At 63.6% G+C, this 57671-nt stretch carries 34 protein-coding genes (1 of these 34 running past the window's edge); 10 read left to right on the top strand and 24 right to left on the bottom strand.

Translation table 11 applies throughout. The features are described 5' to 3' along the window. Positions 1 to 2219, top strand: the 3' portion of a protein-coding gene (locus GE027_RS12270; RefSeq protein WP_153557492.1) for a C45 family autoproteolytic acyltransferase/hydolase. 598 nt of this gene lie to the left of the window's left edge; 2219 of the gene's 2817 nt are visible here — the last part of the coding sequence; its start codon lies off the left edge, out of view; it ends in the stop codon at positions 2217 to 2219. A 130-nt stretch (positions 2220 to 2349) separates the two neighbouring features. Continuing rightward, positions 2350 to 3519, top strand: coding sequence for an AGE family epimerase/isomerase (locus GE027_RS12265; RefSeq protein ID WP_153557491.1), 1170 nt, complete (start codon positions 2350 to 2352; stop codon positions 3517 to 3519). Positions 3520 to 3584: 65 nt separating this feature from the next. On the opposite strand, the gene groL is transcribed toward GE027_RS12265, so the two are convergent. Together groL and GE027_RS12255 are read right to left on the bottom strand one after the other, a co-directional pair. Next, the gene (gene groL, locus GE027_RS12260) at positions 3585 to 5204 is read right to left on the bottom strand and encodes a chaperonin GroEL (RefSeq protein ID WP_153557490.1); all 1620 of its coding nucleotides are present in this window, start codon (positions 5202 to 5204) and stop codon (positions 3585 to 3587) included. Between the two features lie 90 nt (positions 5205 to 5294). Beyond that, positions 5295 to 5612, bottom strand: a complete 318-nt coding sequence (locus GE027_RS12255) for a co-chaperone GroES (protein ID WP_153557489.1) — start codon at positions 5610 to 5612, stop codon at positions 5295 to 5297. A 327-nt stretch (positions 5613 to 5939) separates the two neighbouring features. Here GE027_RS12255 and GE027_RS12250 point away from each other — a divergent pair, with 327 nt between their 5' ends. Then, entirely contained in the window at positions 5940 to 6563 is a 624-nt protein-coding gene (locus tag GE027_RS12250; RefSeq protein ID WP_153557488.1) for a hypothetical protein, read from the top strand. Here GE027_RS12250 and GE027_RS12245 read toward each other — a convergent pair. The 15 genes from GE027_RS12245 to GE027_RS12175 form a co-directional block, all read right to left on the bottom strand. Then, positions 6448 to 9729, bottom strand: coding sequence for a hypothetical protein (locus GE027_RS12245; RefSeq protein ID WP_153557487.1), 3282 nt, complete (start codon positions 9727 to 9729; stop codon positions 6448 to 6450). The two genes, GE027_RS12250 and GE027_RS12245, sit on opposite strands and share 116 nt — an antisense overlap. A 13-nt stretch (positions 9730 to 9742) precedes the next feature. Then, positions 9743 to 10285 carry a KdsC family phosphatase gene (locus GE027_RS12240; RefSeq protein WP_153557486.1) on the bottom strand — a complete coding sequence of 181 codons (543 nt, stop codon included), beginning with the start codon at positions 10283 to 10285 and terminating at the stop codon, positions 9743 to 9745. Between the two features lie 48 nt (positions 10286 to 10333). Continuing rightward, entirely contained in the window at positions 10334 to 11380 is a 1047-nt protein-coding gene (locus tag GE027_RS12235; RefSeq protein WP_153557485.1) for a KpsF/GutQ family sugar-phosphate isomerase, read from the bottom strand. Between the two features lie 431 nt (positions 11381 to 11811). Then, the gene (locus GE027_RS12230; protein WP_237607483.1) at positions 11812 to 12270 is read right to left on the bottom strand and encodes a hypothetical protein; all 459 of its coding nucleotides are present in this window, start codon (positions 12268 to 12270) and stop codon (positions 11812 to 11814) included. 501 nt (positions 12271 to 12771) lie between these two features. Continuing rightward, entirely contained in the window at positions 12772 to 13221 is a 450-nt protein-coding gene (locus GE027_RS12225; protein WP_153557483.1) for a hypothetical protein, read from the bottom strand. 139 nt (positions 13222 to 13360) lie between these two features. Then, the gene (locus GE027_RS12220) at positions 13361 to 13753 is read right to left on the bottom strand and encodes a hypothetical protein (RefSeq protein ID WP_153557482.1); all 393 of its coding nucleotides are present in this window, start codon (positions 13751 to 13753) and stop codon (positions 13361 to 13363) included. A gap of 85 nt (positions 13754 to 13838) precedes the next feature. Then, positions 13839 to 14267, bottom strand: a complete 429-nt coding sequence (locus GE027_RS12215) for a hypothetical protein (protein ID WP_153557481.1) — start codon at positions 14265 to 14267, stop codon at positions 13839 to 13841. 341 nt (positions 14268 to 14608) lie between these two features. Beyond that, positions 14609 to 15154, bottom strand: a complete 546-nt coding sequence (locus tag GE027_RS12210) for a hypothetical protein (protein ID WP_153557480.1) — start codon at positions 15152 to 15154, stop codon at positions 14609 to 14611. Positions 15155 to 15307: 153 nt separating this feature from the next. Then, entirely contained in the window at positions 15308 to 17158 is a 1851-nt protein-coding gene (locus tag GE027_RS12205; RefSeq protein WP_390621588.1) for a polyprenyl synthetase family protein, read from the bottom strand. 11 nt (positions 17159 to 17169) lie between these two features. Then, a complete protein-coding gene (locus GE027_RS12200; protein WP_237607482.1) occupies positions 17170 to 19263 on the bottom strand; it encodes a prenyltransferase/squalene oxidase repeat-containing protein in 2094 nt (697 codons plus the stop codon). Positions 19264 to 19505: 242 nt separating this feature from the next. Beyond that, the gene (locus GE027_RS12195) at positions 19506 to 20981 is read right to left on the bottom strand and encodes a Do family serine endopeptidase (protein ID WP_153557478.1); all 1476 of its coding nucleotides are present in this window, start codon (positions 20979 to 20981) and stop codon (positions 19506 to 19508) included. A 136-nt stretch (positions 20982 to 21117) separates the two neighbouring features. Then, positions 21118 to 21630, bottom strand: coding sequence for a helix-turn-helix domain-containing protein (locus tag GE027_RS12190; protein WP_153557477.1), 513 nt, complete (start codon positions 21628 to 21630; stop codon positions 21118 to 21120). Between the two features lie 403 nt (positions 21631 to 22033). Beyond that, a complete protein-coding gene (locus GE027_RS12185; protein WP_153557476.1) occupies positions 22034 to 22750 on the bottom strand; it encodes a TIGR04283 family arsenosugar biosynthesis glycosyltransferase in 717 nt (238 codons plus the stop codon). Between the two features lie 171 nt (positions 22751 to 22921). Continuing rightward, a complete protein-coding gene (locus GE027_RS12180) occupies positions 22922 to 24061 on the bottom strand; it encodes an LptF/LptG family permease (RefSeq protein ID WP_153557475.1) in 1140 nt (379 codons plus the stop codon). Positions 24062 to 24411: 350 nt separating this feature from the next. After that, complete coding sequence (locus tag GE027_RS12175; protein WP_153557474.1) at positions 24412 to 25707, bottom strand: aminotransferase-like domain-containing protein; 1296 nt, start codon at positions 25705 to 25707, stop codon at positions 24412 to 24414. Between the two features lie 564 nt (positions 25708 to 26271). Here GE027_RS12175 and GE027_RS12170 point away from each other — a divergent pair. Both GE027_RS12170 and GE027_RS12165 read left to right on the top strand, forming a co-directional pair. Then, on the top strand, positions 26272 to 29229 hold the full coding sequence (locus GE027_RS12170) for a CRTAC1 family protein (protein ID WP_153557473.1): 2958 nt from the start codon (positions 26272 to 26274) through the stop codon (positions 29227 to 29229). 224 nt (positions 29230 to 29453) lie between these two features. Beyond that, positions 29454 to 31574: a CRTAC1 family protein gene (locus GE027_RS12165; RefSeq protein ID WP_162006704.1), complete on the top strand. Its 2121-nt coding sequence runs from the start codon at positions 29454 to 29456 to the stop codon at positions 31572 to 31574. 139 nt (positions 31575 to 31713) lie between these two features. On the opposite strand, the gene GE027_RS12160 is transcribed toward GE027_RS12165, so the two are convergent. The 3 genes from GE027_RS12160 to hisA form a co-directional block, all read right to left on the bottom strand. After that, complete coding sequence (locus tag GE027_RS12160; protein ID WP_153557471.1) at positions 31714 to 31929, bottom strand: BON domain-containing protein; 216 nt, start codon at positions 31927 to 31929, stop codon at positions 31714 to 31716. 179 nt (positions 31930 to 32108) lie between these two features. Beyond that, positions 32109 to 33386 (bottom strand): M48 family metalloprotease, encoded by a 1278-nt coding sequence (locus tag GE027_RS12155; RefSeq protein WP_162006703.1) that lies wholly within the window; start codon positions 33384 to 33386, stop codon positions 32109 to 32111. A gap of 250 nt (positions 33387 to 33636) precedes the next feature. After that, on the bottom strand, positions 33637 to 34365 hold the full coding sequence (gene hisA / locus GE027_RS12150; RefSeq protein ID WP_153557469.1) for a 1-(5-phosphoribosyl)-5-[(5-phosphoribosylamino)methylideneamino]imidazole-4-carboxamide isomerase: 729 nt from the start codon (positions 34363 to 34365) through the stop codon (positions 33637 to 33639). A gap of 223 nt (positions 34366 to 34588) precedes the next feature. Between hisA and GE027_RS12145 the strand changes: the two genes are divergently transcribed. Further along, positions 34589 to 36580 carry an SdrD B-like domain-containing protein gene (locus tag GE027_RS12145; protein ID WP_153557468.1) on the top strand — a complete coding sequence of 664 codons (1992 nt, stop codon included), beginning with the start codon at positions 34589 to 34591 and terminating at the stop codon, positions 36578 to 36580. 173 nt (positions 36581 to 36753) lie between these two features. Here GE027_RS12145 and GE027_RS12140 read toward each other — a convergent pair whose 3' ends face one another. Together GE027_RS12140 and GE027_RS12135 are read right to left on the bottom strand one after the other, a co-directional pair. Beyond that, entirely contained in the window at positions 36754 to 38487 is a 1734-nt protein-coding gene (locus GE027_RS12140; RefSeq protein ID WP_162006702.1) for a BBP7 family outer membrane beta-barrel protein, read from the bottom strand. 119 nt (positions 38488 to 38606) lie between these two features. After that, positions 38607 to 39575: a hypothetical protein gene (locus tag GE027_RS12135; protein WP_153557466.1), complete on the bottom strand. Its 969-nt coding sequence runs from the start codon at positions 39573 to 39575 to the stop codon at positions 38607 to 38609. A gap of 101 nt (positions 39576 to 39676) precedes the next feature. Between GE027_RS12135 and GE027_RS23590 the strand changes: the two genes are divergently transcribed. Then, a complete protein-coding gene (locus tag GE027_RS23590) occupies positions 39677 to 39799 on the top strand; it encodes a hypothetical protein (protein ID WP_261344049.1) in 123 nt (40 codons plus the stop codon). Between the two features lie 194 nt (positions 39800 to 39993). On the opposite strand, the gene GE027_RS12130 is transcribed toward GE027_RS23590, so the two are convergent. Next, positions 39994 to 44421, bottom strand: coding sequence for an SdrD B-like domain-containing protein (locus GE027_RS12130; RefSeq protein ID WP_162006701.1), 4428 nt, complete (start codon positions 44419 to 44421; stop codon positions 39994 to 39996). Positions 44422 to 44959: 538 nt separating this feature from the next. On the opposite strand from GE027_RS12130, the gene GE027_RS12125 reads away from it, so the two are divergent. Both GE027_RS12125 and GE027_RS12120 read left to right on the top strand, forming a co-directional pair. Then, complete coding sequence (locus GE027_RS12125; protein WP_153557464.1) at positions 44960 to 46237, top strand: hypothetical protein; 1278 nt, start codon at positions 44960 to 44962, stop codon at positions 46235 to 46237. Positions 46238 to 46411: 174 nt separating this feature from the next. Continuing rightward, positions 46412 to 54256 carry a Calx-beta domain-containing protein gene (locus GE027_RS12120; RefSeq protein WP_153557463.1) on the top strand — a complete coding sequence of 2615 codons (7845 nt, stop codon included), beginning with the start codon at positions 46412 to 46414 and terminating at the stop codon, positions 54254 to 54256. A gap of 244 nt (positions 54257 to 54500) precedes the next feature. Here GE027_RS12120 and GE027_RS12115 read toward each other — a convergent pair whose 3' ends face one another. Beyond that, a complete protein-coding gene (locus tag GE027_RS12115) occupies positions 54501 to 54830 on the bottom strand; it encodes an SdpI family protein (protein ID WP_153557462.1) in 330 nt (109 codons plus the stop codon). 99 nt (positions 54831 to 54929) lie between these two features. On the opposite strand from GE027_RS12115, the gene amrS reads away from it, so the two are divergent. Further along, the gene (amrS, locus tag GE027_RS12110) at positions 54930 to 57554 is read left to right on the top strand and encodes an AmmeMemoRadiSam system radical SAM enzyme (protein WP_153557461.1); all 2625 of its coding nucleotides are present in this window, start codon (positions 54930 to 54932) and stop codon (positions 57552 to 57554) included. The last annotated feature ends 117 nt before the right edge of the window (positions 57555 to 57671 follow it).

The following is a 57671-nucleotide window of genomic DNA, read 5'->3' as shown; positions in this document are numbered from 1 at the left end:
GACATCGACTGTCTTTGCGCCTGAGCGACCCGCAAACTTCGCCCCCCGCGGCCGACGACTGGCCCGAGTTCCAACGCGTCGAAGTGCCACGCGATGAACTGGAACGGACGCTGGCCCGGGGCACGCGGCGGGCCTTGGAGATCCTGGCACCGTCGCGGCTGTTGACCGATCCGCCGCAGCGTGAGCGCATCGTGGAACACGGGCAACTGCGCTGGATCGATGGCCAGCGGGTGGCCCTGCTGCACGGGACGCCCGAGCAGGTCGGCCGCGCCCACGGCGAATTGCTCGCTCGCGAAGCGACGCGCTGCATCGATTCGGTCCTTTACACCTTCGGCACGGTCAATACCGTTCGAACCGGCCGCTGGTTTCGCCATGACCTCGACGCCGCCTACCAGCGGCTCGCGCCCTTCATTCCCGCCGATCACCGGCGCGAGACCGTTGCCTTTGCCGCCGCGGCCGGCGTGCAGCCGCACACCGCCGAGATCCTGAATGTCTTTCCCGAACTGTTCCACTGCTCGGGCTTTGCCCTGTTCGGCCGCGCCACCGTGGATGGCAAGCTGTACCACGGCCGCGTGCTGGATTACATGACCACGATCGGGCTGCAGGACGCCGCGACCACGTTCGTCGTCGCGATCGACGGCAAGCACGCGTTCGCCAACATCGGCTACGCCGGCTTTATCGGCAGCGTCAGCGGCATGAATGACCAAGCCATCTCGCTGGGTGAAATGGGCGGCAAGGGCGAAGGGCAGTGGGACGGCGTGCCGATGGCCACGCTGATGCGCCGCGCCTTGGAAGAATGCTCGACCCTGGACGAAGTCCAACAGTTATGGAAAGACAGCCCGCGGACATGCGAGTATTACTATGTGTTCGCCGATGGCAAAAGCCAGCAGGCGGTGGGCGTGATGGCCGTGCCCGAATCGGTCACCTTCATCCAGCCCGGTCAGACGCATCCGCGACTGGGCGAAGGCATCGCCGACGCCGTCGTGCTGTCGGCCGGCAGCCGCCTGGAGACGTTGCGAGCGCGCGTCCAGGAAAAGTATGGCCAGGTCGATACCGAGGTCGCCAAGTGGTTGATGACTCGACCGGTGGCCATGAAATCGAACCTGCACAATGTACTGTTCGTGCCCCAGGACGGGGTTTTGTATGTCGCCAACGCCACCCACGACCAACCGGCGGCCAATCAACCATACGCCGAAATTAATCTGACCCAGTTGTTGGCCGAGATCGGCGAAAAGGCCGACGGCACCGATGCCGCCAAAGTATCGTTCCTGCCGCAAACCCGTTTCGAGGCCCGGGACACCCTGGCGCCGGCGCCGGACCCCCAGCCGGACGCCCAGCGGTGTTTGGACGACCTGTGCTGGACCGGCGGCCGCTTTGAAGTCCGTTGTCAACCACCACTGCCCCATCCCGGCGACGCCCTGGTCACGTTCCCCTCGCCGATTCCCAGCGGCGACGCCGACAACGACCGGGTCAGCATGGAATGGTACCTGGCCCGCGACGAGGCGGGCGGGCCGCGACGGGCACCGGCCGTGGTCGTGGTCCACGAGACGGGATCGCGGATGACGGCCGGCCGCGTCTTTGCCCGTGGATTCCAAGCGGCCGGAGTGCACGCGTTCCTGGTCCATCTGCCCTACTACGGCGCCCGCCGCCCGACCGGACAGAGCCTCGATAAGACTCAGGTCGTGCGGGCCATGCGGCAAGCCGTGGCGGATGTCCGGCGGGCTCGCGACGCGGTGGCCGTCCTGCCGTTTGTCGACGCCGAATCGGTCTCGCTGCAGGGTACCAGCCTGGGCGGAATCGTCGCCGCGACGGTCGCCGGTTTGGACGGCGGGTCGGCCGACAGCGGCTATGACCGAGTCTTTCTGATGCTGGCCGGGGGCGATCTGTTGGACATTATTCGCAACGGCAAAAAGGACGCGGCCGGCTATCGCCGCGCCCTCCGGCAATCCGGACTTTCCGCCGACGAAATCGCCGCCCTGGCCGCCCAGGTCGAACCCACCCGCATCGCTCACCGGATGGACGGCAATCGCACCTGGCTGTATTCCGCCCTGCAGGATGAAGTGGTGCCGATCAAGAACGCAATGCTGCTGGCCCAGTGCATCGGCTTGCCCGAGCCGCATCACGTGCGGATGCGAGCCAACCATTACTCCGGCGCCATCTACATTCCCTTTGTCTTGGCGCAAATGGTCCAGGCCATCGAGATGCCTGATGGCTCTTAAAGCGGCACAGGCTCAAAGCCGATGCCACAAATAGTAGCTCGGCTGTCCCAGCCGAGACCGTGTGTTGGTTCACGGCTGGGACAGCCGTGCTACTCTTCACAGGCTGGAAGCCGATGCCACTGGGAACCATATGAACCGCAACCGCATCAACGAATTAATTTCCGTCTATCGCGACGGGCTGCTGGAAGACGTCTTGCCGTTCTGGACCGCTCACGGGGTCGACTCCCAGCACGGCGGTTTCCTCACCGCCCTGGACCGTGAAGGCCGGGTGATCGATACCGACAAGGCCGTTTGGCAACAGGGCCGCTTTACGTGGTTGTTGACCGAGCTGTACCACCGCGTCGAAGCTCGAGACGAGTGGTTGCGATTGGCCCAGCACGGCGCGGACTTCCTGGACGCCCACTGCTTCGATCCGGCCGACGGCCGGATGTGGTTCCTGCTGACCCGCGATGGCCGCCCGCTGCGCAAACGCCGCTACGCGTTTTCGGAAAGCTTTGCAGCGGTCGCCTACGCCGGGTTGGCACGCATCACCGGGCGCCCCGAAGACGCCGAGAAGGCGCGACGCGCGTTTCGGCGGTTCGTCGACCACAGCGAAAACCCGCAGAACGTCGAACCCAAGTTTACCGACGTGCGTCCCACCCGCTCCCTGGCCGTGCCCATGATCACGATCGTCACGGCCCAGCAGCTGCGAGCGGCGATCGGCTTGGAGGACGCCGAGCACTGGATCGACCGCAGCATCGAATCGATTCGCCGCCACCACATCAAGCCTGACCTACAGTGCGTCATGGAAACGGTGGGCAGCGACGGCGAAGTGCTGGACCATTTTGACGGGCGGACGCTGAACCCCGGACACGCGATCGAGGGCGCCTGGTTCATCCTGAACGAAGGCAAGCTTCGCGGCGATCAGGAATTGATTCGCGTCGGATGCCAGATGTTGGACTGGATGTGGCAGCGCGGCTGGGACGCCCGCCATGGCGGCATCCTGTACTTCACCGACCTTAAGGGGTTGCCCGTGCAGGAGTACTGGCACGACATGAAGTTCTGGTGGCCTCAGAACGAAACCATCATCGCCTGCCTGCTGGCCTACCAGCTGACGGGCGACCCCAAGTACGCCGAGTGGCACACCCAGATCCACGACTGGACGCACGCGCATTTCCCGGACGCCCAGCACGGCGAATGGTTCGGTTACCTGCACCGCGACGGCACGCTCAGTTCCACCGCCAAAGGCAACTACTGGAAGGGGCCCTTCCACATTCCCCGGATGCAGCTGGAGTGTTGGAAGACGCTGGAAGCGTTATAAAAAAACCTCGACAAGCCTGGCTTGCCGAGGTTCTTTTTTTATCGATCGACTAGACGTTCGAGGTCCTAGTACATGTCGTGGTCGCCACCGTGGCCACCGCCTTTGCCCTTCTTGGGAGCGTCGGCAACCAGAGCGTCGCTGGTCAGCAGCAGCGTGGCGACGCTGGCGGCGTTGGCCAGAGCGGTACGGGTGACCTTGGTGGGGTCGATGACGCCGGCTTTGACCAGGTCTTCGTAGGTGTCGGTCAGGGCGTTGTAGCCTTCGTTGTTCTTCATCGACAACACTTTTTCACAGACCACACCACCGTCTTGACCAGCGTTTTCGCTGATCATCGTGACCGGTGCACGGCAAGCGCGGAGCACGATGTTGTAACCGACCAGTTCGTCTTCGGTCAGCGAGTCATCGGCTTTGACGTTGCCGCTGGCACGCAGCAGAGCCACGCCACCACCGGGCAGGATGCCTTCTTCGACGGCCGCACGCGTGGCGTGCAGGGCGTCTTCGACGCGAGCCTTCTTTTCCTTCATTTCCGATTCGGTGGCCGCACCGACGTTCACCTTGGCGACACCGCCGGCCAGTTTGGCCAGTCGCTCTTCCAGCTTCTCGCGATCGTAGTCGCTGGTGGCGTTGTCGATCTCGCGGCGGATCTGATCGATCCGAGCCTTGATGTCGTTCTTCTTGCCGCCACCTTCGATGATCGTGGTGTTGTCCTTGTCGACGATGACCTTCTTGGCGCGTCCCAGGTCGGCCAGGCTGACGCTTTCCAGCTTGGTGCCCAGGGCTTCGAAGATGGCCTGTCCACCGGTCAGGATCGCGATGTCTTCCATCATGGCCTTGCGGCGATCGCCGTAGCCCGGAGCCTTGACGGCCACACAGGTAAAGGTGCCACGCAGGCGGTTGATGACCAGCGTCGCCAGGGCTTCGCCATCGACGTCTTCGGCGATGATCAACAGCGGCTTGCCTTGCTGGACGACCTGCTCCAGCAGGGGCACCAGGTCTTTGATGTTGCTGATCTTCTTTTCGAAGACCAACACGTAGGCGTCTTCCAGCACGGCTTCCATCGAAGCCGGGTCGGTGACGAAGTAGGGCGACAGGTAGCCGCGATCGAACTGCATGCCTTCGACCCACTCCTGCTCGGTCTTCAGGCTCTTGCCTTCGTCGACGGTGATCACGCCGTCTTTGCCGACCTTTTCCATGGCGTCGGCCAACAGTTCACCGATTTCGCGGTCGTTGTTGCTGGCGATCGAAGCCACGTTGGCCATCGCCGATTTGTCTTTGACCTTGGTGGCCATCGAGTGCAGTTTGTCGGTCAGGTCGCTGACGGCCTTCTCGATACCGCTCTTCATCTGAATCGGGTTCACCCCGGCGACGACGGCCTTCAGGCCTTCGTTGAAGATCGCTTCGGCCAACACGGTGGCCGTGGTGGTGCCGTCACCGGCGACATCGCTGGTCTTGCTGGCGACCTCGCGAACCATCCGGGCGCCCATGTTCTCGTAGACGTCCTCCAGATCGATTTCCTTGGCGACCGTCACGCCGTCCTTGGTCACGGTCGGGCTGCCGAAGCTCTTCTGCAAAATGACGTTGCGTCCCTTGGGGCCCAGGGTCACCTTGACCGCACGAGCCAGTTGGTTGACGCCGCGTCGAATCGACTCGCGAGCTTCCTGATCAAAAGCAATGATTTTTGCCATGTTTCTATTGTTGTTTCGGTAGAGGTGGAGGTGAGTGTTTTACAGCAAAACGGTGGAGGGGGGGGTCGAGTCGGTCCCGGCCGGACGGGCTTACTCGATCACCGCCAGGATGTCGTCTTCACGCATCAGCAGGTATTCCACGTCGTCGATCTCGACGGTCTCGCCCGCATAGCTGCTGAACAACACCTTCTCGCCAGCTTTGACCTGCGGGGTGGAGCGGCTGCCATCGTCGAGCAATTTGCCGGTTCCGATGGCTACAATCGTGCCGCGAGCCGGCTTTTCCTGAGCCGAGTCGGGCAACACGATGCCGCCGGCCGTGGTTTCCTCGCCCTGGTCTCGCTGCACGACAACGCGTTCGCCCATGGGTTGCAAGCGGATCTTCGTGTTTGCTTTGGTGGCGGTTGCCATGTGTCTCTAGCCTCCGATGGAAAATTTGGATGCGTTACGCAGAGGGGTAAATTGGTTTGCATGCGGTATGGATCGGACCTGACAGTCCGATCGATGATGTTGCATCGTCAAGCAAGCCGTGTGCCGAAAAACCAAGATTGCGCCACAAACCACTACCAGATAAAGACTTGCGACTTTTTCACCGATGCCCGCGGGAACAGAGGCTCGGCAGGTTGGCAGAACCGATTGGTCCCAGCATTCGCACGCTGTCACAGTGGCAGCGGCCTGTTTGCAGGCTACACTGACACACATAGCGAGTTCCCTTCTCTCAGCCCCGACAACACCACCATGCCCATTGCCGCCACGTGTGCGTGCGGAAAGCGACTTCAGGTCAAAGATGAACTGGCCGGCAAAAAAGTCCGCTGTCCCAACTGCAAACAGCCGCTGAAAATTCCCGACGCCCCCGCAGCCGCCGCTCCGGCGGCCGGCTCCCCGGCAGCCGGTGGGTTCGGCGGCGCCGACAGCGGGATGGAGGACCTGTTCGACGAAGTCGGCCTGAAACAACGCCAGGGCGCGACCTGCCCGAACTGCACCAGCGATATGAAACCCGGGGCGATCCTCTGCATCGAATGCGGCTACAACACCCAGACCGGCGAAGTCATCGCCGGACACCGGAGCGAAGCCGAACGGGAGATGGCCGGCGAGGGCCTGCTCAGCAAAGCTCAGAGCGACATGCTGACCGAGGACGAACTGCAGCGCAAACTGCAAAGTGCTGGCTTGCCCTGGTGGGTCCTGCTGATCATCCTGATCGGCTTGGTCATCCTGTCGGTTCTGTTCGTGATGGGTGTGAACTTCATCAAGGGCGACCCGGACGAGCAAGCGGCTGCCTTTTTCGCATGCTGGCCGGCAGCATTCCAGGCGAAGCGGATTGCAATTGCCCGTCGACCTCCATCGCCTGCGGACGGATCTTGATGATCCCCATCGCGATATTCGCTCCCGGCAGACCGCTGGGATGCGTCTGCTTTAACCGCGCCGGTTGGCGGCCGTCGCCTTCGATGATGAATAGGTCCTTGGCCGTGGCGTAGGACGCTCGGTTGCCGGTGGTTTCGAACAAGCCGCGCTCGTTTCGCACCCGAAATGCCACGCTGCCCAGCGCCTCGATCTCCCAGGCGTCCAGCAGCGCTCCGCCGCCGTGCGCATCGCGGTCTTGCCCACCCGGGAAGGCACTGAATCCCGCCGGTGCCGTGGCGGTCACTGGGGCCGGCGACTGCGGAGCTTGAGCCAACCGCAGGGTTTGGCAATCGACCGTCGCTTGGCCGACATCCAGCGCATCCATCGCGAGGGCGTCGAACGTTTCCTCCCACGAGCGGACCGGCCGGACGCCGATCCGGACGCTCTGTTCAAAGCGCAACTCTTTTCGCGCCAGATCGCCGTGCAGCCGATCGGCAAACGTCAAATGCGTTCCGATCAAATGGCCTTCGGGGACCAGCCCGGAGAACGCGCTGTCCTGCTGGGCGACGGCCCACTGGCGATACCATCCGGGCCCCGGGCCGTGCAACTGGCCGCTTTGCGGCTGGACCACCAATTGCGGAGCGCTGAAGACGTGCCGAGCCTGAACCGTTCCCTGGGCGTTGCTCTGATCGGCCGTCACGAAAACCGGCTGCTCGGGCGTGCCCCGCAGCGTGATCGCATCCAGGGCCGCTTCCCGCACCGCGTCGCTCTGACGAATCTGCACCGGCCGGTCCAGGGCGATCTGCATCTGGCCGCCCGTGGCCACCAATTTCCACGGCGTTTGTTCTTGGCCCATCCGCAGGTCCGCGTCCAGCTGCACGCCGCCGGCCAGTTCGACCGTCCGCCCGTCGAAAAACATCTCTCCGCCCCAGCGGCAGCTCGGCGGCGCAGCCCAGTGCATCGTCGCCTCGGCGCGGGCGCCGCGGCCGGTCGCCAACGGGTTTGGGGCAACCGACGCGCCGCTCGGAGCTCCGCCGTCGACGCCGCCGCCGGGCAACAGTGCGGTGGGGATCTGCAGGTGCCCCTGCCGGTTGATCCAGACATAGTTGTCGCTGGTACTGACGCGGATCAGCGGGCCGACGAAGAACCCGTCGCCCAGGTCGAACCGAGCGGGCTCGGGGCCGCCGGTGATCTGCATCATGTCATGGCCGCCTTTGCTGACCACGCGCAGTTTCTCGCCCGCGGCGGTCAGCGGCAGGACGGCCCGTTCGGTCGCCATGCGATGTTTCAGACGCACCCGCCCGACGACACTCAAATCGCTGCCGACCACTTCACGACCGGCCAACGTCAAATTCGCGTGCACCGATTCGGCGGTCAGAGTCGGACGCGGCCGCGCGACCGGCGTCACGGTGTCGGCCTGCTCGGGCTGCCGCACCCAAAACCGCTTGGCCGCTCCCGATGCCGGATTCAACGCCACCCCGGGCTCTCCGGCAGGCTGGTCGCCAGGTTTCAACACGTCGAAGAACAATTGCAACAGATTGGTTTCGGCGTACATCAACGACGTGTCAAAAACCACATTCCCGGTCGCCGACGCCTGTTCGGGCTCCAGCGTCGCCAGCGAACGGGGTTCCTGGACGTGCTGGGCCGGTTTCTTGGGATCGGGAGCTAAGCGCCGAAAGCTGCCGCGCAGCGTATCGGCCAGGATCTTGCCGCCGTCGGTCAGAGTTGTCGTAACTTTGCCATCGATCCAGACCTCGTATCGATCCGCGTCAGCCAACGGCTGCAACCGCAGGCCTTTGCTCCACCGCAACGTCTTGATGGCCAGCGAAGGGTCGTTTTGAAAATCCAGAAAGCCGCTGCCGGCACAATCCAGAGCTCCGATTCGCTCCGGATCGTCGGCGTGAAACTGGTAGACGAAGTCGGAGGTTTGAAAATTCACACCGCGGTACGCCAGCCGCACTCCGGCACTGCCCTGCACATGCAGCGTCCCGGCTTCGGCGTCGTAGCGGATCGATTCGGCCACGGCTTCGGCCTCGACCGAGGGCAGTTTGATCAACACCGGCCGGCCCACCGCTTCGATTTCCTGCAGCCAATCGTCGACCGACTCACGCGCCAGGTCCGACGCCAACGGGTTGTTAAATTCCAAGGTCACCCGATCGCACCGAATCGTGTCCTCAGGCCCCTCGTGGGGCTGATGCACCAGCCGCACCGAATCGCGCAGCTGCAGCAGGTCGGTGGCGAAGTCAAAGGTGACGCGGCCCTTGCAGGTCAACGTGGCCGTGCCGTCGGGAACTTCGGCCGTGCCGTCAGGAACTTCGGCCGTGTCGCCGGAGACATCGGCCGTGTCGCCGGAGACATCGGCCGTGTCGCCGGAGACATCGGCCGTGTCGCCGGAGACATCGGCCGTGTCGCCGGAGACATCGGGGGGAGTTGCACCGGCAGCTTTCGTACCCGCCGGTCCGGCGCCGCCGTGAATGCGGCCGCGTCCGGGCACGGGCAATTGCAAACGTTCCAGATAGACCAGCTCCATGCTGTCCAGGACCGACAACGGGGACTGGCCGCCGCTGGTCGGAATCGCTCCCCCGCCGGCCAAGCGGATCGTCAGGTTGCGGCCGTCCAGGACGCTTTGTCCCCACCGTAGGTGAATGGCTTCGTTGGTCCAGATGCGGCGGCTGTCGATCCCGACGTCGGAAGCTTGGATTTCCAGCTGGTCCCGCATCGGCAGCGACTCACCGGCCCGAGCGGCCGTGCTGCGGATCGAGACCTTGCCGATTAATTGGCCGCCTTTGATCGGCGGAGCTTCGCTGCCCACCACGTCCAGGGCTTCGGCGAACGTCACCTCGGCACCCTCCGGCGCGTCCATCACGATCGAGGGTTGGCCGTGTCGCTGCATCACCACGGTGACCGGCCACACCCGCCACTGGCTGGGCGTGATCTGCTTGCGTTCGCTGAACAGCACATAGCCCTGATCTTTGATGATCAGGCGTTTGCCGGCGCTGCGCTGCCAGGAGCCTTCGGGAAACATCTGGTCCAGCGGCGACGGCTCGGCGGCTTGACGGACATGCACGATCTCGGCCAGGACCACGTCGGGTGGTTTGAGCCAACGCACCACCGTGACGTGATAGAGCAGGGCTCCCACGGCCAACACGGCGAACGCGATCGTGTAGTTCAGCAGCCTGGCAGCCATCGGCGCAGTTCGCTTACGAGTTGACTTTCACCGACGCCACTTCCTCCCACACATCCTGTGCCCGCAGCAATCGCTCGATCACTTCACGCACCGCGCCTTCGCCACCGGCCGCCTTGGTGATCCAGGTGGCCGCCGCGCGGACATCTGCCGCGGCATCGGCAACGGCGATCGGCAGGGCGACGCGGCGGAGTACCGACAGGTCGGGCAGGTCGTCGCCGATGTAACAGGTCTGTTCGGGAGTCAGCCCCAGGGCCTCGATCATCTCTGCGGCCGCCGGCCATTTGCTTTCGATCCCCTGGCGGACCGTTTCGATCCCCAGCTCGGCCGCTCGCATTCGCACGATCTGGCTGTTGCGCGAGGTCAGGATCCCGAACTGATGGCCCGCCCGCTGCCACAGCTTGATGCCCAGCCCGTCGCGAACGTGAAAGGCTTTGGTTTCCACACCGCTGTTGTCGTAGATGATTTGACCGTTGGTCAAAACGCCATCGACGTCGGAAAGGATCAGTTTGATCTTGGCGGCCAACGAAGCGTCGCTGGCCAGTGCGGGGTGCGTCATCAAGGGGTGCTCGTGAAAAGTCCAATTCGCTCGGGTTTCGGGTCGTCGTTATCGCAGCGGGATCGCCGCTCGCGAAGGCTCGGACAATGAAACCACGTCGGTAATATCCAACAATCCCACCGGGCGGCCCTGGGCGTCGACGACCGGCAATTCACTGATCTTGCGTCCAGCCAGCACCGCGATCGCGTCGCCCAGACGATCGCCCACCTGCACCGTGCGCACGCCGCGCGTCATGACCGTGTCGATCGCATCGTCCAGGCGGTCATCGCTGCGGGCGGCCAACAAACGTGCCAAGTCGCTATCGGTAAACAATCCTGTTAAACAGCCGTTCTCGTCGACCAACATCACCGCGCCGGTCCGCCGCGTCCGGTCGGCCGCCGCGGAAATGGTTTCCCGCACGGTCGCCGTTTGCCGGGCGACCCGGCACTGCGGCAAGGGCCGCATCAATTGTTCGACCCGCGTTAGTTTTTTGCCCAAACTGCCACCGGGGTGGAAGCGAGCGAAATCGTGCTGGGAAAACCCGCGCAGCTGGCTAGCCAGCAAAGCGATCGCATCACCCACGGCCAGCATCGCCGCGGTGCTGCTGCTCGGGGCCAGTCCCAGCGGACAGGCTTCGTCGTGTTTGCCCAGGGTGACCACGCAATCGGCCGCGGCCGCCACCGGATTGTCTTTATCGGCCGTCAGGGCCACCAAAGCTTGGGCTTGTTGCCGCAGAGCGGGCAAAATCTGCAAGACTTCGTCGCTGCGGCCGCTGTTGGAAAGCACCCAGACCAGGTCGCCGCTGCGGACCACGCCCAAATCCCCATGAATCGCCTCGGAAGGGTGCAGGAACTGAGCCGGAGTACCTGTGCTAGCAAGCGTTGCGACCAGTTTTCGGCCGATCAACCCCGCTTTGCCGATTCCGGTCAAGATAACGCTGCCCGGTGTTTCGGCCGTGCGCTGCGCCGCCTCGACGGCGTCGAGCGTCATGCTAGCAGCGACTTGTCGCAGCACGTCGGCTTCGCGAGCCACGATCTCGCGGACAAAGCGCAAACGCTCCAGCGGCGTCTGCAGCGAGCCGGCAGGGGCGGCATTCTGGGCAAGGGGCTGAGTCATCCGTGACGCGCCTTCGGTGCGGAAAGGGAACGAGGGTTCGAACGGAAGTGTAACGCCGAACGCCCACGGGAAACAACACAGATCTGAGCGTAGCTGAAGTCGCCAGACTTTGGATCTGCTCGCCGCTTCCGTCCAATCTCTGGCGAGATCAGCTACCCCTAGAAGGAAACCTGGACCAACCACTAAGCACGTCGCAACCTTTAATTCGGCATCACTCTCCCTTTGGGAGAGTCGGGCTCTCAGGCCCGGAGAGGGTTTTCGCAGGGCCCTCCCCGGGCCTAAGAGCCCGACCCTCCCGCTGCGCGGGAGGGTGTTGTCGCGGGGTTTCACCGAAAGATTCATGCCGACGTGCTTAGCGGTTTCTTCCCCTGATCGTTTCTCCGTTGGTCGTTTCTCCCCCTCTCCCCCGAAGCCTGGCGAGCCCCAGCGAGTCAGGCTTCGGGGGAGAGGGGGCCGGGGGGTGAGGGGGACAGCACCTGCCTACAGTCGGAGCGAAACCGAACGTAACCGGTGCCGATGGTCGCGACACAGTACAACACGATCGTGGCCGGATGGGCTCCGGCATCGAGCAAACGCGGGGTGTCGAGGAACGGATCGCCCGACACCCAGGCGAGTGCCAGGTAGCCACCGTTGGCGAGCAGACAGAAATCGGCAACGAACCACCCCCAGCTTTTGCGAAGGATCGCCGCAACCAACAGCGGTGCTGCCACGCCGAACAGCGGCCCCGCCCACAGCGTGACCAACGGGTGTGGATCGGGAGCGTGCAGACTGTACGGCATCCGCCAGGGCGCCAGGTCAAAATCCGTCAGCGTCGCTCCGCAAACCATCCCGCCGAGGAGGTGCCCCGCTTCATGCGTGAACGCCATCACCACCCAAGAGACGACAAGCAAAACAACGATTTTAATGATGCGTTTCGTCAAAATCCTACAACCAAGCTTTTTGAAGTCCATGTAGGAACAAAAAACCTTTCTCCCCTCTCCCCCGAAGCCTGGCGAGCCCCAGCGAGTCAGGCTTCGGGGGAGAGGGGGCGGGGGTGAGGGGGATTGCACAGCAGCACCACCACCGTTGCCGCGACCCGATACAGTGCGCGGCCGGAAAACAGATGCATTAAGTTATTCTGTTGCACCTGAGCCCGCTCGCCCCCAGCCCGTACACAATGTCCTCTACAAGCAGCATATACCCAGCGGGTTCACGTAACGCTAGATTTCGATCGGGATTCGAAGCAAAGGCCAAAACACGAAGTAGTGCACCAGGATCGCGACGGGGATCAATGCGGTTGTCCAGCCCAGCCAAGCCCATCGTGTGGGTCGAAACCCGGAGCGGGGACAGTCACTGCTCCGCCCAACAGCTAGCTGCTAGCACAGCAACGACCCTCCACTGCCCCCGACCCTTCACTTTCCGATGCCGAGGAGCCCGCTAACGAGCCAGACCGATCCAATAATACCACCAACCACAGCCCCCACAACACCGTATTCAGCGCCTGCCGCAACACCGATGACGATAAAAATTGGCGAAGCAATCAATAGAATCGAGCCATTCACTAGCGACACGGTTCGGACATTCTTCTGTTGTTTTTCAGCGAGATCCTCTAATCGCTGTTGCGTCTTGAGGGGATCGTGTCGTGGATTGAACAAATAAAAGTGGTTGTAGAGCTGGCCCACGAACGGAAAGACCGCGAGGAACAGGGCCGAATAGAGGTGGTCGATGTTTCGGGTGAAAGCCCAAACGATCGCGCCGCCGACCGCCAGGACAGCAACAACAGCGAGCCACAGGCGGTTGTAGACGCGTCGCCAGTGAGCATGACACTTGCTTAGGTCTTCAGGACTGGGCGAGGCAGTCATGGCAACCCCTTAGCGGCGGTAGCGTCGCGGTTTAGCGACAGAACGAAACGGATCACGCGGTCGGCGCGCGAGATCTTCCACTTCAAAAACCACGACTCGCCGACTCGTCGTGCATCCGATTGTTACCCGATCTATCCGATCAATCACCCTTTTGATCAAGTGATTCGCCCCAAATAGCAATCTCTGTTTTGAATTGCTTGGGATCGGTCGCCTCGATCTGAATGCTCATTGGGACGAAGCTACGCCCACGATATTCCGGCACAGCAGAGTAATCCTTGACGTCACCGGATTTGATTAGCGGGGCAATGATATTCAAGTCGGTACTGCGTTTGATATCAACAACACCGACCGGAACGTATACGGTGTTCTGTGGATGTTCGGGACCACCGAATTCAAGGGGCATCAAGTAAAGCGGCTCAAGCGTTCCCTCGTCGACCAGAGCGATCGCCTTCTCAAGTGAGTCAACATTCGAGAAATCGGGTCCCGTTGCGGGAGGGCCGGGTTCCTTCGGTTTGCGTTTCCAAAACGGCATGAATCAAAACTCGCGTGTGCGTCGAACGGGTTGCGATCTCGGGTAACGGTGGCGATCACGCGGGCGCCGTGAGTAATCATCCACTTCAATAATCACGACTCGGCGACTCGTCGTGCATCGCGTTGTTACCCCATACTTGCCGTGACGTCTCCAGGACATCAAGCAATGCCAAGTACGGACCACCATGGCGATAGACTACCGGATTTCCATTCGCAATCCAAATCAGGGATCCCTTTCCGAGCGGCACGTCAGCGTTCGTAATCTCGGGAAACCAATCGGCGACAGCGGTCCGAACGCCGGAGTCTTCTTCGTCAAGCAGCGCAAAATGTGGGCGACAGGTATCGAGTTTTTCCAACGCTGCAATTGTGATCGGTTCGTTTCGTCGTGCGTACGCTGACCATGGAACGTACAACATCGCAACAGCGTCGGATTTGGTGATCAAGTCGGCAAAACTTGTGAAGATCGTAAAACGGTCGCGTGAATCAAGTTCATCCAGACGATCTGAACCACACATAGGGCAATGTAGAAATGCGACTTGCGAACTGACGTATTCGTGAATAACGCATTTGTCACAGGACTCCGAGTCGCAAGCGCGGCATCGGTGAAGGCCATTTAGTCCGGCGTGCTGGAGGTCAGCGTAGGAAACACCGCAATGTTTGCACGCATCGTTCAACGTATAGCTTGTCTGTTTGGGGGTAACAATGAATTATTAGCGGGTCAGTAGGGCATTATAGGGAGTTTTTACCGGCTCAGCCGTGCAATAACTCGATTAGCCCATTCGGGTGGGGTGGTTTTGCTAGTTTTTAACTGTGTGGCCCGAAGCACCTTTCCTGACCAGCGACTCGATGAAGCCGCTTACCTGCTGAGCGGAGCCGAGATCTCCAGCAGATCCACCGCCGGGGCTCCGTTGCAAAAGATGGTGGCCATCCGGCCGTAGGTCTCTTCGCCTTCGTTCATCTGCAGATAACGCGCTAACCCCGGACCGGCTTCGAAACGCACGATCGCTCCGAGGTCGATGTGGCGCAGTACGTTGTGCTGGATCAACACCCGGCCCAGTGGAATCTGACCGGCTTCGATCTGCTCGCGTACGCGCTGCGTGACGTACTGAAAATTAAAACGCACGATGCCGAACTGAACCGCTTGCTCGCGGCCATGCTTTCGCAACACGATCTTACGGGCATAGAGGTCGTCGACAGAGCGCGAGGCGATCACGTCGACATCCACCGCGCAGTCGTGGTACCGCTCCATCGTCACCGTCATGTGATGCTCGTGGACCAACATCGCATGGTAGGGCGGTGGCGTGGATTCGCGAGCCACGTGTTCGGCCGACGCGTACAAGGGTTGGCCGTCCGCTTCGGGGAACAACCCACATAACTCTTCCAGTTCGATCAGCGGATTCACGCGTCGTGCTCTGAGGTCCGGGATGGGGTGGGTTTGATGGGAGGCGGGTTGGCGTTGTTTACGGCAAGTAGCCCTCCCCGGGCCTGAGAGCCCGACCCTCCCGGAGGGAGGGTGAAGAAGGCGGGGCCGAACCTACCGGCGAAAGGGAGATGCTCAGCTGGGCAAGGCCAGCGGGACCACCGGCGGGGCCGCTTCGCTGGGCCGCTCGAGCACGGTGTCGACCAGGAAGTACAGCAGCCGGCGGAGCGGTTCGTTGTCGATTTCGTCGGCCACCGCTTCGGCACGCTGCTGGTGTTTGTCGACCAGGCGCCGAGCCGCATCGAAGGCGCCCGAACGCTCGTACAACCGCCGCACCGTGGCCACTTGCTGGGCATCGGACAACGGACTGTCTTCGGCTACGGTCCCCAGCAATTCGTTCTGGCCGTCTTCGTCCAGTCCCGCCAGGGCCAGCGCCCAAAGCACCGTCGGACGACCGCCCAGCACGTCACCGGCCGCCATCAGTTTGTTGTCGCTGTCGCCGCTCCAGTCCCCGAGGTCGTTTAAGATCTGAAAGGCCACGCCCAGGTTACGGCTGAAGTTGCGGATCGCTTCGACATAACCGCTCGCGTCGCCCGCCAAACGGATGCCGCTGTACAACGCCGCTTCGAACGCCGGCGAGGTCTTCAGGGCGTACACCTTCAAGGCATCGATGGGCTTGAGGCGTTTGTCGCGAGCGTCCCGCCAAATCAATTCCGCTCCTTGCCCCTCGGCCAGCCGCATGTGGGCCGCGGCCAGGTTGTCCAGAATGTCGGCGGTGGTTTCGGAACCCAACGTGCCGGCTTCGCGGCTGACCAACCGGTACCCCATCCCGATCAGATAGTCGCCGACGTTGATCGCCGTGGGCAACCCGTAGCGGTGGTGCAGGGCGGGTTGGCCGTAGCGATAGGCATCGTCGTCTTCGATGTCGTCGTGAACCAAACTGGCTTTATGAAACGTTTCGATCGACATCGCGGCCCGGCGCACCGAGTCGGAGATCTCCGCCGTGTGCTCCTCGCCCCCTTCACCGGTGCAGCGGTCGCCGGTGAGGGCGTCGTAAGCGGCCAGTGTGATGAAAGGCCGGGAATGTTTTCCGCCGCGAGCCAGAAAGTCGTAGGCGATGACTTCGGTGGCCGCGATCGGGTCGACACCGGCCAGCGGATCGTCGCCGGCGGGCAATTCGGGAATCGACTCGCAGCGCAGCGGCGGAATGATCCGCTGCAGCGACTCGGGCTGGAACAGGTCCGCCGCGGCCCGCATCAGATGCACGTAGGTTCGCGTGCGCCGCTTGGCCGGGCGGTACTCGGTGCGGATCATTTCCGCCACCCAGTCCTCGTCGACGCTGGTGTTGCGGCAGTCGCTGCTGAGCAGCGGCACGGCCATGCAGGGGATGCCGGCCAGGAGGATTTTGTCGATCGCTTTTTCCAGCACGTTCAGGCAAGCCACGCCGACGATCGCGTCGACATAGCCCGAAACGATGATCTTCATCACGACGGGCGAGCCTTCGGCGACCAGCACGCGGTACCCACGCGCTTCGGCTTCGCTGCGAAAGTCGGCGATCGAGCAGGCGCCACAGCGTTTACAGTCCATGCCGAATTGGTCGTATTCGGCGGGACAACCTTCGGCGTGCTTCAAGCAGTGGGGCAACAGGAACAGCCGCCGCGAGGGGTCGGTCGCGGCGACCGAGTCCTTCCAGAAGGCGGTGCTGAGCATGACCATGGCCCAGCCCACGTAGCCTTCGGGCAAGCCGGCTTCTTCGAGCGTTCGCCGGGCCACCTGTTCCATCTGGTCCTTGGTCAGCGGCACCGATTTATCGAGCCGTGCGGCGACCTCTTCGCAGCGGCGGCGGAGGCTGTCGCGTAGCTCTCGGGACTGCGGCACTTCCTTCAGATGACTGGTCTTACGGCGGGCGCTGCGGCGCGGCGTCTCGGCCGTGGCGGCAGGCGACGGGGAACCGGCATCGGTAGCGGGAATCGGCGCGGTCGACAAGTCAAAGGTCCTCAATTCAATGGATGGGCGGGCAGTATCGACGTGGCGGCGTTACAGCGTAACAGCTTTAGAACCCGCGACAGGGCGGCAGTCGCAAAAACGGCGGGGTACAGGGATTCGTGATACCAGAGTTTGGCAAAGTAAAAACCGATCGGCCAGGGCTCGTGGTGCCGGCCCGACCGAATGACCTGCTGCAAAAACCCCGCGCCGCGGAGCACTGCCGCTCGCAAGGCCGCCTCCATTTTATCTGCCTCACCTCGCTCCGTGGGCGTCGCCGCGGAGAACCGCCCCAAATCCCACAAGTTTCGCTGAGCCGCCAGCAGTACGGCGGCCAACGCCTCGGTAACCACGGCCGTTTCCTCGATACTGCTGCGGATCACCAGGTCATCCTCGTCTCGATCCGCCAGATTCTGCCGCCGCAACCAGTCGGTCAGGGACGGCCCGCCCCCCCAGCCGCCGTCGGCGTTGCGATGCTCCAGCAGGTACCGGCACGCGGCGGCGATCCGCCGCGTCCAGGCCTCCGTACCCTCACCGGGCGGCGCTTCGGCCAGGGCCAGCAGGACCCGGGCGGTGCCGTACCACGGATTGTCCTCCTGAGCTTCGTCCTGATTGCCAAACCACAGCGGCATCCAAGCTCCCTCGCTCGTTTGCTCGGCGGCGAGAAACCGGTAGCCGCGGCGGATCGCTCGCTCGGCCGCCGGATCCAACTCGTCGCCGGCCGTGGCGGTCAGGGCCCGGATCGCATGAGCCGTCAGATCCACACTGCTGCGGTCAAAGGGCAGCTTGCCCCAGCCGCGACAGAACGTGGGCCAGCCTCCATCGCGGTTCTGCAGCCCGAGCAACCAGCGGCGAGCGTCGGTAAAGGCTTTGCCCAGCGATGCCCGCTGCAGCTGGCCGGCGGGCCGCTGCCGCGCGGCGGCCAGCGCCAACAGCGCCGCCGGCGTGTCATCTCCGTCGGGCACCGCCCCGCTTAAATCGCTCCAGCCCCAGCCGCCGGGATCGGTCCCGGTGAAGGGGTGGCGCTCGCGATGCTGACAATTTCGGTGCCACGCGATCAAGCTCTCGCTGCACCACTGCGAACTGTCTTCTTCCAGCACCGTGTCGGCGTGGTCCAGGGCGTGCATCGCCAGCGAAGTCACCCAGGTGGCCAGGTTCGTATCGATCGGCCAACTACCGTCGGGCAGCACGCTGTCGACCAGAAAGCGAACGCAGTTGCGGGCCACGTCGTGATCGCCACGGCCGGTCGCCGCGAGGCTCATCAGGACGAACGAGGTCAGCGGAGTGGCTTCCAGATAACCGCCGCTGTCGGGCTGCATCCGCCCGAGCACCTTCATCGTCGGCTCGACGGCGGCCGCTCGCACCAGCCGTACCGGAAGCCAAGTTCGCGGTCCGTGAAAATGACGGGTTTGGCCGATCGCCACCAAAGCGGGAATCGCGTAGCTGACCACCGGCATCCGCAGGAACCGATACATGGCCTGCGGAAACACGGCCGCCTCGAAAGGCAAGCGCGGTACGTCGCGCCAGGGAACGATCCCGGCGATCGCACAGTTGGTCATGATCGGGACGACGAACGTTTTGTCCTTGCCGTAGCGGCGCCGCAGTCCGTCCAGCCCGCCCGCCCGGGCGATGTAGGCCTCGACGCGGCGAGCCAACGCCGGGTCCGGCGGGTTTTCTGAGGCTGGATTGCGCGGTCCGGCTTCCGTGCCGCTCGCGCCTTCCGCGAGCACCTCGGTAGCCAGATGCCAGGCGGCCAGCGCCAGGTAGCTGGTGGCGATGTTCGAATGGCTGCGATCGGTATCGCCAAAGCCGCCATCGGGCCGCTGGTTGGCGGCCAGGTACTTCAGCCCGCCCGAGACCAAGCCGCGGAGGGCTGCGGTTTCGCCCGGAGCCGTAGCACCGCTTCGCAGGACCGTGACCAAAGCGCTGACGGCCGTGGCGGTCGACAGCGCCGATGGCGAAAGGGCTCCCACCCAGTGTCCGGCCGGATCACGTCGCTCGAGCAGATGCTCGCGCCACTGCCGCAGAGCCGCTTCGAGGGGCGCGTCCGCATCGCCTCGAGCCGGTACGGATACACTCGGAGGATCAGAAACGGGATTCTCGTTCACAGAGGGCTCGAAGGCGAAGGTGGGGAGGGGTAGGGCGGGGTGGGAGCGTCCATTGTAAGCAAGGAACGCCCAAGCTGTGGCATAGGGTTCCAGTGGCATAGGCTTCCAGCCTGTGAAAGCCGCATCCCGACTCCCGCGATTTGACGGGCCGCGAATCGTTGGAGTCTAGCCTTCAGGCGATTCACTGCGGCGCACCGGGCGGCTGAAGCCTGGACTTCGGCGCTACCCCAAACTTCGGCTGCCTACGGCCGAATCACGATCAGCCGCCGGATGTTGCCGGTCAACACCACCAACTGGCTGGCCTTGCCGGCGGTTCGCGTCTGCTCGATCGCTTCGCGCAGCACCTCCACGCTGTCGGCATCCTGGCCGTTGACCGCCACGATCACGTCTCCGATCCGCAGCCCCGATCGTTCGGCCAAACTGCCGCGTTCGATCTGGGTGACCACCAGCCCGGTGTTCAGGTTTTCATAGCCCAGCTGCCGGGCGGTGCGTTCGTCCAGCGGTTCCAGGTCGGCTCCGATCCCGGAGTCGCCGGCGCGGAACATCGCCATCGCTTCGCGGCTGCGCTGTCCCAGGGTGACCGACAACTGCAGTCGTTGGCCCAGGCGGTCGACCTGCATCTGCAGCACGCTGCCCGGACGGCGGGAGGCGACGTAGTTTCGCAGTTGGGAACTGTTCTTGATTTCGCGCTGGTCGATCCGCAGCACGACATCGCCCGGCTGGAGGCCGCCCTCGGCGGCCGGCTGGTCTTCCAGGACGCCGCGGATCAAGGCTCCGCTTTGCACCTTCAAGCCGAATTCGTCGCTGGCCGCTTCGGTCACGTCACTGACCTGGGCTCCCAAAAACCCGCGCTGGACCGATCCCGATTCGATGATGCTATTTACGATCGGAATCGCCATCGCGCTGGGGATGGCAAAGCCGATGCCGTTGGATCCGCCGCTGCGCGATTCGATGGCCGTGTTGATCCCCACGACTTCGCCGCGCAGGTTCACCAGCGGACCGCCGCTGTTGCCGGGATTGATGGCCGCATCGGTCTGCAGAAAGTCCTCGAATCCTTCGCCTTCGCCGACGATCCCCTGCACGCGGTTTTTGGCGCTGATGATTCCCGCCGTCACCGTTTGCTCCAGCCCGAACGGGCTGCCGATCGCCAGGACCCACTCGCCCACGCGAATCGCTTCGCTGTCGCCCATCTTGGCAAAGGGGTGGTCGTCGCCTTCGATCTGAATGATCGCCAGATCGGTTTCGGGGTCGGTGCCCACGATCGATGCCGAGACCCGCCGCCCGCTGCTGAGCTGGACCTCCAACTGATCGGTGCCGGCGACCACGTGATTATTGGTCAGGATGTAACCGTCGGGGCGGACGATCACGCCGCTGCCCAGTCCCACTCGCTCGCGCAGTCCGCCGCGGCCGCCACCGAAAAAGTCCTCGAAACCGCGTGGCACCCGGCGAACCGCCTGTTCGGTGGCATGGGTGTGGATGCTGACCACCGCCGGCCGGAGGGCTTCGGCAACATTGCGAAACGACGAGGAGAGATCTTGGGCAGTCGAATTGTTTTGGTTCTCGACCTGAGCCGAGCGATCCTGGGCGGGAGTCTGCGTCTGATTGGCCACCGCGTCATGTTGCAGGGCCGTGGGCAAGCTGAGCACGACCCCGGTCAAGAGACAGCCAACCAGTGCCGCACCGAGGGTGAGACTGAGCGTCTTCCAAGCGTTTTGCATGGTAAAATCTTCCTTTCACGGATGTAACTTCTACATGCGATCTGCCAGGATTGCAGCCGACCGCGCATCCGCAAAGGCTCCGGCAAAATCTGCGCCAATTAAGAAGACTTGCTTTCAACCCGGCTCAGGACCCGGCTTACAGCAGCGAATCGCTGCCGGCTTCGAAGCGGTCGAGCCGATACGGCAGTTCGACCACCCGCCCGCCCTCGTGCGGCTGGCGACGCGAGCCCTCACGCGGCCAAGCGGTGATCTCGTCCAGCTCCGGCATGATCTCCAGCAACTGGTCGCGCAGCCGATCGGCGATCCGCCGCATGGCCGGCGATTCGGCATGGGCTCGCAACGCTTCGATCGTCTTCATCACCCGCACCAATCGAGCTCGCTGGGCAATCGTATCGGTCAAGCCGCCCTCGGGTTCGGTCAACAATTCCGTGACCGGCACGTCCAGAGCTCGAGCCCACCGGTGGAGGGCCGAAAGGGTCAACTCGCCCCCGCCTGACTCCTCTTCGGCTCGCAGCTGCCGCACCGGAACGCCCGAGCGCCGCGAAACGGTGCGAAGCGTTATCGACTGGGCCTGCCGTACCTGAGCAATCCGGTGTGGCGGCACGGACGTCGCGGCGTCATTCTGTGGTACTTCTTCAGGCGAGCTCACAAACAGGGCTTCCCAGTGGCTAATGATTGTCAGATAGAAGTCCGCCTCAGCTAGTTCGATGCAAGCGCAGTGCCAATAGTTCCCTCGGGTCCCGCATCCGGAACCGCGGACCCCCGCGGGAAGCAGCCGAAAAGAGTAGCTCGGCTGTCCCAGCCGAGACGAAGCAGTGCATTCTCGGCTGGGACAGCCGAGCTACTTTGGGACAGCCGAGCTACTTTGGGACAGCCGAGCTTACTAAGCACGTCGCAACATTTCATTCGGCTTTACTCTCCCTCTGGGAGAGTCGGCCTCTTAGGCCCGGAGAGGGTTTTCGTAGGGCCCTCCCCGGACCTAAGAGCCCGACCTCCCGCTGCGCGGGAGGGTGTTGTCGCGGGGTTTCACCGAAAGATTCATGCCGACGTGCTTAGGCTTGGTCGTGGCGGCGGTAGAATTCGGCCAGTCGCTCGGGCGAGGCGCCGCCGGCGTGGGCCAGCTGCAACGTCCAGTTGCGAGCCGTTTGCCGCACGATGCCGTGTTTCTCCCAACGCCTCGCACTGCTGTACACCGGACCAGCGAGCAGCCGCGGCCAGCGCTGGCGGCGCAGTCGTTTGGCCAGCAACACGTCCTCCATCAGCGGCTGGTCCGGAAAACCGCCGGTCGCCCAGAATCGGCTTCGCGGCACAAAGATTCCTTGGTCGCCAAAGGGAATCCCCCGCCAGCGGACGCGGCGGCTGTCGCCCCACTCGATCACGCGAAAACCCCAGCGAGCCGATTCGATCCGGTGGCGAAAAGCTCCCCACAGACCGCGGTCCCCGGCCGCGGCTTCGCGCAGCTGCTCCAGACAGGTTCGGCCCGTCGGATCAGCGCCCAGGCGATTGTCTGCGTGCAGGAAGACCAGCATTTCGCCGCCGGCCGCTTCCGCACCCGCATTCTGCTGCCGCGCCCGTCCGGCCGAGCTGGACAAGACCCTCGCTCCGGCTCGCTCGGCCGTCTCGATCGTGGCGTCCCGGCTGCCGCCGTCGACGACGATCACCTCGTCGGCGTGCTGCTCGAGGGCCGATTCCACGGCCGCCGCGACCGCTGCCGCCTCATTCAAGGCCGGGATGATGACCGATACCGTCGCGTCGCCCTTGTCTGACATGAGTTCCCAGTTCCTTGTCGAATTCGCTCGAACCGGCGTCACAAAACCCGGCGAGTCCGAGAACCGGGGCTATCGCCCAAGCGGCTCGAAAGAACAAAACCGGGGCTATCGCCCAAGCGGCTCAAAAGGATTCGGTAGACGGCAGCGATGGACTGGTCAAACGTACCGAGTCTAAACGTACTGGACGCTGCGGTAACGCGCGTAGGCCAACGGCGAAAGGATCAGAATCGGGACCCAGGCGGCCATCGCGGGCGTCAACACGTACCCGCTGCTGCCCATCGTGGCGGCCAAGGTCTTGATTCCAAAGAACATCCCGACCAACAGCACGGCGTGTCCGACCAAGACGAATAGATTTTTGTCGCCGCGAGAAACGGCCAACGGCAATCCCAGCAGCACCAGCGAAAAATCCAGCAGCGGCCGCAGCAAGCGGCTGTGCAAATCCACCCGCACCTTGCTGCTGGTGTGCACGGCGGGATTGCGGACCCGTCGCATCAGATCCCCGATCGGCGTGTACTTTTTGCTAGCTCCTTTGGCCTCCAACATACTCAGATCGACCGAGGTGGCCACGAAGCACTGCCCGGGCTCGACCCACGGCGTGTCGGCGGCGGTGAACAGCACCGGGCGGCCGTTCATGCCGCGGGAAGCCAACGAATCGATGGCGGCCGGCCGGCCGACGTTTTCCAGCAAGAAACCGGCGGGATGCCGGTCGTCGGCCGCCCGCCAAACGGCTCGCTGGGCGGTCAACTGATTGCCGAAGCCCGGATAGGCCGCGTGGAGATGAAAAGCGGGATTGACCAGTTGTTTGCCTTCATTGATCAAGCTCTGTCCTTCGATCAATACCCCCGCCTGGCGGTCGTAACAGGGCAACAGCGGACGCTCGGCCGACGCCGCATCGACGTCCGGTCGATTTCCCAATTTGGCCCGGTAGTGGGGAAGGACCCATTCGCGATTGAGCAGTCCCAGAACGACAATCACCAAGGCCGCCACCAGCATGGGCCGCAGCAACCGACCGTGCCGCACGCCGGCCGCCAGGATCGAAGTCAATTCGCCGCTTTGACGCAGCCAACCGATCGTGAACAACAAGGCCATCAAGGCCAGGATCGGGCTGGTCGCATCAAAGATGACCAACAGATAGGGGCCGTAGTAATCGACGATCGCCTGGACGATCCCCCCCTTGGCCTCGGCCAGCGCCGCCAGGGCTTCGAGGTTGCTGAACGCGTGAAACACGACAAAGATGCCGCCCAGGCTGCAGAAACAAATCAGCAGCGTCCGCATGTAGAGCATCAGGATGTAGCGATCGATGCGAGTCACGGTGCGATAGCAAATCAGCGGAGGGACGGAGCGGGCAGAGATTGCCCATTTATCGTCCGCCAGCCCCGTCGGAGGCAACGTGAATTTGGCGGTTTTATTTCGTTCGCCACCGGATTTTCACCAAACAGTGAAACCAGTGGCATAGGCTTCCAGCCTGTGAAAAGTAGCACGGCTGTCTCAGCCGTAGAAAACCAGCCCCTCGGCTGGGACAGCCGAGCTACGCTGTGGCATAGGCTTCCAGCCTGTGAAAAGTAGCACGGCTGTCTCAGCCGTAGAAAACCAGACCCTCGGCTGGGACAGCCGAGCTACTCTGTGGCATAGGCTTCCAGCCTGTGAATTGAAAGCCAGCCCTAGACCCGCCGCAACGCCTCCTCGATCGCTTGGCCCAGCAGCTCGATTCCTTCAGCGATCCGCGGTTCGGGCTGGACGCCGAAACTCAGCCGCATCGTGTTGTTTTGCACGGGAGCCCCTTCGCTAGCAAAACAGAAGCCGCCCGGCACATACAGGACGCCGTGCCGGACGCAGGTTTCCCACAGCGTCGATCCGGCGGCCGTACCGAGCGGTTCCGGGACCTGCAACCAGACGTACAGCCCACCGCCGGGCTGCTGGAAGTGGACGCCATCGAAGCGGCTGAGATACCGCTGGCAGGCGTCGATCATCGCATCGCGTTTGCTGCGATAGGTGGGCAACAGGTCGTTTTGAAGGTGTTCATCCAGTTGGCCATCGGCCACGATGTCGCGGACCACGCACTGGCTGAAATGCGGCGAGCCGAAGTCGATCACGGATTTGCGGCGCAGCACGGCCGTGTGCAGCGGTTCGGGCAGGACGCCCCAGCCGACGCGCAGCCCCGGCGAGAGGTTTTTGGAAAACGTGCCGGTTTCGATCGTCCAGTCCGGTTCGGCTCCCAGATCGACAAAACACGGTACGTCGGCGCCGTCGTAGCGGAGGTCGCGATAGGCGTTGTCGGCCAACAGAGCGATCGGTGGCGCCAGCTCCGCCTGCTCGCCCAGCGCCGCGATGATGGCTCGGCGACGGTGCTCGGGCATGGTCACGCCGGCCGGATTGTCGAAGTAGGGCACCAGGTACAGCATTTTGACGCGGTCGCGAAGTCCGCGAGCGGACAGATCATCCAGCGTCCGCTCCAGAGCCTCGGGGCACACGCCGTGTTCGTCGCTTTCGACGCTGACGGCCCGCACGCCCAGATCACGAAGCACCGCGAGATAGACGAAGTAGGTGGGAGCCGCACACAGCACGATGTCGTCCGGTTCCAGCAAACACTCGCTGATCAAATGCAGCAATTGATTGCTGCCGGTGGTCAGGATCATGGCGTCGGTGCGCTGTGGCCAACGGTCGGCGAAGTAGCGTGCCGCAATCGCCTGCCGCAGCTGGCGATCGCCCGCGGCCAGCCCGTACTGCAGCGCCTGCCCGCCGGAGTGCGGATCGTCCAGCAACCGGCCCGCATACCGCTGGACCAGCTTTCGCGGCAGCGACCGCTCATCGACAAAGCCCGCAGCCAGCGAAATCAGTTTGGGATTGTCGAGCGCATCGGCCATCAAGCGGCTGATCGGTTGCTCGGGTGCGGCGGCCGCTTGGCGGCTGAGCGGGAGGGGAGCACTGACGGAACGAGGGGAGGGCAGAGCCGACATGAAAACACTATTTTTCCAAAGGGAGCCAACAAAGGATGCACACCACAGCGACACCAGAACGAACGCAAGGTTCGCCGCTTCCAATCTATCGCGGATCCGGCCCCCACGCAGGGGCGGCGCAGATCTCCAATCTCAAATCTCCTGACTCTAACGGAATCTATGTATCCTGACGTTTACTCCCCTCTCCCCGCCAACCTGGGCAAGTGGAGCTTGCCCAGGTTGGCGGGGAGAGGGGTTGGGGGTGAGGGGCCGCCGATGCAATGGCCTGACTCCTTGTATTGGATCCATCTTTGTATTAGACCCATCTGCCGCGTCCGACATCAAAGTGAGGAAAGTTGATGCTGGCAGTGCTGCTTTGCTGTCCCCCTCACCCCCAACCCCGCTCCCCCGAAGCCTGACTCGCTTAGGCTCGCCAGGCTTCGGGGGAGCGGGGAGTAAACGATTCTATTCGTACATAGAATCCGATAGAGCGAGCAAATCTCAGATCTCAGATCTCGACCTCTGAGCAGCGGGGCGGATCTGGTAAGCTGACCGCTCCGCTTTGTCGCTGAGGAAACACGCCCCATGCCCTTGTCTCGACCGATTCTGCTTTCCGCCCTGTTGGTGGGCGTGTTGAGCATTTGGGGCGTCGTCGCTGTGTGGCTGCGGTCCCCAACGAGCGGCTCGGCGCGGCAGCCCGCCGCTGTGAGTCCAGCGAAACGACACGCGGAACAATTGGCTTCGCTTCGCGGCGACAGCGTGCCGGAGTTGGCCGCGGCGGTCGCGGCGCTGCGGCGGGCCACTCCCCCGGCACGCTTCACCGATCCAGCCCACGCCGACGTGCTCTTCCAAGCCGGACGGTTACTGGCGGACCAGGGACGCTGCGACCCGGCCGCATGGTGTTTGGAACACGCTCTGCGAGTCGCCCCGGCCCACCGTCCGGCACGCTCGCGGTTGGCTCTGCTGCGGTATGTGACGGGCGACTATCACGGGGCCCAAGACCACTGGCGAGTGCTGCTGCGCGAGGGCGGTATGGATTTGATCAGCCTGCCGCTGCTGGGCAATCGGCGGCTGCGTTGGGCTTATGAAGACCGGGCACTCGAGGCCGGCCATGCGGCGGATCCCCACGACCCGCTGGTCTTGCAGGGCCTCGGGCACTGGGCGTTTATCGAGAAAGACCTGGAAGGGAGCGAACGTTACCTGCGAGCCGCGTTGACCATCGATCCCGCCCTGCAACCGGCCGCCATCCGCTTGGCTCAACTGCTGTACGAGAGCGGCCGTCGAGCCGAATTGATTCGCTGGCTGGACGAGCTGGACTCCCGCCTGCTGCAGCACCCTGAAATCTGGCTGCTCCGCGGCCACTTCTGCCGGGCAAACCAAGACGCCTCCGGTGCAGCGAGATGTTACTGGGAAGCGTTCCAGCGGGATCCGCTGCACCAGGTGGCCAACGAGCAACTGGCGCAGAGTCTGTTCGCGCTGGAGCAAGACGAGGCCGCGCAGCGACTTGCCGAACGCGGCAACCACCTGCGAACCTACGCCGCGACCTGCCGGATCATCCATTTAAAGGACGCGATCCATCTGCCGGACCTTCGCGCCGCGGCCGACAGCGCCCGTCACTGTGGTTGCGACCTCGATGCGGCGGCCTGGTGCAGCGCGGCCTTGGCGGTGGATCCGCAGCAGCGGTGGGCGATCGTGATGCGGCGCGGACTAAGTGACGCCCAACTCGCGGCCGGCGGCGCACGCTGCGCGGGACTGCAAGACGAACGAGCGGCGATCGGGCTGTCGTCGCTGTCTGTCCCGCCCCTGCCCGCGATGGCGCAGTCGCCCGCGGTGGCGCAGTCGTCAGACGGCCGGCCTGGCCAACGTGTCGGCGGTGAGTCCGCGGCGGCGGACCCCAATTCGTCGCCGATTCGGTTTACCGACGCAACGGCGTCGGCCGGAATCCATTTCGTCTATGCCGATGGCGCCGATCCGGAGGCCCAGACGACGCGATTGTTCGAATTCACCGGAGGCGGGACGGCCGCCTTGGACTTTGATCGCGACGGACGCTGTGATCTGTTCTTCGTCCAGGGCGGCGCAGCGCCCTCTCTGGGAACGTCGTCGGCAGCGGTCGTCAGCCGGCCCAGCGATCAACTGTACCGCAACCTGGGCGAGGGACGCTTCGCCGGCTGTGAAGCGGCCGCCGGCGTCGCCGATCGGCAATACGGTCAAGGCGTCAGCGTCGGCGACTACGACAGCGATGGCTTTGCCGACCTGTACGTCGCCAACATCGGCGAGAACGTGTTATACCGCAACAACGGTGACGGGAGCTTTCGCAAAATCGCGATCGGTGCAGTCGGCGGTGGTGCCCCGGCTTGGACGACCAGCTGTCTGATGGCGGATCTGAACGAAGATGGGCTGCCGGATCTGTACGACGTGTGCTACGCGCCCAACGACATGATTCATCTGCGGATGTGTCGATCGGGCGTGGCCTCGGTGCCCTGCGACGGAGCGCATCCGCTGCGGGCCGGCCAAGACCGGTTGCTGATCAATCTTGGGGACGGTCGCTTCGAGGATAGGACGGCCGCCAGCGGGATCGAATCGGATGCCGGCATCGGCCTGGGCGTTGTCGCCGCGGACTTCACCGGCAACGGCCGGATCGATCTGTTCGTCGCCAACGACGCCCGGCAGAACTTTCTGTTTGTCAACGAAGCGCCGGCGGGCCAGAGCCCGCGATACCGCGAGCAGGCCGTCCTGCGCGGCTTGGCCTACAGCGGTCAGGGCGTCGCACAAGCCTGCATGGGTGTGGCCGCCGACGACTTCAGCGACGACGGCCGCTTGGACCTGTTCATCACCAACTTCTACGCCGATTACAACACGTTGTACGTACGGCACGAGGGCGGATTGTACGAAGACGCAACCCAGCGAGCTGGACTGCAAGCGGTCAGCTGGCTGCATCTGGGATTCGGTACGCAAAGCCTGGACGCGGACCTGGACGGCCTGCCGGATTTGATCCTGGCCAACGGCGACGTGGTCGATTTTTCCACCCACACGCCCGGGCGACTGTACGCGCAACCGCTGCAGTTTCTGCATAACCGGGGCGGTGGACACTTTACTGAAATGAACGGCCGGACGCTGGGGCCAGCGTTCGATCGGGCCGCCATCGGTCGCTCGCTGGTTCGTGTGGATTTCAACAACGACGGCCGCGAAGACGTCGCCATTTCCAATCTTCGGTCCCCGGCGCGATTGCTGAGCAACACGACCGACACGTCCGCGCACTACCTGGACGTGCGCCTGGTCGGCACCCGCAGCAACCGCGACGCGATCGGCACCAGCGTGACGGTGACCACCGAACGTCGTTCGTGGACCAAATCCTTCACCGCCGGCGACGGCTACATGGCCAGCAACCAGAGCGGTCGCGTCTTCGGCCTGGGCGACAGCGAACAGATTACCGAAGTCCTCGTCCGCTGGCCCGGCGGCACCGAGCAGCGAATCGTCGCCCCGCCGCTGGACAGTCGGCTGTTGATTATCGAAGGGCTGGAACAAGGGTTTATACTGAACTGATGCCTTTCGCCTCCCCGTCCCGATCGCCCTTCGCCGAAAGGCTTTCTCCGATGCCGACCGCTTCGCCCGCTCTCTGGCCTCGTCGTACGTCTCGCACGTTGCTCGGCGTCGTCGCGGTCTGCCTTGGCGGCTTGATCACAGCGAACAGCACGGGGTGCGGCAGCGCGACGAATCCCGCAGAGGTCCGGTCCGAGGTGGCAGCGGTTCCAGCGGGTCATGCCCGCATGCGGCAGGCACTGCGTGAAATCGCCGCTCGCAGCAACGTCGAGAACGACTTTGTTGGTGATGGCCACGCTCTCCAGCTCCGCTCCCTGCTGGCCGACGAGCAATACGTTGCCGGCCTGCAGGCTCAAAAGCGATGGGAACTGTTCTACGAAGCGGGCCGAGCCGAATTGCGTTTGGGAAACGAGAAACAGGCACTGGGTCTGCTCAAGCAGGCCCTCGACGTGGTGCCGCAGAACAACGCCTACGATCGGAAACGCACGCATTTCGAACTGGGGCTGGCGAGTTTGCGTTTTGGCGAAACCCAGAACTGCTGCCAGCTGAATACCTCGGACAGTTGCATCGTGCCGATCCGCGGCCAGGGTCTGCACCAACGTCCCGCAGGTTCGCGACAAGCCATCGAGCATTTCACGGCCGTGCTGGAGCGTCCCGCTGCGGAGGGCGAGTCGGACGAGGTGCTGTACTACGACGCCACCGCCCGCTGGTTGCTGAACATCGCCTATATGACGCTGGGAGAATACCCGCAGGGCGTCCCGGAAGCGTATCGCGTGGATCCCGAGTTCTTTCAGTCGTCGGTGGAGTTTCCGCGATTCAGGAACGTCTATCCCGAACTGGGCCTGGATACATTTAATTTGTGTGGCGGCGCGGTGGTCGATGATTTCGACAACGACGGTGACCTGGACATCATCACCTGCACCTGGGACGTGACCGGCCAGATGCAGGTGTTTCGCAACAACGGCGACGGTTCCTTTGACGAGGTGACCGAGGAATCGAGCCTAAAAGGTTTTTATGGTGGTTTGAACCTGGTTCACGCTGACTACGACAACGATGGCGACCTGGACATCTATGTGATGCGTGGGGCTTGGCTGCGGAGCAAGGGGATGCATCCCAATTCCCTGCTGCGCAACGACGGCGACCTCCGCTTCACCGACGTGACGTTCGAAGCCGGCCTGGGACAGATGGACTGTCCGACCAAAACGGCCGCCTGGGCGGACTACGATCTCGACGGGGACCTGGACCTGTACGTGGGCAACGAGTCTTCCGAAGCTGTCCAGGCGCCGTGCCAATTGTTTCGTAACGAAGGCGACGGCACGTTCACCAGCGTAGCCCAGGCCGCCGGCATTGCGGACGTTCATTTTTCGATGGGAGCGGCCTGGGGCGATTTCGATGGCGACCGGTATCCGGATTTGTATCTGTCGGTCGACGGCCCCAACAAGCTGTATCACAACAACCGCGATGGCACGTTTACCGACGTGGCGGAGGAACTGGGTGTGGACCTGCCCTTGGCCAGCTTTCCCACCTGGTTCTGGGACTACAACAACGACGGGCATCTGGACATTTTTGTCGGTTGCACATCCGGTCCGGTCGGCGTGTTGGCCAGCGATATCCGTTTCGAAATGATGCACCTGTATCAGAATCGCGGCGACGGGACATTCCAGGACGTCGCCGAAGAAGCCGGGCTGCACTATCCGGCTTCGCCGATGGGTGCCAACTTTGGCGACCTAAACCAAGACGGCTATCCGGAATTCTATCTGGCCACCGGCAATACCCAGTTTTCCGAGATCCAGCCCAACGTCATGTTTCTCAATCAAGCCGGACAGAGCTTTGCCAACGTCACCATGGCGGGCGGATTTGGGCACCTGCAAAAAGGCCACGGCGTATCGTTCGCCGACCTGGACAACGATGGTGACCAAGACGTGTACGTCCAGTTGGGCGGGGCCTACCCCGGCGACCGCTTCAACGACGCCCTGTTCATCAACCCCGGCTTTGCCGGCAACAGCGTGACGATCCAAGCCGTGGGAGAACAGTCCAATCGCTGTGCCATCGGCACCCGGCTGGAACTGGTGATCGAAGCGGACGGTCAAGAGCGGTCCATCTTCCACACCATCGGCAGCGGTGGCAGTTTCGGCGGCAACCCGCTGCGGCAAGCCATCGGCGTGGGAAGCGCCGAGGTGGTCAAATCGCTGCGGGTGCAGTGGCCGGCTTCGGGCCAGCTCCAGGAGTTCACGAACGTCCCGGTCGATCGGGCCTACCGGATCGTCGAAGGAGCCGCCGCCCCGGAACCTCTACAATTGCAGCCGTTCGCCGTGCCGCGGCAGGACACCGCGGCACCGAAACCGTAAGCGTGATCGGGCCAGAGCCAGGATGTTGGACTACTAATCTTCACGAATCGAACACCAAAGCAAATCGAGTGCTGATTAGTGGTGCCGAAACCATCTCGGCCGGCCGGTCACAAATCTCAAATCACCTGAATCCGGCGGATCAGTAATCGACGCTCAACTGATTGTCGATCTCGTCGACACCGGGGATATCACGCAGCGCTTCCTGCGCCATCTGTTTCTGAAAGAACGAATCGACGCTGCCGCGCAGCACCAAACGATCTTGCTCCTGTTTGCTTTTCACAATCACCCGCCTGAGGTGCGGATGCGACTTCAGGGCGGAATCGACTCGGGCCAGAATAGTTTCTTCAGATTGCATCGGTGGGAGACCTTCGGAAGGGAGGAAGGGAAGGAACCAATGTCGCTATCGATCCGCAACCCAAGCGAGGATCAGCGGAACCAGGCGGAATAGATTGCCTTGCCTGCCCAGGCCATAAGGTGACAACGCTTGTAGCGAATTTCCCGCGCAGCAGAGGTTTCCAGCCCACAGAACCGGGGCTAGCGCCCAAACGGCTCAGCGGATGCTATGCCGGGCACGCAGCGGTGGGCATCCAGACGGGCCAGCGAGTTTTGGCGAGCGGGCAAACTGGGATGCATCCAGCTGCCGCGTCGCGCGGCCGGGCTGTCGGCGGTGACCGCGTCGAGTGCGGCTGACATCGCAGCGGCGGCTTCGGACAAGCGGCCCGGCAGACCTTCCACCTCGGCGGCCGCTCGGACGGCCAGCCGACAAGCCACCGCGTCGGCGTCCAGCTCGGTACGCCGCGAGACCACGTGCAGAAAGGCCAGCGACGCAGTGATCCCGCTGGCGACTCCCAAAACTTCCGTCCAGGCATATCCCGCCAAGACCTGTTCCACGCAGTAGATCGTGGCCCAAGCGGGAATCACCGCGGCCATTCGCAGCGGGACGTGCCAGCGACGCAGGTGCGCGATTTCGTGCAAGGCAATCATCGCCAGTTGTTCCCGCGGCAACCGATCCAACAACCGATCGCTCAGCAGCATCATGCGGCAGCCGGGCAGAAACCCCGCCACCAGCGCGTTGCTGGTCTTGTGTCCCGTGTCCCAACGGCGGATGCACAGGCGCGGATACCCGGTGGCGGCCGCCAGCTGTGTTAACCAGGCGTGCTGCGAATCGGCGATCGATTCGGTCTTCCAAATCCGCCGCGCCAACCAAGGCAGCCCGATCGGCACGCAGACCAACGTCACCCCCGCGGCGATGGCGCCACCGGCAACCACCGGCAACCCCGGAATCAACAGCACGCCGTCGACCAAAGCCAACAGCAACAATACCGGCAAGACCAGCCAGGCACCTTGGATGCGAAACGCCGCCCAAGCTTCCTGCAACAGGGACCGCACCCCTCGCGGCACCCATTGATGCGCCACGCCGAACTGATGATCCACCCACCACAGCAGCGTCGAGATGGCCGCGGCGGGCAACATCAACAAGGTGGCGCGGGCGGCCATCGACCACCGGCACACGGTCAACGAATCGATCAGCCCAGCCAAACCAAAACCGACCAGACACATGGCCGCAGCCACAATCCCCGCCCAGCGAAGGATACTGATCTGGCGCTCGTAGATCCGCACCGCGGTCACCGGATCGTCGTCGCCGCTGTCCAGCTGCCGCGTGGTCACCGCCGCGGCGACTTTGCCCAACAACCCCCACGCCAGCACGACGCCCAGGGTCGCCACCACCGCTCGCACCGCCGGCACCTCGGGTCCGGCAACCGAACCACAGCCCAGCGAGACGACGACCAACAGGAACCAATACAGCGGCATAACCCGACCTTGCGATTGTTCGACAGCAGCCCCTTGCGGCGGGACTGTGCGGCACCCCCAGCGGCGGTCCGCATCGCGGGGCGATTGGCCGCAGTGTACACGGGCCGGCTGACGATCGTGGACAAGGCAAACCGGTCGGTTCCAGAAACTCCCGCCGCCGGCCGCCGCCGGTCCACTGATAACGATTCTGCGGATCGTACGATTCGCCGCAAGCAAGCCGCAGCTCAGCAGCGCGAGCCCGGCCGCGCCGCTACTGCTCGCCGGCCACTTCCAACACCTCGGGTAGGTCCAGACGTCCCTCGTACAGCGCACGCCCGATGATGGCCGCCGGCATGTCCACATCGACCAGGGCGCGGATGTCGTCCAGGGTGGTCACGCCGCCGCTGGCCACCAGCGGGATATCGGTCGCAGCGGCCATCTCTTGCAAACCTTGCAGATTGGGTCCCTCGAGCATGCCGTCTTTGGCGATGTCGGTGTAGATGATCGCGGCGATGTTCTCGGTGCGGCTGCGCAGGTCTTTGGCCAGAGTCACGGCCGGCGTGCTGCTGGTTTCCAACCAACCGTCGGTCGCGACCATGCCTTCGCGAGCGTCGATGCCGGCGGCCAGGCGCCGGGGGTGGGCGTCGCACATCTGGGCGAACCATTCGGGACGTTTCAGGGCCGCACTGCCGACGACCAGGCGGGCCAAGCCCATGTCCAGTAATTCTTCGATGATCGCCTCGCTGCGGACGCCACCGCCCAGCTGGCAGGGCACATCCACCGCTTGCAGGATCGCGCGGACCGCGGCCAGATTCTCGGTCGGGTCGTCGCCGCGGGCGGCATCCAGATCGACCAAGTGCAATCGCCGAGCGCCGGCGACGACCCAGCGGCGGGCCATCGCGGCGGGGTCTTCCCCAAAGACGGTTTCGCGTTCGTAGTCGCCCTGTTGCAGTCGCACACAGCGGCCGTGCCGAAGATCAATCGCTGGCCAGATTTCCACTTATCTTTTGTCCGGTATGGTGGGGAAAGAAGACGGTACCAGGCACGGTTCGGCATGCCTGTTTGCCCTCCGATTGTGACAACGTTTCTCGTCGCTGCCACCTACCCTGATTTTGCCGCCGTCGCCGGCCGGCGATTCCCCCGTCAATCCGCCGGTTTCCTGCGGCATTGCGCCGCGCGGCTGTCTATGCTGAAAGGACCCGATCGTCCTTCTGGAGGTGCCCGTGTCGTCCGCTTTCCGCCGCCCACCACGTCGTTCTCTGCAGCGTCGCCAGCGATGTCGTATCGAGATGCTGGAAGATCGCCGCCTGTTGGCCACGCTGGGCATCGACGTCCGCTTCTTGGCCGATGACGCGGGCGTACCAGCAGCGGAATTGCAAACGCCGGTCTTGCGAGGCGAAGCGTTTTGGGTGGATGTCCGCGTCCAGGACGTGCGCAGCGCAGCCCCCGCCGGCGTGATCGCTTTGCCCCTGAACCTGTCCTGGGACCCCGCCGCCTTTGCCCTGACCAGCGACGACAATTTGACGCCGCAGGGCAACCCGGCCTTGCCACTGAACGATCCCTTGGTCAGCGGCGCGCTGCCGCTGCAGCGAGCGGTCGATACCTACGACGCGGCGGCCGCGGCATTCGATCCAGACGCCAGCGGATCGTTGCTGGATTTTTTTAATCTTCGCGGCGTTCGCGGTGCCTCACTGCCCAACAACAGTGTGGGGCAAGCCCTCGGCAGCGGCGCGGCAGAAACATTCAGCCGGCTGCGTTTCGTGGCCATCGCCAATGCCGATGCGGCACCCTTTACAGTCAATTTGGATGGATCGATGTCCTTCGCCGATGCGGACCCGCTGGACGACGTCGTCGCCGTGGGCAACGCCGCCGACGTCGCGGCACTGGCCAACACGGTCGAAGCCACGCTGTCGATCGTCGGCGGACAGATCCGCGGCGTCAAATTCGACGACCTTGACGGCGACGGCGTGCGGGATGCCGGCGAACCAGGACTCGCCGGCGTAACCATCGAAGCCACTCCCGTCGATCCCGCGGGGCCGAGCGTTACCGTCCAAACCGCCGCCGATGGCAGTTACCGGTTTACGGACTTGGCGGCTGGGCAGTACACGGTTCGCGAAGTCGACGGCGGCGGTGCGATCGTGACCCTGCCGGCTGGCAACCGTTACAACGTGCAGCTGTCGCATGCAACGCCGACGATCGCCGGGCTCGACTTCGGCAATTTCACTCCGGGCCAGTTGTCCGCCAGCAGTCTCAGCGGGTTTGTGTACGCCGACACCGATCGGGACGGCGTACAGGATGCAAACGAAGTTGGTCTACCGAACTGGACCATCCAATTGTTTCAGAACGGCGCGGCGACACCTCTGCAAACCGTGACCACCGCGGCCGATGGCAGCTACTTCTTCGGCGACCTGCCGGGCGGTTCGTACCGTGTCGTGCAGTCGCAGCAGCCGACCTTTGTGGATGCCTCGATCACCCTGGGCCGAGTGCTGCCGAGCGGCCAGAGCCGGGGCGTGACCGAGGGGTTCAACGTCTTCGCCGGCATCGAACTGAGCGGCGAAGAAACGGCCGTCCAATACAACTTTGGCGAAAACCTGGCCGCGATCAATAAACGCTTCTTCCTTTCCACCACCAACCCACGTCGAGAACTGTGCGCGGCGTCGGGTGGCTCGTGCCGCAGCATTGCCGGGACCGCCGGCGACGACAACATCCTGGTCCAGCGCACGGCCGACGACACCGTGCAGGTGACCGTCAACGATCAAACGCCGGTGCGGATTCCAGCCAGCCAGGCGGACGTGGTGTTGGTCGAAGGCGGTGGCGGCCAGGACAACGTTACGATCGTGGGCAGCAGCGAAACCGAAACGTTCACCGCCGATCTCGCCAGCGACGCGGCGACGAGTAACCCAACCGCCACGGCGTCCAGGCCCGCGGCCGCGACGCTGACCACCGCTCGGCAAAAGGTCGGCGTGTTTGGGGCCGGACAGGTCGAAATCCGCGGCGGGGGCGGCAGCGACCTGGGCGTCCTTCGCGACTCGAGCGGAGCGGACACGTTGACGGCCAACGGTCGCACGGCCGTGCTCCAGTCGCCGGCGGGCGATCGGATTCAGATGATCGACATGCAAACCCTGGTCGCCATCGCCTCGCAAGATGACCGCGACGACCGAGCCGAAGTGGACGCAATCGATTTCGTGCTGCGGCTCGGCGGCACCTGGGTGTAGGCCCAGTGGCAGGTTTCATTTCAGGGTAGCTGATCTCGCCAGAGATTGGACGGAAGCGGTGAGAAGGTCCAAAGTCTGGCGACTTCAGCTACGGCCAGAACCTGAGATCAAATGCTTTCACAGGCTGGAAGCCTATGCCACTACTTTCACAGGCTGGAAGCCTATGCCACTGGTTAGTAGCGGTAGTCGAGGCCTAGGTTGATGCCTTGGGCCCAGAAGTCGGCGTAGCGGAGGGCGTAGCGGGGCCGCGGATCGCCGCTCAGCCCCGCCGGATCCAACTGACTGAGGTTCAAGCCGGGATCGATCTGCTCGGCCGCTCGCGCGACTTGGCTCCAGTACAGAAAGCGATACCCGACCGACAGCCGCAGCCGAGGCAACAGGTCGTAACCCACACCGATGTGCAGCTGGGGGATCATGGCCAGGGAGTCGCTTTCGTAGCTGCCGCGGTTGGTCCCCAGGGCCAGCAGTCCGCCGCTGGAAGCGCTGGTGGACACGCCACCACCGGCCAGCGGAACGCTGGATGTGGTAGATCCATCGATGTCGACCGTTGTGTAGGTATTGCCCAGGGCCAACTGCATGCCCATATCGATCGTCCAGCAGCGGTTGCGGCTGCTGGCCAGCACACCGATGGCGGCGCCGTGGAAGCGGTTGTCGGCGGCAAAGGAGTCGTACTCGGTCAGCGTGCTGCCGACGGCCAAACCGCCGCCGCCACCGGTCACGCGTTTGAAGTCGCGGATCGAGAGCGCGTCGTCCAGTTGATTGTGCTGGTATCCGGCAACCACTTGCAGCCGGCGCCGGGGGCCGCTGGCCAGCATCTTGCGAAACATAAATTCAAAACCGTCCAGCGACGCGGTGTGCTGGACCGACACGCTGCCGTCCAGCTCGCCCGGAAAAGCGATCAGCTCCGCATTGGGACCGGTGGCTCCGGGTTCGACACTGAAAAAAGGACGGGCCAGGATGTCGGTGGCCGCACTGTCATAGCGATAGTGGTCCTCGACTTCGCCGATCCCGCTGTAGGCAAAGTGCCAGCCCAGATTGCCGCGTTCGGGAAACCAACGACCGAACTCGACGCGTCCCCCCGACGCTCCGCCGGCGCCCAGATCCGCGTTGCCGACCAGTGTTCGCGTGGTCGACAGCCCCAAGATGCCGGCGTTTGCCCGGCCGGTGCCAGCCGAACTGGTCGTGACCAGGGGCGGTGTCGCCGCACCGGAAAACCACCAGTACATGTAATCCACTCGGCCCCAGTAGCGATGCACGCGGCAGCGAGCATCGCACATCCGGCCGGGATGCCCATGAGCGGGGCCCAGCACCTGAGCCTCTTCCCAAGCGGGAATGCTTCCAACGATCCGCTCGTCGAAGCCGTCGTCGAGGTACGGCTGCCCATCGACGACGTACTCCCCATCGACGACGTACTCTCCATCGACGATCTCGCCGTCCAGAAAGCCGCCTTCGATAAACTCACCCTCGACGTACTCACCGCGAACGTACTCACCGGCCGGCAGCGGTTCCGCATCGCTGGGTGAATCGACGACGATCGATCGAGGCGGCGGCAAGGGTTCGACATGCTGGACCGGTTGGACGGCGGCGCGTTCGGAGATCGCCGGATCGCGCAGCGGTAACGGCGGCAGCATTCCGAGAGGCACAGCGTCCGACATGTCCGGCGGCGGAGTCGGGACGACCAAGGCTTCCTCGCGGGCGTCCGCACGGGAATCCTCGCGCGAGCCTTCGGGCGCGGACGCCGCGGAACGCGCCTTGCGGCTTCCCCGCGGCGCAAACAGCGACGCCTTGCGGTGCGGCTCCGCCGAGCCTGCGGCGGTGGCCTGAGTCTCGGAAGCCGATTGAGCGCTTCCAGCGGTGGGCAGCGCACAGGCTGCAGCCAACCCGCACAGGACCAGAGCGGTCTTCATCGTCGTCGGTAGATGCATTCCGATTGCCCGGCGCTGCGAGGAGGGAAACGTGGAAAGCCAGTAGGCGTGCATATAACTTTGACGGGTTGGGACGGATGGCCGTGGAGAGAACACGATCGCTATGCAGCACGTTGCCGGCGCCGCTCGGCATCGTCCAACCAAGCCTGCGTCAGGGCATCCAGCCAGGATTGGACGTCCGCCGCCGCTTGCGGCCTGGGCGTACAAACGCTCGGCGAATGCGAAGACGTTTCGTCCGCGGTGGACAGCACGTTCAACGCCCCGAAATCGGCTAGATCGACGACGCCGTCGTGGTTGGCATCGATGGTCAGCGCGTCATCGACGGCGACCGGTGCCGGCGGCAGCGAGTCGCCGGACGCCGAGTTGTCGCCGGCGGCTTCGACGGTTTCGACAGCGTCCACGTCCGGTTCGGCTTCCACGACAACCGCTGGCGGGTCGAGTGGCGGCGGATCGAAATGGGGCGGGGCGGTGGCCAGTTCCGCGGCATCGCGGAAAGTGGGAGCGTCGATCGATAGCGTCAGGGTGCCGTAGTCCACCAAGGACTCGGGCAGCACGCGGGACGGAACCGTGATGGTTTTGGTGTCGCTGGCGCTCAATCGAATCGTAGCGGAGCCGGCCTGCGAACCGGCTTGCATGCGGATCATCGCCAACGTATCGGCCTGCATGTTGCCGATCGCGCGGCCGGCACCGGCGGAGATCATCGCTAATCCGCCCAGTTCATCGATGCGTCCCGCAGCGTTGTCCAGCTCGCCCTGTTGCCCCAGCGGCAGGTCTTCGGTCAGCACGTCTGCCAGCACGAAATCGCCTTCGACCACCTGCAGCAAGCCCGCGTCCCAGTCGACATCGACGGCCGCCGAACCGAGCCCGAAGCGGCGAGGATCGAACTCTTCGGCCGTGATGCGCACGAAGAAGGTCTCTCCGGCCACCACACTTTCGATCGGAGCCCCCGGAGCGCCATCGACGTCGCTGTACAACTGCAGCTCGAACGCCGCCGCCGCCATCAACTGGCGCGTCTCCAGCGATTGCAGGCGCAACCGCGTTGCCGGGCGAGTCAATCCTGTGCGTCTCATCCTTGAATTCCTTGCTATCCATAGCGAGGCTCTGCCGCAGAGGTCATCCGGACCCTGTCGCCCCGCCGAAGTGGTGAGCGTGCCGTGACGAGCCGGACGGAGTGTCGATCCAGCCGGCCGGCGGCGTCAAGACCGATCCCGGCAGCCCCCTCGTCGAACTTGAGGAAAAATCTGAAAAAACTCAGAAGAGGCGAAAGAGCAAAGAGAAAGCAAAAAAACCGTAGCTGAAGTCGCCAGACTTTGGTTGGTGGTTGTTAGTTGTTAGTTGTTAGTTGTTAGTTGGTGGTTGGTGGTTGGTGGTTAGTGGTTAGTGGTTGGCGGTAGTTAAGCACGTCGGCATGAATTTTTCGGTGAAACCCCGCGACAACACCCTCCCGCGCAGCGGGAGGGTAAAGCCGAATTAGATGTTGCGACGTGCTTAACGGGTCGAGGCCCGCGCCCGCGCACCCACCGCGGCGAACACGGCGTCGGTCGCAGTGGCCGACAGCTGACGCCCGAACTCGGCGTTCAGCGGGGCGATGTCCCCGAGTCCGATCTCGCGGGCCGGCGTGTCGCCGAGGGCAAAACGACAGGTGCCGACCTGTTGTCCGGCGCCGTTGGGACAACGTGTATTGATGTCCCTCGTGGGATCGAATCGAGGCGAAACACCATCGACGATAACGGCCTCGCTGAGCAACGCATCGTCGAGCAGCCGAAAGTCTTCGAAGTCGACCGCACCGTCGTAGCTGACGTCGCTGTCGAACGTCGATCCGCCCACCAAACGAATCGGAAACCGCAACGGTCCGTCGGTTTCGACCACCAAGCGGTCGCTGGCCGTAAAGAAATGCGACTCGCTGTCCGCGGTCAACCAATCCGGCGACGCCTGCACGACTTCGTCCCCAGACCGAATGACCGGATCGTAGAAGACGTAGTACTCGGCCGACTGGCCGGGGTCCAGCGAACGCGGCCAAACGGGCGATTCCAATTGGCCGTCGTCGGCCACCTGCCGGACCTGTAAATAATCCGCGCCGCGGCCGGACACCAACGATTCGTCGATGCCCGTGATCTGAAACGCAGCGTCGGTGGTGTTGTGTACGGTAAAGGTCTGCCAGGGCCGCAGCGCAGCCAACACCTGCGACGGCACCGGATCCTCGGCAGCGGTTTGTTGCAGGTGTTCCAGTCGGCCCAGCAATTGATCGGCCGGTCGAACCCAGGTGCCATAGGTAAAGGAACCGAGGTTGGTGGGGCTGGTTTGTTCAAAGCCGCCGCGGACCACTTGGCCCGCCGCGACGCGGATCCCATCACTGTCTTCGGCAGGAAAGGTGTGCACGACTCGGCCGCCAAGGCCTTCCTCGACCGAGCGTACGCGATACGTCCCCGCGGCCAGGTTGGCGAACACGTATTGCCCGTCCTGGCCGGTCAGCGCGCTGGGTTCGGCTTGCGGATCGAACAACCCGTCGTCATTCAGATCCAAATACACCTGGGTGCCATAGCGGCCGGGCTCGCCCGCGTCCCAGCTGCCATCCAGATCGAAATCCGACCAGCTGTATCCGATGATCGTGGCCTGCGACGCGTCAGGCTGGCTGATGAAGTCGTCGGAGAGCCCAAAGTTCGGGGCCACCGTTTGCAGTGCCGCCCCCAGCAGTGACGGCTGGCTGGCATCCAGCGTGAAGGAGTGCGACACGTCGCCGGCCGGAAAACTCGCCGTCGTCCCGCCGGCCAGCTGGACTCGGACGGTGTGTTGTCCGCTCGCGATTTGTCCGAGCTGCTGGAACCAGTACAGGCCGCGTTCTCGCACCGGGTCGATGACGCCATCGCCATCCAGGTCGACCGCACGGCTCTGCGCAACGCCGACTCCATCGAGTACCACGTCGACGCCGTCGAGGCCGACTTCGCCGTCGTCCCAGCTGCCGTTGCCATTCTGGTCGTGCCAAACCCGTCCCAGCACGGCCAGACGATCTTCGGCGGGCAGCGTGAAGGGTCCGGGACGAAACACGGCCAGCGGCGTGATGAACTGCACCTGTTGGGCGACCGTGGCGGTCACCGACGCCGTGTTGTTGGAAAGATCGGGATCGGTTTCGACGCCTTCGACCGTGGCCGCGTTGGTGATCACGCCACCGGCCGCGGCTTGTTCGACCAGGACGGTCACGTTCAGCACTTGTTGCTGCCCAGTGGACAACGTTCCCACGTCCCACCGGCCGCTGGCAGGATCGAACGCCCCGTCCCCGTCGTCGCTGACATAGCTCACCCCGGCCGGTAGAACGTCGCGAACGACCACTCCGCTGGCCTCGGCGTTAGAGGCGGCGTCATTGGCGGCGGTCAGCGTATACACGACTTGGTGTCCGGCCAGCGGGGCCGCGACGTCGATGGTTTTCTCCAAAGCCAGGTCGACACGGTTCACTGCAACGCCGACCACGGCACCGACGTCGCCCACTTCGACGGCGTTCTGCAGCTGTTGCCCCGCCGTGCCATCGGCGACGACCGCGCGGAGCTGCAGCGAGCGGCTCTGTCCGATGTCCAAAGTGTCGATGGTCCACGAGACCGTGCGGTCTGCGGGATCGTACACAGCCTCGGGCGTCGCATCGACGAACTGCAGGCCGGCGGGCAGGGTGTCGATGACCGTGAGGTTCTGAGCATCGCGATCGGAGGCGGCCGCGTTGCTGACGTCGATGGTATACGTCAGCGTTTGTCCTTCGTTGGGTGTGGCATCGTCCACCTGCTTGTCCACCGCCAACTCGGCTGCGGCACACGCCACAACGACCGAGGCCGCCGCGGTATTGTTGTCGGCGTTCGGGTCGGACTCATCGGCCCTTACCGTCGCCTGGTTCGTCAGCGTTTCATCACACGTTCCCGCCTCGATGACAGCGTCCACGGAAAACGATTCGGATTGGCCGGGTGCCAGGCGGGGAATCGTCCAACGGGCGGGCTGGGGCGAGACGACGGTCAGCCCTGCCGGCAGCACGTCTTCGATCACGATGTTCGTCGCGTCCGCATTGGACGCCGCGTCGTTGGTCACCGTAATCGTAAAGGAAGCGGTCTGACCGATACGTGGCGCCGCGTCATCGACCGCCTTGAGCAAGGACAAGTCGACACGGTTGACGGTCAGCGTCGTTCGATCGGTATTGTTGTCGGGTTCCGGATCGGACTCGTCGGCAGAGGCGACGACCACGTTCTCCAGCAACCGGCCTGCGGTCTGGTCGTCAACGACCGCCTGGACCTGCAGGAACAGCGACTGCCCGGCGGCAATTTCGGCAATCGCCCACGTCACTTGGCGGGCGGCGGGATCGTACACACCGCCCCCGGTCGCGGAAACAAACGTTACGCCTGCGGGCAGGGTATCGACCACGCTGACCGCCGTCGCCGCCGCGTTCGAGTCGGCCGCGTTGGTCACGTCCAGCGTAAAGGTGACGCGTTGGCCTTCGTTGGGCGTCGCGTCATCGACGGTTTTGGTCGTTGACAGATCAACACGGTTCACCGTCAAGGACGTTCGACCGGTATTGTTGTCGGGTTCCGGATCGGACTCGTCGGCAGAGACAACGACCACGTTCTCCAGCAACCGGCCTGCGGTCTGGTCGTCGACGACCGCCTGGACCTGCAGCGACAACGTCCCGCCGGCGGCAATTTCGGCAATCGCCCACGTCACTTGGCGGGCGGCGGGATCGTACACGCCGCCCCCGGTGGCGGAGACAAACGTTACGCCTGCGGGCAGGGTATCGACCACGCTGACCGCCGTCGCCGCCGCGTTCGAATCGGCCGCATTGGTCACGTCCAGCGTAAAGGTGATGCGTTGGCCTTCGTTGGGCGTCGCGTCAACGACGGTTTTGGTCGTTGACAGATCAACACGGTTGACCTTGAAGGGTACGCGTCCGGTATTGTTGTCAGGATTGGAATCCGGTTCTTCGGCGCTGGCTACCGCAACGTTCTCCAGCATCGCTCCCCAGGTGTCACTATCGACCGTGGTTTGAATCCGTCTTTCCACCGTTTGACCGACATCGATTTGCGGAATGGTCCAGCGAACCGTGTGGTCCGCCGGGTCATACACACCGCCATCGCTAGAACCGATGTAGGTGACACCGATCGGCAGGGTATCGACGACGACCACGTCGGTGGCGGCCTTGTCGGCAGCGTCTTCATTCTTGACGCCGATCGTGAACTCCAGCGGTTGTCCGGCGTTGGGCATCGCATCATCGACGTACTTGATCGTTACCAGGTCGACCGTGCAGGGCTGGTTGGTGATGCGGACATCATCGACGTACCAGCCTTCCGGATCGATGGGTTCGACCACACCGGTATCGAAGGAGAAATGCAACTGGATCGTTCGTCCGGCGTAGGCCGATAGATCGGCGGTTGCCTCGCGCCATTGCTGGTCGGTTTCGGGCAGGGTTCCGTCGGCACGCGACAGCAGCACGTCGACCGTCCCGCTGGCCACGTCCTGGACGCGCAGCTCGACGAAATCGCGGTCCAGCGCCGGACGGGTGTCGAGCAAGTAATTGAAGCGGAGCGTACTGGACCCGCAGGGCAACGCCACCTCGGGCGACTTCAGCACGCCCTGGTGATCGGCGAACACCGGATAGCGACCGCCACCGAGAACGGTTTCGAACTGTCCGTAATAAAACGCGTGTCCGGGAGAATGTCCGGGAAGGTTATCGCTGCGGCGTCCGATCGAATGGTGCCAGAACCCGGTGATGGTGCCGCCCTGGTTGTCGGCCACAAAGCCGCCGGCGTCGGGTTCGAAATCTTCGAAGTAGATTTCGTTCCCCAGCGGATCGGCGGCCAACAGCAAACGGTTTTCCAAGCGTTCTAAACGGCTGCGACGCCGCCGCGAACGCAAGACACCCGTACGATGTGGCGAATGACGACGAATCACGGGCAGGACCATCCTTTCGACAGAAGAACTGCAAGAGCTTCAATATATTCTCCGGCCGATCGCGGAGCCAGAAAAGAATGGGCGTGGCAGCCTGCGAGGGCGGACGGTTCAAGCCACAGACGGTTCCTCTGCAACGCTTGGCGGGCATCGGTCCTCGGTGGCTCGCCACTACCGGACACTTCGCACAAGGCTTGTCTGGTCGCTGGAGTTCAGACGGGAAGATCTATTTTGTTGCCCCGGTGTGGCCACAGCGGTATAAGTGGAAGAAGCGTCACGAGCCGAATGATCGGCACAGGCCGACGTATTGCGGCAGGGCGTGATCGCCGAGACATCACAGTGGCTCGGCGTCACACCAGGGAAGGTACGTGTTTGAGTTGTCAATCGGTTACCAGTTTGATCCCTTCCCTGGAGTAGGACCATGCGTGCGGTGAAACGTAGCTCGAGCAAACAGCGTCGACCCTCCCAACGATCGCTGTCAAAGCGCCGGCGGTTGTCGGCGCAGTGTCTGGAACCGCGTCAGATGCTCGCGGGTGATGTCATGGCAGACTTCGCAGGTGGTGTGCTGACAATCACCGGTGATGGATCCGGAAACGGCGTCGAATTGATTCCCGGCGACAACCCGGGCGAATACCGCGTGATCGGCACCGACGTCAACGGCGCGATGACGCAGGTCACCGGCACCGGCGTCTTCATCGACGATCCGATGAGCGATGTCGTCGTGGACCTGGGCGGCGGCAGCGACACCTTCACCATTCGCGGCCTCAGCGCAGCCACCCCATTGGCTGTGCACGGTGGAGTCAGCATCAGCGACCCGTCGGGCGCGAATACCTTTGAAGTGATCAATGCGCGCATCTCTGGCGCGTTCGCAGTATCCGGTGGCGTCGATGAAGATGACGTCCAAGTCGACGGTTCGCGGATTATCGGAATCACCAGCTTGGCCTTGGGCGATGGCGACAACTCGGCGATGCTGTTTAACAACACCGTGCTGGATGGCGATTTCATCTACAGTGGCGGTGCGGCCGAGGACAGCGTGTTCGTCGTCGAAGCCGAAATCGATGGCATCGTGTCGATCGCAACCGGCGACGGCAATGACAAAGTCGTCTTCGGAATGTCGACCGACCCCACGGTCGGCGGCGATATCTCGATCAGCTTGGGTCCTGGCAATGACCGAGCCATCATCCACGATACCGACGCCCGACGCCGCGTCACGATTGACGGGGGCGACGGTCACAACATCGTCGACATCGAGCAGAGCGCGATCGGGGTCAGCGTGACCGGTACGGTTCTGGACATCGCCAACGGTACTGGCCACGACACGCTATCGATTCGCGACACCGTGATCAGCGATGATGTGATCGTGGCGAACGGAGGCGGTATGTTTGGCAGTGACACCGACATCGTCGACAGCGACATCCGTGGTGATTTCGATTTTTTCGCCGATGATGGCGTGGACATTTTTAATGTCGCCAACTCGCAGATCCGCAATGACGTCTCCCTGACCTTTGGCGATGGTGAGAGCTTTGTCTCCTTCCTGGGGGCCGATCTGGGCGACGACCTGGCGATCCTGGGCGGCATGCATCGCGACGATGTGACTCTGGAATCGACCGTACTAGAAGGCGATGCCGACATCAGTCTGCTGGCCGGCATCGACCGCCTGAGCGTCCTGGCGGGAACTCAGCTGAAAGGCATCAGTACCCTGTCCGGCGGGGCCGGCATCGACGTCGATGTGTTCACGCGCGAACTGGCTCCGGGAGCGGTCGACATCGCTTTGCTGCTGTTGACGGAATTCGAAGACCATCAGTTCGTCAACAATTAATCACCGCCGCCCCATCGGCAAGCTCGCTTCCAGCACCCGGCCAGCCCCCCGCAAACGGCCGGGTGTTTTTCATACCCAGTGGCATAGGCTTCCAGCCTGTGAAAGCAGTGGCACAGGCTTCGTCTCCAAACTACCATCCAACTTATCTCCCCAACCCCAAAGGCTGCTGTCTTTATGTGGAAGCTACGTTCGCAGCGTCCCGCGCGGCATCGGTCGATCGCCGAAGGTTCCAGTGTCCGAGCGGAACGCCGTCGCTCTCGTCGCCGCGGGCTCGCCCGAAGGTTGTTGACCTGCGAAAACCTGGAAGCTCGTCGGCTGCTGGCCTGTGGAGCGGACGTGTGCGTGGACGTTCAGTTCGTCGATCCGGCGTCGCCCCAAACCGCTTTAGAAGTGTTGCGTCCCGGACGCGACTACCAGGCACGCGTCTCGATTCAAGACGACCGGGGCCAGGACGCGGCGGGAATCTTCCAAGCCTACTTCGACGTCCTCTACGACGCCGCCCTGATCACATTGCCCTCGGCGGATATCCAGCACGGGTCACAGTACAGCGTCCGCCAGCTGGGCGACGCGTCGACGGCCGGATCGATCGACGCCGCGGGCGGTACCAGCCGTGGCATCCCGGAGAATCGCGACGCGTCGTATCTGCTGTTTCAGTTTGGGTTCCAGACCGATGCGACCGGCACGTTGACGCTGGACTTTGCGCCTGACAACAACCCCAGCAACCGTGTCGAGTTCTTCCCGCCGGACGGCGAAGCGACCGATATCGGCTACGTCGGCAATGCGATCCCGATTCGTCAACCGCTGACGCCGGTGGTCAGTATCGCGGCGACCACGGGCGGCAGCGAAAACGGCCCCACCGCCGGCCGCTTTACCGTCAGTCAAGCGGTCGCGACCGCGACGCCTACGGTCGTTTCGTATACGGTCGGCGGAACGGCCACTTCGGGCAGCGACTTCACGCCGCTTTCGGGCTCGGTCACGATCCCCGCTGGTACAACGTCGGCCGTCATCAATGTTCCGGTCGTGGACGATGCCGTAACCGAAGCCTCGGAAACGGTTGTGGTCACGTTGTCGGCGATCACCAGTGGCGACCCGCAGACGTCGCTCAGCCCTTCGGCTCGGACCGCACAGGTTTCGATCCAAGACAACGACACCGCGGGCATCCTCGTCACGCCGACCTCCGGCCTGCAGACCAGCGAAACCGGTGGACTGGCATCCTTTCAGGTATCGTTAACGAGCCGACCAACCGGCAACGTCAACATCCCGCTGAGTCTGAGCGACACGACCGAAGGCACTCTTTCGACCACCAACCTGGTCTTCACCGCCAGCAACTGGAACGTGGCTCAAACCGTTTCGGTCCGGGGCTTGAACGATAATCTGGATGACGGTGACGTCGCCTACCGCGTCGTAACCGCCGCGGCGACCAGCAGCGACGGCAACTACAACGGACGCAACGCCGCCGATGTGGAACTGGTCAACATCGATGACGACACGGCCGGGATCACGATCAATGCGGCGACCGGACTGACGACGACCGAAGCGGGCCTCGGCCAGTCTTTCACCGTTCGCCTGAGCAGCCAGCCGACGGCCGACGTCGTGATCGGATTGTCGTCCAGTGATTCCAGCGAGGGCACGCCCAGCCCCACCAGCCTGCGTTTCACTCCTTCGAACTGGAACGTCACACAGACCGTCACCGTCACGGGGGTCGACGACGCGGTTGCCGATGGCGACCAGGCCTACACCATCCGCACCGCTGCGGCGACCAGTGCGGATGCGTCCTACGACGGTTTCGATGCGGCCGATGTGTCGCTGATCAACCAGGACGACGATGTCGCCGGGTACGTCGTCGATCCGACCAGCGGACTGACGACCGGCGAAAATGGCGATTCCGAAACTTTCACCGTCCGCTTGCAGAGCCAGCCGACGGCCAACGTCTCGCTGGGTGTCAGCGTCGACGATACCAGCGAGGGGAGCGTCAACCAAGCGCAACTGACCTTTTCGCCGGCAAACTGGCAATCTCCTCAGACCGTCCGCATCACTGGCGTCGATGACGATTCGGTCGACGGCGACGTTCAGTACCGCGTCCGCTTTGCCGCCGCCACCAGCAGCGACAGCGTGTATCAAGGAACGAAGCCGGACGACTTGGTCGTGACCAATACCGACGACGACGTGGTGGGTGTACGAGTTGACCCGACCTCGGGACTGGTCACCGGCGAGGCGGGGCCGACGGCCAGCTTTAGCGTCGTATTGACCAGTGCGCCCACCGCCGACGTGACGCTGCAGCTGTCCTCCAGCGACCCCGGCGAAGGCGTTCCCGGCGTCGATACGCTGACCTTCACTCCGGCCAATTGGAACACCCCGCAAACCGTTACCGTAAGCGGCGTCGAAGATGATCTCGTTGACGGAGCCGCCGGCTATGCCATCCTGACCTCGCGCACCAGCAGTGCCGATCCGTTGTACAACAATCTGATCGTGGCCGACGTCTCCGTCACCAATCAGGACAACGACACCGCCGCAGCGATCGTCGCTCCGACGTCCGGCTTGGTAACGGGCGAAGACGGCAGTGCGGCGACGTTCACCGTCCGGTTGACCGCTCAACCCACGGCGGACGTCATCATCCCGGTCGCCTCCAGCGACCCCAGCGAAGGCACCGTTTCCACGACCGCATTGACCTTTACGCCCCAGTCCTGGAACGTGCCGCAAACGGTCACGGTCAGCGGAGTGGACGACGACGAGGCCGATGGGGATGTTGCCTACGCCATCCAAACCGGCACCACGACCAGCACCGATGCGGCATTCAACGGTTTGACCGTCGACGACGTTTCGGTGACCAACCTGGACGACGACGAGGTGGCGGTACTGATTGCCCCCGTGACCGGCCTGATTACCGGCGAAGACGGATCCACAGACCAGTTCACCGTCCGCCTGGCCAGCCGCCCCACGGCCAACGTAACGATCGATGTAAGCAGCAGCGATCCCGGCGAAGCGTTGGTGGACGTGACGCAAATCCTGTTCACGCCCCAGTCTTGGAACCAAGCTCAAACGATCACCGTGACCGGCCAGGACGACGACGTCGATGATGGCGATGTCGCTTATCGCATCGTCACCAGCACGGCCAGCAGCGACGACCCGGCCTATCATGGGCTGGCGGTCGAAGATGTGCTGGGAACGAATGAGAATGACGACACCGCCGCGATCCTGGTCACGCCACCCGCCACCCCCGAAACTTCCGAATCGGGCGGAACCGCCACCTTCAGCGTGGTGCTGGGCAGCCAACCCACGGCCGACGTCGTGATCGCGCTTTCGAGCAGCAATCCTGACGAAGGAACCGCGGACCAACCGGAACTTGTCTTTACACCGGAGACCTGGAACGCGCCGCAGACGGTCGTGGTGAACGGCCAGGACGATCTGGTCGACGACGGTGATGTGGCGTATACGATCATCCTCGCAGCGGCCGGCAGCGATGATCCGGGATACGCAGGCCTGGACGCCGACGATGTATCCCTAACCAATCTGGACGACGACGTGCCGGGGATCGCCGTGGTACCCACCGCAGGCTTGGAGGTCAGCGAGACGGGCCAGAACGCGACGTTCGACATCGTGCTGACCAGCCAGCCCACCGCGGACGTGACCATCCCCTTGGCCTCGAGCGACTCGGGCGAAGCGACGCTGTCGACGCCTGCCGTCACCTTCACACCCGACAACTGGAACACGCCCCAGCGGATCACCGTCACCGGCGTCGACGACGACCAGGTGGATGGCACGGTGCAGCTGAGCGTCCGAACCGCAGCGGCCGTTAGTGCGGATCCGATCTTTTCGGGCATCGATGCGACGGATGTGGCCGTCCGCAACCTGGACGACGATCGAGCGACGCTGTCGGTGGCCGACGTGCGTGTGAGCGAAGGCGACGATCCGGGGGCTGCGGCGACGTTGGTCTTCACAGCAGCGGTTTCGCATGCCGTGGCCGGTGGTTTCAGTGTGGATTTCGCCACCGCCGCGGACACCGCTTCGCAAGAGGATTTCGACGCTCGGAGCGGCACGTTGCGTTTCCAGGGGACGGCTGGGGAGACACAAACGATCAGCGTACCGATCACTGCGGACGGCGTCGTCGAAGCGGACGAGACCCTGCGGCTGGTCTTTGCGAACGTCGGCGAAACCACCCTGGGCGAGCGCATCGACCTGCCCAGGCAAGCTGCCGTGGGGACGATCGCCAACGACGACACCGCCGCAATCGTGCTGGACGGTCCGGCCAGCGTCGTCGAGGGCACCGGCGAAGCCCTCACGCAGCTGAGTTATACCGTACGGTTGGTCGGCACGGTCCAGGATGGTTTCTCGGTGAACTATGCCTCGGTCGATGGCTCGGCCACCGTTGCCGATGGTGACTTCGTGCCCAGTACGGGGACGCTGAACTTTGCGGGCGATGCAGACGAAACCCACACGATCACGGTGAATGTCGCGGCCGACGACCGTGTTGAGCCGGACGAAACGTTTCAACTGGCCCTGCAATCGATCGGTGGTGTCTCGGCAACGGTCGCCGATGCGATCACGCTGCCTCCACCGGCGCAGGTAACCATTACCAACGACGACTTCCCACGGCTATTGCTCAGCGACGTGACGGCCAGCTCCGTCGAGGGCAGTGGCGGGACCACAACCGAATTCCGCTTCCAGCTGATGCTCAGCGACCCCGTCGACGATCCCGACGGATTCGAAGTTCCCTTCCAAACCATCGATGGCACAGCATCGGCCGCGGCAGGCGATTATCAGAGTCGCAGCGGCACCGTGCGATTCGCCGGTACGGCGGGCGAAGTACAAACGGTTTCGGTGCTGGTCCAGCAGGATACGGTGGTCGAGACCGATGAAACGTTCACGGTCGCTCTGGGAACGATTTCGGGGTTGGCGCCGGGTTCGACCGTGGTCGTGCCGACCACTTCGCTGCAAGCTCGGATCGTCGACGACGATTCGTCGACCGTCACCCTTGCGGCCGAGGCCGTTTCGGTGGATGAGGGCGGACAGTACCGGATTACCGCAACGCTTTCCGCAGCGGTGCAGGGTGGGCTGGAGGTCGATTATGTGACGACCGATGGGACGGCCACGGTCGCCGACGGAGACTACAGTGCCGCCACGGGCACCTTGGCGTTTAGCGGTACGGCGGGCGAGCAACAAACGTTCTTGATCCAAACCGGCGACGACAACAAAGTCGAACGGCACGAAGCCTTTCAGGTGGCGCTGGCAAACCTGGCAGGGTTACCAGCGGCGTTGACCGATGCGGTTTCCCTCGATTCGCCATTGGCTTTGACAATCCGTAACGACGATTCGGCAACCGTAACGCTGTCGCCGGGACAATCCATCGTCGAAGGCGACAGCGGCACGCGGGAACTGGAGTTCACCGTCAGCGTTTCCGCGGCGATCGACGGCGGCGTCTCCATTCCGCTTGCCACCACCGATGGCACCGCGACCGCGGCCAGCGATTACACCGCGATCAACGAAACGCTGACGTTTTCCGGCAGCACCGCGGAAACGCGCACGATCCGCGTCCAAGTTGCCGGCGACGATGTGGTCGAAGGCGACGAAACGTTCTCGCTTGGATTGGGTGCGTTGCAGGGGCTGCTGGACGGTCTGGCCGACAGTGTTTCCTTCGGCAACAGGTCGTCGGTCGTCTCGATTGAGAACGATGATACGGCAACGCTGACGCTGGTGGGTCCGGGGGCCGCACTGGAAGGTACGTCCGACGCTGCCACCGCGTTTCGTTTTACGGTTCGTTTGGAAGGAGCGGTCCAGGACGGTTTCAGCGTGGGTTACGCCACCAGCGACGGATCGGCAACCGTGGCCGATGGCGACTACCTAGCTCGCTCGGCAGCGCTGACTTTCTCGGGCGTGTCGGGGCAAACACAGACCGTCGACGTGTTGGTTACGGCCGACGAGCGTGTGGAATCCGACGAGACGTTCCGCTTGCGGTTAGGCGAGATCACCGGTCTGCCCGAATCGGCGATCGATGCGGTACAAGTGGTCTCGCCCGTAGCGGTTGCCGAGATCCTCAACGATGACTTTCCGCGGTTGTTGCTGACCGACGTAACGGCCAGCCATGTCGAAGGCACGTCGCCCGATGGCTTTACCGAATTTCGCTTTGCGGTCACGTTAAGCGACGACGTGGACGATGTCGACGGCTTTCAGGTCCCCGTCGAAATTCAGGACGGCACCGCCACGGTGGCCGGTGGCGATTATCTGGACAATGACACCGTGCTGCAGTTCGGCGGTCAAGCCGGCGAGCAGCAGATCGTGACGGTGCGAGTGCGTCAGGACGCCGTTCTGGAAAGCGACGAAACCTTCAAAGTGGCATTGGGAGAGATTGCGGGGCTGGCCGCTGGACAGACCGTCCTCGTTCCGACCCCTGACCTTGCCGCCACGATTCGTGACGACGATTCCGCCACTCTGACGCTGCAAGCGGCCGCGGATCGGGTGACCGAAGCAGACGAGGGCACGACCGCCGCACGGTTTACCGCTTCGTTGTCCGCGGCCATCGAGGGCGGGTTCACGGTCGCCTATCAAAGCGACGATCAAAGCGCAAGCGTAGCCGATGAAGATTACGTCGATAACGATGGCGTTCTTGCCTTTCTGGGTGAGGCCGACGAAAGCCAGTCGTTCGAGGTACTGATCAACGGGGATCGTCAAGTCGAAGCGGACGAAACGTTCGCCGTTTCGCTGGGGACCGTATCGGGCTTGGATGCTGCGGCCCTGGAGCGATTGACGGTCCTGACCACGCCCTTGGTAACGACGATTCGAAACGACGATGCGGCGTCGCTGCGAATCGTGGGTCCCGGCACTGTGATTGAAGGCACCGGTGGCGGCAGCTCGTCGATGGAATTCGCCGTCACGCTGGACCACCCGGTCGCTTCCGCATTCACGGTCGCTTATGAGACCGTCGACGGCACCGCCACGGTTGCAGGCGACGATTACACGCGTACCGCCGGCCAGCTGCAGTTCGTCGGCGGCGTCGGCGAAACGCAGACGATTCGCGTTCCGATCCGGCGGGACGCCGTGGTCGAGAACGACGAGACGTTGACCGTACGGCTGACCGCGATCGACGGTCTCACACCGAGCTTGCAGCCGCATGTTCAGCTGGCCGTGGATACCGCCACCGCGACAATCGCCAACGACGATACCGCACGAATCGGCTTCGTTACCGATGCGTCGACGGTCCTCGAAGCCGACGGCACGCTGCGGATCGGCGTGCGGCTGGACGTCGACGCCGGCGGCTCGATCAGCCAAGCGGTTTCGACTCAGGTGATCGTTCGCAGCGGATCGACGGCCGAAGCCGAGGACTTTGTGCTGCAGACGGCCACGGTAACGTTCCCGGCCGGCAGCACCGACGGCACGGTTCGCGACGTCGTGTTGACGCTGACCGACGATGGCTTGATCGAAGACGCCGAGACCATCGTGTTGGCCCTGCAGCGGGATACGAACGAACTGCCGGCAGTCACTTTAGGTACTCAAACCCTGCATACGGCGACGGTCATCGACGACGCGATGGACGCGAGCCTTGCCGGGCGAGTCTGGGTCGATGCCAACGGCAATCGAACCACGGACGTGGGCGAGATGACGCTGGCCGGTGTGATGATCCGTCTGCGCGGCACAACGCTCGGCGGCGAGACCATCGAGCGAACGCTGACGACGGACCAAAATGGCGTCTACCGGTTCACCGATCTGCCGGCCGGCACCTACGCGCTCACTCAGGTGCAACCTGAGGGGTTGCTCGATGGCGCAGAGCTCGTCGGCCGGATCGGCGGTGTGAGCAGCGGTCGAGCGGGGGCGGACACGATTTCCGAGATCAGCGTGAGCCCCTCGCAACAGGGCCGAGACTACCTGTTCGCCGAACTCGGTTTGGACGCGTCTTCGGCCAGCCGCTACCGGTTCCTGGCCCGACCTCGGCAAACCAGCATGTTCGGCAACCCGATCACCGCAGCGATGCTGGCCGAGCCAACCCATGACGAAGCAGCCCACGACGCCGTCTTCACCGATCTTTAAGGTGTCAGGACTCTAACGGATTCTATGTGCGAAAAGAAAAGATTTCTCCCCTCTCCCCCAAAGCCTGGCGAGCCCAAGCGAGCCAGGATTTGGGGGAGAGGGGTCGGGGGTGAGGGGGAGAGGGGGGAAAATACTGTTTTTGGCCGCCCTGCGTCGTGCATAGAATCCGTTAGGGTCAGACGCTGTCATCGTTGAGGTGCCAGGACTCTTTTTTGTCGACCGAACGAAGAAGTGGCCTGACACCTTAAAGCTTGGATAGGTAGCGGAAAGATTGGACGCAAAGGATGATCGTTCCGGTTAACACGGTGACGGTCATCACGATCACGTACTGGCCGGGCGTGACGTGGGGGACCGCAAATGTTGCGATCGCGGCGACGATCAGGACGATCCCCAGCCCCAACAGGTACTTGGCCATGTACCGGTTGGCGGGATACCAAACGGCGGGATCGCGCAGGGTGCGGGGCGTTCGAAAGCCGTACCAGCGGTTTGGTCCGACGCGGCCGCGCAGCAGCGGTACGCTGAGCAGGACGAACAACAGGCCCATCGAAACGTACGCCGCTAGCAGTGCCAACATCCGCTTCCCTTTCCTTCGGCGGTAGGTATCCCTCTATAATAAGGGTTCGTACCTTGCCACGACGGCTTTTCGCTCGACACAACCGCACGTGCTGTTTTCATGTCTGGTCAATTGCCCACACTGCCCGCCAATGCTGCGGGTCATCCGGGCCGCTGGTGGAGCCTGCAGGAGGACGGTCGCATTCTGTGTCAGCTGTGTCCTCGAGCCTGCCGCTTGAACGAAGGCGATCGCGGCTTCTGCTTCGTTCGCCGGCGGTCCGGCGATGCCATGATCCTGGACACCTATGGACGCAGTACCGGCTTCTGCATCGATCCGGTCGAAAAGAAACCGCTGAATCATTTCCTGCCCGGCACGCCGATCCTCAGCTTCGGGACGGCCGGTTGCAACCTGGGCTGCAAGTTCTGTCAGAACTGGGACATCAGCAAGAGTCGCGAAGTGGCCCGGTTGAGCGATCAGGCGTCGCCCGAACAGATCGCGGATGCGGCCGCGGCGCAGGGGTGCCGCAGCGTGGCCTTTACCTACAACGATCCGGTAATCTGGGCCGAGTACGCGATCGATGTCGCGGCGGCCTGCCGCGGGCGTGACATCAAGTCCGTGGCGGTGACCGCCGGTTACGTGACTCCCGAAGCTCGCGAAGCGTTCTTCGCCCCGCTGGATGCCGCCAACATCGACCTGAAAGCGTTTACGGAATCGTTCTACTACAAAGTCACCGGTTCGCACCTCCAGCCGGTGCTCGATACGATCCGGTACGTCTGCAACGAAACGCCGTGCTGGGTTGAGCTGACGAATTTGCTGATCCCCGGCAAGAATGATTCCGAGGACGAACTGCGGCGGATGTGCGACTGGATCCTCGAGGCGGTCGGGCCCGATGTGCCCCTGCACTTTTCCGCCTTTCATCCCGATTACCGCATGCAAGACCGGCCGCGCACGCCACACGAAACGCTGATCCGAGCCCACGAGGTGGCGCGTCGGGCCGGACTGAACTATGCCTACGTGGGCAACGTCCACGACGGCGACCGCTCCAGCACCTACTGTCCGGGCTGCGGGGAACTGCTGATCCAGCGAGACTGGTATCAGCTGGGCACCTATGCCCTTTCGGGCAACGCCTGCAGCCGCTGTGGCACCACAATCGCCGGAGTGTTTGAAGCCGCACCCGGATCCTGGGGTCCCAAACGTCAACCCATTCGAATCGCATCGCTTAAACCGCCTGAGATGAATGCTCCCACACCGCAAACGCACGACCTGTTTGCCGCGGATCTGAACGAGGAGGCCCAAACGCTCATTCGTACGGCCGCCGGCGTCGCCGTTTGCCAGGCGGTCGAAACCGGGCAACACGCGGATCTCCAGGCGGTCCTCGGCCCCTGGGCACACCAGCCGGTCGCCGGCGTGTACGTAACGCTGAAACGAGGCCAGACGCTGCGGGGCTGTTGCGGTCGACAGGGTCCGCCCGTGCCGCTGTATCAAGCGATCGCCGACGCGGCCTTCCGCACCGCGACCGCCGATCCGCGGATGCCGCCGATCCAGGCCTGTGAACTGCCCTATTTGGATCTGTCGGTTTCTCTGATCGGGCCGGCCGAAGATTTCCCGCCCTCCGACAACTCCAACGACCTGGCGGCGGCCATCCAGATCGGACGCCACGGCATTCGCATCCGCCGTGGCCAACACGGGGGTCTGCTGTTGCCCTCGGTCGCCGTCGAACGTAACTGGGACGCCTATCAGTTCCTCGACGCGGTCTGCCGCAAGGCGGGCCTAGCCATCGGCGACTGGCGATTGGCCGATACTCACGTCCAACGCTTCGAAGGCCGGTACTTCGGGGGACCGGTCCTGGACGCTCGCGGCCAGCCGTTGGTGGAACCGCTGGAATTTCACACGGCGCCGGCCGCCCTCGCCGATGTTCGGCCCCCCGCGGTGGCGGGCACGTTTTATCCGGCCGATGACCGAGGCCGCGAAAGTCTGGTCGACGAACTGCTCGCTGGGCTGCCGCCGGCCGCCAAGCAACCCTGTTTGGCCGCCATGGTTCCGCACGCCGGACTCCGCTACTCGGGGCGCATCGCCGCGGACGTCTGGCGACGCATCGAAGTTCCGCGCCGCGTCGTGATGCTCGGTCCCAAACACACACCGCTGGGCGATAACTGGGCCGTCGCCCCGCACACGCGGTGGCAGTTGTCATCTTCGGCCTCTCTCGCCGGCGAGGCGTCCCTGGCGGAAAGCTTGGCGGATTCGCTGAGCCTCGCCGCGCTGGACGCCGAGGCCCATCGCCGAGAACACGCCTTCGAGACGCAGCTGCCGCTGCTGTATCGGTTGGCACCTCAGACGCAGCTGGTCTGCTTGGCGATCGGCGCGGCGCAGTGGCCTGAAATTCAGCAGACGGCCGCGGAGCTGGCGGAATGGATCGGGCGTCTGGACGAGCCGCCGCTGTTGGTGATCAGCAGCGACATGAACCATTTCGCCGACGAACACGAGACGCATCGCCGCGACCGATTGGCACTGGAGCGTTTGGCCGCCGGCGACCCACAAGCGCTCTTGGAGGTCTGTCGCCGCGAGAGCATCAGCATGTGCGGTCAGATTCCCGCGGCGTTGGTCCTGGAAACGCTGCACCGGCTGGGCCACACGTTTGCCTGCCGGGAAGTCGCCTACGGTACGTCGGCAGCGGTCAACGGCGACAGCCGCCGCGTCGTCGGTTACGCCGGAGCGTTGTTCACCACCGTGAATCAAACAGGGTAGGGTCGGGGGTCGCGTCGGCGGCACCAGATCCTGGGCGCCGCGAAGGTTGGCGGCGACGCAGAACCCTTGAGCCGTACGCGCGCTAGCGTCGGGCGGCAGATCCCAGGCATGAACTTC

The sequence above is a fragment of the Roseimaritima sediminicola genome (assembly GCF_009618275.1).
Classification (GTDB): domain Bacteria; phylum Planctomycetota; class Planctomycetia; order Pirellulales; family Pirellulaceae; genus Roseimaritima; species Roseimaritima sediminicola.
This window is presented reverse-complemented; position numbering and strand designations above follow the sequence as displayed.

Coding starts and splice junctions, on each gene's coding strand:
- groL (WP_153557490.1), bottom strand. CDS start 5,204: ATGGCAAAAATCATTGCTTTTGATCAGGAAGCTCGCGAGTCGATTCGA.
- GE027_RS12125 (WP_153557464.1), top strand. CDS start 44,960: ATGGCAGACTTCGCAGGTGGTGTGCTGACAATCACCGGTGATGGATCC.
- GE027_RS12170 (WP_153557473.1), top strand. CDS start 26,272: ATGCCCTTGTCTCGACCGATTCTGCTTTCCGCCCTGTTGGTGGGCGTG.
- GE027_RS12115 (WP_153557462.1), bottom strand. CDS start 54,830: ATGTTGGCACTGCTAGCGGCGTACGTTTCGATGGGCCTGTTGTTCGTC.
- GE027_RS12240 (WP_153557486.1), bottom strand. CDS start 10,285: ATGACGCACCCCGCACTGGCCAGCGACGCTTCGTTGGCCGCCAAGATC.
- GE027_RS12140 (WP_162006702.1), bottom strand. CDS start 38,487: ATGAAGACCGCTCTGGTCCTGTGCGGGTTGGCTGCAGCCTGTGCGCTG.
- GE027_RS12265 (WP_153557491.1), top strand. CDS start 2,350: ATGAACCGCAACCGCATCAACGAATTAATTTCCGTCTATCGCGACGGG.
- GE027_RS12120 (WP_153557463.1), top strand. CDS start 46,412: ATGTGGAAGCTACGTTCGCAGCGTCCCGCGCGGCATCGGTCGATCGCC.
- GE027_RS12220 (WP_153557482.1), bottom strand. CDS start 13,753: ATGCCGTTTTGGAAACGCAAACCGAAGGAACCCGGCCCTCCCGCAACG.
- GE027_RS12215 (WP_153557481.1), bottom strand. CDS start 14,267: ATGTGTGGTTCAGATCGTCTGGATGAACTTGATTCACGCGACCGTTTT.
- GE027_RS12185 (WP_153557476.1), bottom strand. CDS start 22,750: ATGTCAGACAAGGGCGACGCGACGGTATCGGTCATCATCCCGGCCTTG.
- amrS (WP_153557461.1), top strand. CDS start 54,930: ATGTCTGGTCAATTGCCCACACTGCCCGCCAATGCTGCGGGTCATCCG.
- GE027_RS12160 (WP_153557471.1), bottom strand. CDS start 31,929: ATGCAATCTGAAGAAACTATTCTGGCCCGAGTCGATTCCGCCCTGAAG.
- GE027_RS12175 (WP_153557474.1), bottom strand. CDS start 25,707: ATGTCGGCTCTGCCCTCCCCTCGTTCCGTCAGTGCTCCCCTCCCGCTC.
- GE027_RS12255 (WP_153557489.1), bottom strand. CDS start 5,612: ATGGCAACCGCCACCAAAGCAAACACGAAGATCCGCTTGCAACCCATG.
- GE027_RS12135 (WP_153557466.1), bottom strand. CDS start 39,575: ATGAGACGCACAGGATTGACTCGCCCGGCAACGCGGTTGCGCCTGCAA.
- GE027_RS12195 (WP_153557478.1), bottom strand. CDS start 20,981: ATGCAAAACGCTTGGAAGACGCTCAGTCTCACCCTCGGTGCGGCACTG.
- GE027_RS12225 (WP_153557483.1), bottom strand. CDS start 13,221: ATGACTGCCTCGCCCAGTCCTGAAGACCTAAGCAAGTGTCATGCTCAC.
- GE027_RS12250 (WP_153557488.1), top strand. CDS start 5,940: ATGCCCATTGCCGCCACGTGTGCGTGCGGAAAGCGACTTCAGGTCAAA.
- GE027_RS12165 (WP_162006704.1), top strand. CDS start 29,454: ATGCGGCAGGCACTGCGTGAAATCGCCGCTCGCAGCAACGTCGAGAAC.
- GE027_RS12245 (WP_153557487.1), bottom strand. CDS start 9,729: ATGGCTGCCAGGCTGCTGAACTACACGATCGCGTTCGCCGTGTTGGCC.
- GE027_RS12155 (WP_162006703.1), bottom strand. CDS start 33,386: ATGCCGCTGTATTGGTTCCTGTTGGTCGTCGTCTCGCTGGGCTGTGGT.
- GE027_RS12235 (WP_153557485.1), bottom strand. CDS start 11,380: ATGACTCAGCCCCTTGCCCAGAATGCCGCCCCTGCCGGCTCGCTGCAG.